The organism is Planococcus sp. MSAK28401, assembly GCF_018283455.1.
Lineage (GTDB): Bacteria > Bacillota > Bacilli > Bacillales_A > Planococcaceae > Planococcus > Planococcus alpniumensis.
Map to the genome: position 1 here is coordinate 496,044 of NZ_JAAMTH010000001.1, position 56,572 is coordinate 552,615.

General features: G+C 49.4%; 62 protein-coding genes (2 of these 62 only partly in view). 44 read left to right on the top strand and 18 right to left on the bottom strand.

What is annotated here, in order from left to right; genetic code table 11:
- The 3 genes in view from G3255_RS02620 to G3255_RS02630 are tightly spaced (at most 32 nt apart) and all read left to right on the top strand, a layout consistent with a single transcriptional unit that may run on beyond the window.
- Positions 1–1,571: the 3' portion of a penicillin acylase family protein gene (locus tag G3255_RS02620; RefSeq protein ID WP_211653170.1), read on the top strand. The gene continues 787 nt to the left of window position 1, outside the view; 1,571 of the gene's 2,358 nt are visible here — the last part of the coding sequence; its start codon lies beyond the left edge, outside the window; it ends in the stop codon at positions 1,569–1,571.
- Positions 1,572–1,603: 32 nt separating this feature from the next.
- Positions 1,604–1,957, top strand: a complete 354-nt coding sequence (locus G3255_RS02625) for a fluoride efflux transporter FluC (protein ID WP_211653171.1) — start codon at positions 1,604–1,606, stop codon at positions 1,955–1,957.
- Positions 1,954–2,289 carry a fluoride efflux transporter FluC gene (locus G3255_RS02630; RefSeq protein WP_211653172.1) on the top strand — a complete coding sequence of 112 codons (336 nt, stop codon included), beginning with the start codon at positions 1,954–1,956 and terminating at the stop codon, positions 2,287–2,289. Before G3255_RS02625 ends, G3255_RS02630 begins: the two co-directional genes overlap by 4 nt.
- A gap of 47 nt (positions 2,290–2,336) precedes the next feature.
- Here G3255_RS02630 and G3255_RS02635 read toward each other — a convergent pair whose 3' ends face one another.
- Together G3255_RS02635 and G3255_RS02640 are read right to left on the bottom strand one after the other, a co-directional pair.
- A complete protein-coding gene (locus G3255_RS02635; RefSeq protein WP_211653173.1) occupies positions 2,337–3,323 on the bottom strand; it encodes a P1 family peptidase in 987 nt (328 codons plus the stop codon).
- 99 nt (positions 3,324–3,422) lie between these two features.
- Positions 3,423–3,842 carry a universal stress protein gene (locus G3255_RS02640; protein WP_211653174.1) on the bottom strand — a complete coding sequence of 140 codons (420 nt, stop codon included), beginning with the start codon at positions 3,840–3,842 and terminating at the stop codon, positions 3,423–3,425.
- A gap of 167 nt (positions 3,843–4,009) precedes the next feature.
- Between G3255_RS02640 and G3255_RS02645 the strand changes: the two genes are divergently transcribed.
- The 3 genes from G3255_RS02645 to G3255_RS02655 are packed head-to-tail and all read left to right on the top strand — an operon-like array spanning position 4,010 to position 7,568.
- On the top strand, positions 4,010–4,381 hold the full coding sequence (locus G3255_RS02645; protein WP_211653175.1) for an ArsR/SmtB family transcription factor: 372 nt from the start codon (positions 4,010–4,012) through the stop codon (positions 4,379–4,381).
- Positions 4,338–6,428 carry a heavy metal translocating P-type ATPase gene (locus G3255_RS02650; protein WP_211655733.1) on the top strand — a complete coding sequence of 697 codons (2,091 nt, stop codon included), beginning with the start codon at positions 4,338–4,340 and terminating at the stop codon, positions 6,426–6,428. The genes G3255_RS02645 and G3255_RS02650 overlap by 44 nt, the downstream gene beginning before the upstream one ends.
- Before the next feature lie 21 nt (positions 6,429–6,449).
- The gene (locus tag G3255_RS02655; protein ID WP_211653176.1) at positions 6,450–7,568 is read left to right on the top strand and encodes a GNAT family N-acetyltransferase; all 1,119 of its coding nucleotides are present in this window, start codon (positions 6,450–6,452) and stop codon (positions 7,566–7,568) included.
- A gap of 61 nt (positions 7,569–7,629) precedes the next feature.
- Here G3255_RS02655 and G3255_RS02660 read toward each other — a convergent pair whose 3' ends face one another.
- Positions 7,630–7,785, bottom strand: coding sequence for a lmo0937 family membrane protein (locus tag G3255_RS02660; RefSeq protein ID WP_121300999.1), 156 nt, complete (start codon positions 7,783–7,785; stop codon positions 7,630–7,632).
- 228 nt (positions 7,786–8,013) lie between these two features.
- Between G3255_RS02660 and mntR the strand changes: the two genes are divergently transcribed.
- The 6 genes from mntR to G3255_RS02690 all read left to right on the top strand — a co-directional run bounded on the left by mntR (position 8,014) and on the right by G3255_RS02690 (position 12,778).
- A complete protein-coding gene (gene mntR / locus G3255_RS02665) occupies positions 8,014–8,436 on the top strand; it encodes a transcriptional regulator MntR (RefSeq protein WP_058381815.1) in 423 nt (140 codons plus the stop codon).
- A 23-nt stretch (positions 8,437–8,459) separates the two neighbouring features.
- The gene (locus G3255_RS02670) at positions 8,460–9,320 is read left to right on the top strand and encodes a CvfB family protein (RefSeq protein WP_211653177.1); all 861 of its coding nucleotides are present in this window, start codon (positions 8,460–8,462) and stop codon (positions 9,318–9,320) included.
- 54 nt (positions 9,321–9,374) lie between these two features.
- The gene (locus tag G3255_RS02675) at positions 9,375–10,262 is read left to right on the top strand and encodes a DUF1002 domain-containing protein (protein ID WP_211653178.1); all 888 of its coding nucleotides are present in this window, start codon (positions 9,375–9,377) and stop codon (positions 10,260–10,262) included.
- Positions 10,263–10,465: 203 nt separating this feature from the next.
- The gene (locus G3255_RS02680) at positions 10,466–11,434 is read left to right on the top strand and encodes a ring-cleaving dioxygenase (RefSeq protein ID WP_211653179.1); all 969 of its coding nucleotides are present in this window, start codon (positions 10,466–10,468) and stop codon (positions 11,432–11,434) included.
- Positions 11,435–11,512: 78 nt separating this feature from the next.
- Positions 11,513–11,794 carry a GNAT family N-acetyltransferase gene (locus G3255_RS02685; protein WP_211653180.1) on the top strand — a complete coding sequence of 94 codons (282 nt, stop codon included), beginning with the start codon at positions 11,513–11,515 and terminating at the stop codon, positions 11,792–11,794.
- Between the two features lie 435 nt (positions 11,795–12,229).
- Entirely contained in the window at positions 12,230–12,778 is a 549-nt protein-coding gene (locus G3255_RS02690) for a DUF4064 domain-containing protein (protein ID WP_211653181.1), read from the top strand.
- Between the two features lie 83 nt (positions 12,779–12,861).
- Here G3255_RS02690 and G3255_RS02695 read toward each other — a convergent pair whose 3' ends face one another.
- A complete protein-coding gene (locus G3255_RS02695) occupies positions 12,862–13,353 on the bottom strand; it encodes a GNAT family N-acetyltransferase (protein WP_211653182.1) in 492 nt (163 codons plus the stop codon).
- Between the two features lie 94 nt (positions 13,354–13,447).
- Here G3255_RS02695 and G3255_RS02700 point away from each other — a divergent pair, with 94 nt between their 5' ends.
- Positions 13,448–13,906, top strand: a complete 459-nt coding sequence (locus G3255_RS02700) for a GNAT family N-acetyltransferase (RefSeq protein ID WP_211653183.1) — start codon at positions 13,448–13,450, stop codon at positions 13,904–13,906.
- A 67-nt stretch (positions 13,907–13,973) separates the two neighbouring features.
- On the top strand, positions 13,974–14,378 hold the full coding sequence (locus G3255_RS02705; RefSeq protein WP_211653184.1) for a YbyB family protein: 405 nt from the start codon (positions 13,974–13,976) through the stop codon (positions 14,376–14,378).
- Between the two features lie 59 nt (positions 14,379–14,437).
- On the opposite strand, the gene G3255_RS02710 is transcribed toward G3255_RS02705, so the two are convergent.
- Complete coding sequence (locus G3255_RS02710; protein ID WP_211653185.1) at positions 14,438–15,562, bottom strand: MFS transporter; 1,125 nt, start codon at positions 15,560–15,562, stop codon at positions 14,438–14,440.
- A 177-nt stretch (positions 15,563–15,739) separates the two neighbouring features.
- Between G3255_RS02710 and G3255_RS02715 the strand changes: the two genes are divergently transcribed.
- From G3255_RS02715 to G3255_RS02730, 4 genes are all read left to right on the top strand, one after another.
- Entirely contained in the window at positions 15,740–16,633 is an 894-nt protein-coding gene (locus tag G3255_RS02715) for a diacylglycerol/lipid kinase family protein (protein ID WP_211653186.1), read from the top strand.
- A gap of 303 nt (positions 16,634–16,936) precedes the next feature.
- Complete coding sequence (locus tag G3255_RS02720) at positions 16,937–17,722, top strand: AraC family transcriptional regulator (protein WP_058381804.1); 786 nt, start codon at positions 16,937–16,939, stop codon at positions 17,720–17,722.
- 143 nt (positions 17,723–17,865) lie between these two features.
- Positions 17,866–18,663 (top strand): membrane protein insertase YidC, encoded by a 798-nt coding sequence (yidC, locus tag G3255_RS02725; protein WP_211653187.1) that lies wholly within the window; start codon positions 17,866–17,868, stop codon positions 18,661–18,663.
- 48 nt (positions 18,664–18,711) lie between these two features.
- On the top strand, positions 18,712–18,957 hold the full coding sequence (locus tag G3255_RS02730) for a hypothetical protein (protein WP_211653188.1): 246 nt from the start codon (positions 18,712–18,714) through the stop codon (positions 18,955–18,957).
- A 213-nt stretch (positions 18,958–19,170) separates the two neighbouring features.
- On the opposite strand, the gene G3255_RS02735 is transcribed toward G3255_RS02730, so the two are convergent.
- Entirely contained in the window at positions 19,171–20,322 is a 1,152-nt protein-coding gene (locus G3255_RS02735; RefSeq protein WP_211653189.1) for a 3-phenylpropionate MFS transporter, read from the bottom strand.
- A gap of 124 nt (positions 20,323–20,446) precedes the next feature.
- Here G3255_RS02735 and G3255_RS02740 point away from each other — a divergent pair, with 124 nt between their 5' ends.
- Positions 20,447–21,313 carry a M15 family metallopeptidase gene (locus G3255_RS02740; RefSeq protein WP_211653190.1) on the top strand — a complete coding sequence of 289 codons (867 nt, stop codon included), beginning with the start codon at positions 20,447–20,449 and terminating at the stop codon, positions 21,311–21,313.
- Positions 21,314–22,524: 1,211 nt separating this feature from the next.
- Here the strand turns inward: G3255_RS02740 and cls are convergent.
- The 5 genes from cls to G3255_RS02765 form a co-directional block, all read right to left on the bottom strand.
- Positions 22,525–23,982 (bottom strand): cardiolipin synthase, encoded by a 1,458-nt coding sequence (gene cls / locus G3255_RS02745; RefSeq protein ID WP_211653191.1) that lies wholly within the window; start codon positions 23,980–23,982, stop codon positions 22,525–22,527.
- 180 nt (positions 23,983–24,162) lie between these two features.
- Entirely contained in the window at positions 24,163–24,993 is an 831-nt protein-coding gene (locus G3255_RS02750; protein WP_211653192.1) for a squalene/phytoene synthase family protein, read from the bottom strand.
- A 167-nt stretch (positions 24,994–25,160) separates the two neighbouring features.
- On the bottom strand, positions 25,161–25,880 hold the full coding sequence (locus tag G3255_RS02755) for an HAD-IIB family hydrolase (protein WP_349291403.1): 720 nt from the start codon (positions 25,878–25,880) through the stop codon (positions 25,161–25,163).
- Positions 25,825–27,087: a glycosyltransferase gene (locus tag G3255_RS02760; RefSeq protein WP_211653193.1), complete on the bottom strand. Its 1,263-nt coding sequence runs from the start codon at positions 27,085–27,087 to the stop codon at positions 25,825–25,827. The genes G3255_RS02755 and G3255_RS02760 overlap by 56 nt, the downstream gene beginning before the upstream one ends.
- A gap of 161 nt (positions 27,088–27,248) precedes the next feature.
- Positions 27,249–28,100 carry an MBL fold metallo-hydrolase gene (locus G3255_RS02765; protein ID WP_249222050.1) on the bottom strand — a complete coding sequence of 284 codons (852 nt, stop codon included), beginning with the start codon at positions 28,098–28,100 and terminating at the stop codon, positions 27,249–27,251.
- Positions 28,101–28,252: 152 nt separating this feature from the next.
- Here G3255_RS02765 and G3255_RS02770 point away from each other — a divergent pair, with 152 nt between their 5' ends.
- Entirely contained in the window at positions 28,253–29,374 is a 1,122-nt protein-coding gene (locus G3255_RS02770) for an NAD(P)/FAD-dependent oxidoreductase (protein ID WP_211653195.1), read from the top strand.
- Positions 29,375–29,560: 186 nt separating this feature from the next.
- Here the strand turns inward: G3255_RS02770 and G3255_RS02775 are convergent, their stop codons facing one another.
- Positions 29,561–30,790 (bottom strand): helix-turn-helix domain-containing protein, encoded by a 1,230-nt coding sequence (locus G3255_RS02775; RefSeq protein ID WP_211653196.1) that lies wholly within the window; start codon positions 30,788–30,790, stop codon positions 29,561–29,563.
- 215 nt (positions 30,791–31,005) lie between these two features.
- On the opposite strand from G3255_RS02775, the gene G3255_RS02780 reads away from it, so the two are divergent.
- The 3 genes from G3255_RS02780 to G3255_RS02790 all read left to right on the top strand — a co-directional run bounded on the left by G3255_RS02780 (position 31,006) and on the right by G3255_RS02790 (position 33,683).
- On the top strand, positions 31,006–32,295 hold the full coding sequence (locus G3255_RS02780) for an MFS transporter (protein WP_211653197.1): 1,290 nt from the start codon (positions 31,006–31,008) through the stop codon (positions 32,293–32,295).
- Positions 32,296–32,422: 127 nt separating this feature from the next.
- On the top strand, positions 32,423–33,277 hold the full coding sequence (locus G3255_RS02785; protein ID WP_211653198.1) for an SDR family oxidoreductase: 855 nt from the start codon (positions 32,423–32,425) through the stop codon (positions 33,275–33,277).
- 88 nt (positions 33,278–33,365) lie between these two features.
- Positions 33,366–33,683, top strand: coding sequence for a DUF5658 family protein (locus G3255_RS02790; protein ID WP_211653199.1), 318 nt, complete (start codon positions 33,366–33,368; stop codon positions 33,681–33,683).
- A gap of 35 nt (positions 33,684–33,718) precedes the next feature.
- Here the strand turns inward: G3255_RS02790 and G3255_RS02795 are convergent, their stop codons facing one another.
- The 4 genes from G3255_RS02795 to G3255_RS02810 form a co-directional block, all read right to left on the bottom strand.
- Positions 33,719–34,906, bottom strand: a complete 1,188-nt coding sequence (locus G3255_RS02795; RefSeq protein WP_211653200.1) for an MFS transporter — start codon at positions 34,904–34,906, stop codon at positions 33,719–33,721.
- A gap of 139 nt (positions 34,907–35,045) precedes the next feature.
- Entirely contained in the window at positions 35,046–37,433 is a 2,388-nt protein-coding gene (locus G3255_RS02800; protein ID WP_211653201.1) for a heavy metal translocating P-type ATPase, read from the bottom strand.
- 66 nt (positions 37,434–37,499) lie between these two features.
- Positions 37,500–37,721 carry a copper chaperone CopZ gene (copZ, locus tag G3255_RS02805; protein ID WP_068872065.1) on the bottom strand — a complete coding sequence of 74 codons (222 nt, stop codon included), beginning with the start codon at positions 37,719–37,721 and terminating at the stop codon, positions 37,500–37,502.
- Between the two features lie 28 nt (positions 37,722–37,749).
- The gene (locus G3255_RS02810; protein ID WP_211653202.1) at positions 37,750–38,070 is read right to left on the bottom strand and encodes a metal-sensing transcriptional repressor; all 321 of its coding nucleotides are present in this window, start codon (positions 38,068–38,070) and stop codon (positions 37,750–37,752) included.
- A 285-nt stretch (positions 38,071–38,355) separates the two neighbouring features.
- On the opposite strand from G3255_RS02810, the gene G3255_RS02815 reads away from it, so the two are divergent.
- Positions 38,356–38,499 (top strand): Lmo0850 family protein, encoded by a 144-nt coding sequence (locus G3255_RS02815; RefSeq protein ID WP_211653203.1) that lies wholly within the window; start codon positions 38,356–38,358, stop codon positions 38,497–38,499.
- A gap of 40 nt (positions 38,500–38,539) precedes the next feature.
- Here the strand turns inward: G3255_RS02815 and G3255_RS02820 are convergent, their stop codons facing one another.
- A complete protein-coding gene (locus G3255_RS02820) occupies positions 38,540–39,724 on the bottom strand; it encodes an FtsW/RodA/SpoVE family cell cycle protein (RefSeq protein ID WP_211653204.1) in 1,185 nt (394 codons plus the stop codon).
- A gap of 157 nt (positions 39,725–39,881) precedes the next feature.
- On the opposite strand from G3255_RS02820, the gene G3255_RS02825 reads away from it, so the two are divergent.
- The 7 genes from G3255_RS02825 to G3255_RS02855 all read left to right on the top strand — a co-directional run bounded on the left by G3255_RS02825 (position 39,882) and on the right by G3255_RS02855 (position 48,275).
- A complete protein-coding gene (locus G3255_RS02825; RefSeq protein WP_211653205.1) occupies positions 39,882–40,652 on the top strand; it encodes a hypothetical protein in 771 nt (256 codons plus the stop codon).
- A gap of 452 nt (positions 40,653–41,104) precedes the next feature.
- The gene (locus tag G3255_RS02830) at positions 41,105–42,175 is read left to right on the top strand and encodes a D-alanine--D-alanine ligase (RefSeq protein ID WP_211653206.1); all 1,071 of its coding nucleotides are present in this window, start codon (positions 41,105–41,107) and stop codon (positions 42,173–42,175) included.
- 13 nt (positions 42,176–42,188) lie between these two features.
- A complete protein-coding gene (locus G3255_RS02835; protein WP_211653207.1) occupies positions 42,189–43,547 on the top strand; it encodes a UDP-N-acetylmuramoyl-tripeptide--D-alanyl-D-alanine ligase in 1,359 nt (452 codons plus the stop codon).
- Positions 43,544–44,239 carry an alpha/beta hydrolase gene (locus G3255_RS02840; protein ID WP_211653208.1) on the top strand — a complete coding sequence of 232 codons (696 nt, stop codon included), beginning with the start codon at positions 43,544–43,546 and terminating at the stop codon, positions 44,237–44,239. The genes G3255_RS02835 and G3255_RS02840 overlap by 4 nt, the downstream gene beginning before the upstream one ends.
- A gap of 337 nt (positions 44,240–44,576) precedes the next feature.
- Entirely contained in the window at positions 44,577–46,079 is a 1,503-nt protein-coding gene (gene cshA / locus G3255_RS02845; RefSeq protein ID WP_211653209.1) for a degradosome RNA helicase CshA, read from the top strand.
- A 152-nt stretch (positions 46,080–46,231) separates the two neighbouring features.
- Positions 46,232–46,711, top strand: a complete 480-nt coding sequence (locus G3255_RS02850) for a PH domain-containing protein (RefSeq protein WP_211653210.1) — start codon at positions 46,232–46,234, stop codon at positions 46,709–46,711.
- The gene (locus G3255_RS02855; protein ID WP_211655735.1) at positions 46,704–48,275 is read left to right on the top strand and encodes a PH domain-containing protein; all 1,572 of its coding nucleotides are present in this window, start codon (positions 46,704–46,706) and stop codon (positions 48,273–48,275) included. The genes G3255_RS02850 and G3255_RS02855 overlap by 8 nt, the downstream gene beginning before the upstream one ends.
- A 17-nt stretch (positions 48,276–48,292) precedes the next feature.
- Here the strand turns inward: G3255_RS02855 and G3255_RS02860 are convergent, their stop codons facing one another.
- Positions 48,293–48,907, bottom strand: coding sequence for a rhomboid family intramembrane serine protease (locus G3255_RS02860; protein ID WP_211653211.1), 615 nt, complete (start codon positions 48,905–48,907; stop codon positions 48,293–48,295).
- 68 nt (positions 48,908–48,975) lie between these two features.
- Between G3255_RS02860 and acpS the strand changes: the two genes are divergently transcribed.
- The 13 genes from acpS to G3255_RS02925 form a co-directional block, all read left to right on the top strand.
- Positions 48,976–49,329 carry a holo-ACP synthase gene (gene acpS, locus G3255_RS02865; protein ID WP_211653212.1) on the top strand — a complete coding sequence of 118 codons (354 nt, stop codon included), beginning with the start codon at positions 48,976–48,978 and terminating at the stop codon, positions 49,327–49,329.
- Positions 49,330–49,345: 16 nt separating this feature from the next.
- Entirely contained in the window at positions 49,346–50,494 is a 1,149-nt protein-coding gene (gene alr, locus G3255_RS02870; RefSeq protein ID WP_211653213.1) for an alanine racemase, read from the top strand.
- Positions 50,495–50,538: 44 nt separating this feature from the next.
- Positions 50,539–50,823, top strand: coding sequence for a hypothetical protein (locus G3255_RS02875; protein ID WP_058381777.1), 285 nt, complete (start codon positions 50,539–50,541; stop codon positions 50,821–50,823).
- Positions 50,824–50,827: 4 nt separating this feature from the next.
- Positions 50,828–51,178, top strand: coding sequence for a type II toxin-antitoxin system PemK/MazF family toxin (locus G3255_RS02880; protein WP_058381776.1), 351 nt, complete (start codon positions 50,828–50,830; stop codon positions 51,176–51,178).
- A 178-nt stretch (positions 51,179–51,356) separates the two neighbouring features.
- Complete coding sequence (gene rsbRA, locus G3255_RS02885; RefSeq protein WP_211653214.1) at positions 51,357–52,187, top strand: RsbT co-antagonist protein RsbRA; 831 nt, start codon at positions 51,357–51,359, stop codon at positions 52,185–52,187.
- Positions 52,184–52,546, top strand: coding sequence for an STAS domain-containing protein (locus tag G3255_RS02890; protein ID WP_058381774.1), 363 nt, complete (start codon positions 52,184–52,186; stop codon positions 52,544–52,546). The genes rsbRA and G3255_RS02890 overlap by 4 nt, the downstream gene beginning before the upstream one ends.
- 2 nt (positions 52,547–52,548) lie before the next feature.
- Entirely contained in the window at positions 52,549–52,950 is a 402-nt protein-coding gene (locus G3255_RS02895) for an anti-sigma regulatory factor (protein WP_058381773.1), read from the top strand.
- 12 nt (positions 52,951–52,962) lie between these two features.
- The gene (locus G3255_RS02900; RefSeq protein ID WP_211653215.1) at positions 52,963–53,964 is read left to right on the top strand and encodes a PP2C family protein-serine/threonine phosphatase; all 1,002 of its coding nucleotides are present in this window, start codon (positions 52,963–52,965) and stop codon (positions 53,962–53,964) included.
- 95 nt (positions 53,965–54,059) lie between these two features.
- Positions 54,060–54,392, top strand: coding sequence for an anti-sigma factor antagonist (locus G3255_RS02905; protein ID WP_211653216.1), 333 nt, complete (start codon positions 54,060–54,062; stop codon positions 54,390–54,392).
- A 2-nt stretch (positions 54,393–54,394) separates the two neighbouring features.
- A complete protein-coding gene (gene rsbW, locus G3255_RS02910) occupies positions 54,395–54,865 on the top strand; it encodes an anti-sigma B factor RsbW (protein ID WP_211653217.1) in 471 nt (156 codons plus the stop codon).
- On the top strand, positions 54,843–55,625 hold the full coding sequence (gene sigB / locus G3255_RS02915) for an RNA polymerase sigma factor SigB (protein ID WP_058381769.1): 783 nt from the start codon (positions 54,843–54,845) through the stop codon (positions 55,623–55,625). Before rsbW ends, sigB begins: the two co-directional genes overlap by 23 nt.
- On the top strand, positions 55,625–56,224 hold the full coding sequence (locus G3255_RS02920) for a PP2C family serine/threonine-protein phosphatase (protein ID WP_211653218.1): 600 nt from the start codon (positions 55,625–55,627) through the stop codon (positions 56,222–56,224). The genes sigB and G3255_RS02920 overlap by 1 nt, the downstream gene beginning before the upstream one ends.
- Positions 56,225–56,321: 97 nt before the next feature.
- Positions 56,322–56,572, top strand: the start of a protein-coding gene (locus G3255_RS02925) for a Tex family protein (protein ID WP_211653219.1). It continues 1,930 nt past the right edge of the window; the window shows 251 of its 2,181 coding nt (coding positions 1–251); the start codon lies at positions 56,322–56,324; the stop codon falls past the right edge of the window.

A 56,572-nucleotide genomic window follows, 5' to 3' on the forward strand; every position in this document is an offset into this window, starting at 1 on the left:
AAAGCGGGCTGCCGCTACTAGCAGACGATCCGCATCTCGGGCTCAGCACGCCATCCATTTGGTACCAGATGCATTTGGAGTCGCCGGAACAAAATGTCAGCGGCGTCATTTTCGCAGGTATTCCGGGAATCATTCTCGGGCATAACGAACAGATTGCATGGGGGGTGACGAATGTCGGGCCGGATGTCCAGGATCTGTATATCGAAACGCCGAACCCTGACGATCCGACACAGTTCCGTTATGAAGGGCAATGGGAACAAGCGGAGGTGCTAGAAGAGCCGATAAAGGTAAAGGATGGGGAGACAGTTGATTTCGAAGTGCTCGTCACGCGCCACGGGCCTATCGTATCGCCGGTCTTGTATGAAGAAGAAGAGTCTTCCGCTATTTTTTCTATGCAGTGGACAGCGCTTGAGCCGACACTCGAACTGCAGGCCGTGTTGAATTTTAATAAAGCGGAGAACTGGGAACAATTCGAAACGGCCTTGGAAGATTTCCAGGCGCCTGCACAGAATTTCGTATTCGCGTCGACTGACGGCACCATTGCGTACAAAGCGAACGGGCGCATTCCGATCCGCAAACAAGGCGATGGGCAATTGCCGGTGCCGGGTGATTCTGCTGAATATGGCTGGGATGGCTATGTGCCGTTCGATGAATTGCCGCGTTCGGTCAATCCGGAATCCGGCTTTATCGCGACCGCTAATAACCAAGTCATAGATGATAGCTATCCGTACCATATCACGGATTTCTGGGCGCAGCCTTATCGCTATGAGCGCATCGCGGAAGTGCTCGATGAAAACGATAAACTGACTGCGGAAGACATGATGGCTTTGCAGATGGACCAGAAAAATCTATACGCTGCAGAATTTCTTGAAGGAATGATGGCGGAAGTCGAAAAAACGACAGATGAACACGAAGAATTGTTCAAGATGCTGCGGGAATGGGACCAAGTCGACAGTGCAGGGCAAGCAGCGCCTTTCGTGTTCCATACATGGATGCGCCAATTGCCGGACACCTTATTCGAAGAACAATTTCCTGAAGATGTCTACGATATGCTGTCAGGCAAAAACCATATCACTGACGCTATGTTGCGCCAAGCTTTTGAAGGAGACGAGGGCGCATGGGTCCGTGAATATGGCGGCACAGGGAAATGGCTCGCTGATTCGCTCGATTTTGCTCTCGATGATATCGAAGCTGAACAAGGCAGCGATCCGCAAGACTGGGAATGGGGCGAATACCATCAGTTGACCTTCCCGCATCCTGTCGCGGGGGCCTCACCAATTCTCGAACAGTTCTTGAATCCGGACAAGGTGCCAGTGGGCGGCTCGAATATTACCGTTCAGGCAGCGGCCTTCAATGATGATGGTGATGTCGATCACGGGGCATCTTGGCGTTTTGTGGCCGACCTTGCCGATTTATCGAAAGCCTATCACATTGTGGGGCCAGGACTGAGCGGCCACGTGAAGTCCGACTTTTTCCATAATCAAGTCGACAAATGGGCGCAAGGCGAGTTTCATGAAACCCGCATCGAAGGCGATATGGAAGGAGCCGAATTAACGCTCATTCCTGAATAAGGTATACTGGAGAAAAACATTCGGGGGATTTTATGAAAAACATATTGGCTGTAGGGTTCGGCGGCATGGCCGGATCGCTTCTCCGCACGGCTGTGTTTCAATTCGCCGGGGCTGGGCTGGGCTTATGGCTTGTGAACATTATCGGAAGCTTCATCATCGGCATCGCAGCGGCCCGGTTGGTGAAGCGTTCGGCGGGAACGCGGCTGTTCGTCTCGACCGGCCTGATTGGTTCGTTCACAAGTTTTTCGGCCTTTTCAGCGGATTGGTTCCGCCTGCTTGAATCGTCCTTATTAACAGGCATCATGTATGCGCTTGGCATGACGGCCGCATCAATTGTTGCAGCGGCTTTGGGGTTGTTAGCGGGGCGCAAGGGGGTGGCCAAATGATCAGCATCGCGATATTCGGCTTTCTCGGGGCCGTTGCCCGTTATCTCTGTTATATGGCAGTGGAAAACCGTGCGCGCCAGCCGAAGCTTGCGACTTGGTTCGTCAACAGTGCCGGCTCGCTCATCATCGGTGCATGCCTCGGGGCAGGTGTGCCGGCAGCTTCCGGAATCTTCGGGTTTCTCGGCGCGTTCACGACATTTTCGACAATGGCGCTCGACAGTGTGAAGGATTTTGAAGACGGCCATTGGAAGCGGGGCATCTTTTATATTTCAGCGACCCTTGTTTCCGGCCTAGTGCTGTTTGCTGTCGGCTATTCAATTGCTTCTACGTAAAAAAACCGTTCCGCTGAAATAGCGGGACGGTTTTTTGTGTTGTGTTTTTATTCGAACTGGCCTTTTTCAACGACGCGTCCCATGCGCCCGGCAGTGGTCTCGGCATGGAACAGCGATTGATAGACCGCTTCTTCCGTTGATTCGATCACCCCTTGGAACAGCGAAGCCATCACGTCGTGGTCATCGCGCAATACCCGCAAATCAGTAAAAGGAGATTGCTGCTGGTGGGGAATGGTATAGGCGGTGGAGAAGGCGATGATGATGTCTCCTGAGCCGTTATGTACATGCGTGCCAGTTCGGCCGAGCCCGATCGCCGCACGTTTGGCGAGCCGTTTCAGCTGGCGGCTATCGAGCGGTGCATCGGTGGCGATTACGATGATGACAGATCCGTCCGGGCGCTGTTCCGGTGCGCCTTCCGGCAGCCAATTGGCGATGGCGATTTCTTCTTTGCGCCCGAAATTGGTCAAAACGAATGCGCCGGCCGTGAACTGTTCATCCCCGTATTCCACAGTGCGTGAAGAAGAGCCGATGCCGCCCTTGACGCCATAGCAAATCATCCCTTTTCCGGCACCGACAGCCCCTTGCGTAAAGTCAGCGGAAGCTGTGCGAATCGCCTCGGCAGCATGAAGAGGTTCGACCGCCATCCGCCGCATCGAATTCAAATAGCTGTCATTGCATTCGCCGACAACCACATTCAACGAGCTGGTCGAATCGCCGATGGCAGGATTTTCCGCAAGCATATAGTCCATCGTTCCTTGCAGCACCGCTGCTACGCTGAAAGTATTCGTCAGCATGATTGGGGATTCGATCACGCCAAGTTCATCGACTTGGATGAGTCCGGCGGTTTTGCCGAAGCCATTCAATACAAACGAGGCAGCAGGCGTTTTTCGTTCGAACCAGTTGCCGGCATGCGGCAGGATCGCCGTGACGCCGGTGCAGACTGACTCTTCATCATTGATCTTTTCGTCGAGTGTGATATGGCCGACTTTGACGCCTGGGACATCGGCGATGGAATTGCGTTTTCCTTTATGCATCATGATCCCCATTTCTGTTTTTCTGCATGACAACAGATACTTGCCCCGAGCTTGACAAAATGGGTGGGGTTGAACAGCGCTGCTGATTGCAGTTCTTCTTTATTTGATAACCAACACCGGCACTTTAACGCGCTTGGCTACTTTGTGGCTAACGCTGCCTAGCACGAATTCCTGAACGGGATTCAAGCCGCGGCTGCCGATGATGACGATATCGTATGGGTGTTCGTTGGCGTGGGAGACGATGGCCGGACCAGGTGCCCCGTGGACAATGACGCTTTTTACACGTATACCTGCTTGGCGAAAAATATCTTCGAACGGTGCCATATATTCGCGGGCAGCTGTAGCTATTTGCTCGCTTGTGAGCCCGCGATTACTTTCCCTTTCGGATTTTCCGTAATCGACCGCACAAATAATTGTTACTTGTGCCAAAGGCGTTCCTTTAACGAGTTGAATCGCATGTCGTGCGGCGCGTTTTGAATGATCGGATCCATCGATGGCAACCAATACGTGTTGGTACATAATTCGTCTCTCCTGTTCTATGATGTCGTTATTTTTATTAGTATAGCATTTACTGAATTACGAACGGGAGGCTGCATTTTTCATTCAAACAACGGTTTGACTGTTAGAGTCAATCAACGTATACTGAAATCAATCAAATGAAGGTTTGAATGAAGGGTGTGAACAGGATGAAAGAGATGTGCGATATTACAAAAGTCCATCCCGAAGCGGTCGATCGGGTGCAGCAGCATATGGTGGAGCTTGATGGCGTTTCGGCTTTGTTCAAAGCATTGGCAGATGAAACGCGCTTGAAGATTGCTTATGCGCTGACGATCGAGCCGGAAATGTGCGTCTGCGACATTGCCGCAGTGATCGGCTCATCGACAGCGACAGCATCCCACCATTTGCGGTATTTACGCGAACGGGATTTGGCGAAATCCGAACGCAAAGGCAAGCAGATTTATTATTCCTTGGCGGATGACCATGTGCGTCAGCTTGTGACCATCGCGAATGAACATGCGAAAGAAGGTGTTTCAGTTGAGCAAAACCTATCGTCTTGAAAATTTATCGTGTACAAGCTGTGCTGCGAAATTCGAACAGAATATCCGCAATCTGCCGGCAACGAAACACGTTGAACTGAACTTCGGCGCATCCAAACTGCGGGTCGATGGCAATGTGTCGATCGAAGAATTGGAAAAAGCGGGCGCCTTCGACCATATCCGCGTCTATCCGGAAAAACAACGCGTGGCCCATGTGCCATTTTATAAACGACGCCAGACGGTCGAAACGGCCATTTCGTTCGTCTTTCTCATCGCCGGCATCATCGCTTCATTCCAGCTTGGCGAGGCGCATCCATGGTCAATCGGCTTATTCGGCGCATCGATGCTGATCGGCGGCTATCGAATGTTTTCCACTGGAGCGAAAAATCTCAGTCGCTTGGAGTTCGATATGAAAACATTGATGACCATCGCGATTATCGGCGCTGTGATCATCGGCGAGTGGCGGGAAGGTGCAGTCGTCGTGTTCTTATTCGCCATCAGCGAAGCGCTGGAATCGTTCTCGATGAACAAAGCGCGCCAATCGATCCGTTCGCTCATGGACCTTGCTCCATCACGGGCATTGATCCAACGCGATGGCGAATTGATTGAATTGGAAACGGAAGACATCCGTATCGGCGATGTATTGATCGTCAAGCCCGGTCAAAAAATCGCCATGGATGGCACAGTGTTGCGCGGTGAATCGGCTGTCAACCAGGCGGCGATCACCGGTGAATCGATCCCTGCCACCAAACAGCCGGGAGATGAAGTGTTTGCCGGCACGATGAATGAAGAAGGCGCATTGGAAGTAACCGTCACAAAACGTGTGGAAGATACGACCATCGCAAAAATTATCCATCTGGTGGAAGAAGCGCAGGCGGAAAAAGCGCCATCGCAGCAATTTGTCGACCGTTTCGCGAAATATTACACGCCGGCAATTATTGCTGTCGCATTTTTGGTTGCGCTCGTTCCGGGATTTGTTACGGGAAATTGGGAGCTGTGGGTGTACCAAGGCCTGGCCGTGCTCGTTGTCGGCTGCCCATGCGCGCTCGTGGTATCGACGCCTGTCGCGATTGTCACGGCAATTGGCAATGCGGCAAGACAGGGTGTACTTATTAAAGGCGGTATCCATTTAGAAGAAACAGGGCGCCTACAGGCTATCGCGTTCGACAAAACCGGCACCTTGACGAAAGGTTATCCGGAAATGACCGATGTGTTGCCGGAAGAAGGTTATACGCCTGAGGAAGTGGTTAAGCTCGCGGCGTCCGTCGAAGCCTTATCACAGCATCCGCTCGCCCGTGCCATCACGAAACAAGCGCCCGAACTATACCCATCCGAACGTTTCCAGTCCTTGACCGGTAAAGGTGTGCATGCAGAAATCGGCGGCACGCGCATCCGTGTCGGCAGCTTAAAATGGGCTGAGGAGCACGGGTTCCATGCACCGCCAGCCGCTTATCGCCTGCAGGAAAGCGGAAAATCCGCGATGGCGGTATTTTCCAGCAAGCATTTATTCGGGGTAATCGGCGTTGCGGACGCCATTCGAGAAGAAAGCCCGGCGATTATCGAGCGCTTGAAGGAGATCGGTGTCAGTCGCACGATCATGCTGACAGGGGATCACCCGGCAACAGCTAAAGCCATTGCTGCGGAAATCGGTGTGACGGATATCCGTGCCGGATTGATGCCTGAAGATAAATTAGCAGCTGTTAAGGAGCTGCAGTCAAAATATGGACGCGTGGCGATGGTCGGCGACGGCATCAACGACGCACCGGCACTCGCGGCGTCCGATATCGGCATAGCCATGGGCGGGGCCGGAACGGACGCAGCGCTCGAGACAGCGGATATCGCCTTGATGGCGGATGATTTGGAGAAACTTCCATATACTATTCGACTAAGCAGAAAAACTTTGCGTATAATAAAGGAAAATATCATCTTTGCACTGGCACTGAAAATCTTGGCTCTGCTCTTGATCATTCCAGGCTGGCTCACGTTATGGATCGCAATCTTTGCGGATATGGGAGCTACGCTATTGGTCATCTTGAATGCATTGCGCTTGGTGAAAGTCCAGAAGTAAGAGGCGTTTGGAGGTTGCGATTTGAAGTTAACAGAATGGACCATGGAAGAGCACGAGAAATTGATCGAGTTTATGACGACCAACTCATGGCCTTATCATGGCCACGAACACCCGGTGCGCGCCTTGATCGAAAAGACGATCGTAGAAGGCGGCTATAAATCGGATCAGGTCAAGACCTTTTGGATTGAAAACGACGAAGGCGAACAAGTGGGCCTGGTGAAAATCTTTGACCTGCAGGATGAGATTCCGCTGTTCGATTTGCGGATCGCCGATTCCTACCGCGGGCAGGGCTATGGCCCGAAAGCGCTGCGCATGATCGCCGATTTCGTCTTTTCCTTGCCGGAGAAGAAAATCCGCCTGGAAGGCCATACGCGCCACGATAATTTTGCGATGCGCAAAGCGTTCGAACGAACTGGTTTCGTGAAGGAAGCGCATTTACGCCAAGCGTGGTTTTCGCCGAAACAAAACCGTTATCACGACGCGGTAACTTACGGTATGACTCGCGAAGACTGGGAAGCTGGCGTAACGACGCCAGTCATGTGGGATGACGCAGTCAAAGCGCCGGCAGATCCCCCTTTCAATCCGTTGTTACTGGAGTTTCCAGAAACATTTGAATCAGAGCGTTTAGTGATCCGTGCGCCAAAAAGAGAAGATGCCGTGCTTAGTTTTGAAGCGGTGCGCCACTCATTGGAGGCATTGCGCCCGTGGATGCCGTTTGCGCAACACGAGCCGAATCTCGCGGAAATGACGGCGAATTTGATTCAAGCAGAAACAGATTTCATGTTGCGCAAAGACCTGCGGTTGCATTTCTTCGATAAGAACAGCGGGCAGTTCATCGGTTCGAGCGGCTTGCACCGCATCGACTGGGAAGTGCGCAAATTCGAAATCGGCTATTGGGTGGACAGCCGTTTTGAAGGAAAAGGCTATGTAACGGAAGCGGTAGAGCGCATCACGCGTTTTGCGTTCGAAGAGTTGCAAGCGAACCGCGTCGAAATCCGCTGCGACCCGGACAATGTCCGGAGCCGCGCAGTAGCGGAGCGTCTTGGCTTTGAACTCGAAGGCATATTGCGCAAGGATAGCCTGTCGAGACATGACGGCAAGATCCGCGATACATGCGTCTATGCGAAAGTGAGAGCATAAAAAAACCCCGGGAAGGCAGATCGCTCTGCTTTCCCGGGGTTTTTTAGGGTCCGGTGTTTATCTAAACACCTTTCCTGCCTGTCACTAAGTTAACGATCAAGACGATTGCCGCGATGATCAAAAGAATGTGAATAAGTCCGCCTGCTACGTCTAATAAGAATCCGATCACCCATACCGCAAGAATTACTACCAAAATAATCCAAAGAATACGTCCCATGTTCTCCACCTGCCTTTCAGTTTCATCTATCTTTTGTGTTATATCTATCACTACCCTGAGCGAAAATGCGCTAAACCTTTCGCCATCCGTTCCATGCCGTTTTTATGAATGTTGGAAAATTGCCTTTATTCGGCGCTTTGGAAAGCATGCAGCAAGCGCCTGTGCTCAGTTGTTCACAAGGCGGCAGTATAGTAAACTGAACATAGCGACGCGAGGGAGGAACGGAATTTGCCTACTCCAAGTATGGAAGACCATATTGAAATCATTTATTCATTAATAGAGCAAAAAGGATACGCGCGCGTCTCGGATATCGCCGAGGCGCTATCGGTGTTGCCGTCATCCGTGACGAAGATGGTGCAAAAACTCGATAAGGACGGCTACTTGATCTACGAACGCTACCGGGGGCTGATGCTGACGCCTAAGGGGCAGAAACTCGGCAAGCGCTTGCTGCAGCGCCATGACCTGCTTGAGCAATTTTTGCGGCTGATTGGTGTGGATGAAGATAAAATCTACGGCGATGTAGAAGGAATCGAGCATCATTTGAGCTGGAATTCCATCGACCGCATCGCTGATCTGGTCCAGTTGCTTGAAGAAGATAAAGGCGTAGCGGAAAAATTGAAGAAGTTAAGCAACGAGCAAAAAAACAGCTAACCCAAATAGAGGAGGTATGCAGCATGGCTTTGCATCCAGGATTGAAAGCATTATTGCACATTAAAGACCGTTCCACATCCCAGTGGATCTTATCGGATGGTTCAGGGGACGAAGTGACGATGAACGCATCAGAAATTGAAGAAGGGCAAGAGGTCGGTGAGGAGATTGAAGTCTTCTTGTACCGCAACCGGCAAGGTGGCATCTCTGCCACACCGATGATCCCGCATATTTTGCCGAGTGAATACGGCTGGGCGAAAGTATTGAAAATTTCTCCGCGCGAAGGCGCAGTCGTCGATATCGGCACGACACGCGAAGTTTACGTCCTACCGGCTGACTTGCCGCCGGTGCAGGAGTTATGGCCGGCGCAGGGCGACCATATTTTCATGACGCTTCGGACAGACCGCTATGGTGATCTTTACGGGCGCCTGGCGACAGAAGAAAAGGTGCTGGAACTTTACGAGCGGGCGCCTGCTGAAGTTTATAACAAAGATTTGAAAGCACGCGCTTACCGCTTGCTGCCAGTCGGTTCATTCATGTTATCGGTGCCAGAAAACTATCGTGTCTTCGTCCATGAATCAGAGCGTGAAGCAGAACCGCGCCTCGGCGAAGAAAAAACGGTGCGCATCATCGATGTGAAAGACGACGGCACGCTCAACGGGTCTCTTTTGCCGCGCAAACAGGAACGCCTATCGGACGATGCGGAAGAAATTTTGCGCTACCTGGAAAATGCAGGCGGCCAAATGCCTTTTACCGATAAATCGTCGCCCGATGAAATCATGGAAATGTTCGGCATGAGCAAAGCCGCATTCAAGCGTGCACTCGGCAGGCTTTACAAAGAACGCCGCATCGTGCAAGAAGACGGTTGGACAAAATTGCTTGGCTAAGGAACTTTTCTGCCTCAAATGCGTACTAATATTTGAAGAAAGGGGCAAAAAAACATGAAAAAAATAATGATACTTGCCACATTAATGATGGCTTTCGCATTGGCTTTTGCCGGTGCGGCATCCGCAAATGTCGGAATAAATGAGAAATTTGGCTTGCCAATCGTCGTTTACGGAGGCGATTTATCCGCAGATGAAAAGGCGCAAGTTGCTGAAAGCCTGGACGTTGCTGGAGAAGCGGAAGTGGAAGAAATTGAAGTAACCGGGCAGGACCTAGTCACATACATTACGGACGGGGACGCGCGGGCACGCATGTATTCTTCTGCTAAAATCACCCGCACAGAAGAAGGTGAAGGGCTGGTCATTGAAATCGCCACGCCGGATAATATCACCCAAGTGACAACGGATATGTACGCCAACGCCATGCTGACGGCAGGCATTGAAAATGCCACCGTAGAAGTGGCTGCACCGAAAGCGGTAACTGGGCATTCTGCACTTGTCGGGATCTACAAAGCCTATGAAGTCAACGGGGAGCAGCTCGATCCTGAACGGACAGATGTTGCCAATGACGAATTATCCGTGGCGACAGAATTGTCTGAAGGCGGCGTCGACCAGGAAAAAGTCAGCGAATTATTGACAGAAATCAAAAAGCAGATCGCTGAACAGAATCCGGCAACACGTGAAGATGTCGAACAGATCGTTGAAGAGCAATTGAGCCGCCTGCAGATTGAATTGAGCCCTGAAGATCGCCAATTGCTGGTCGATTTGATGGACCGCATCCGCCAGCTCGATATCGATTTCTCGAAATGGTCGACTGAATTGGAAGACTTGAGCAAGACGATCAGTGATAAAATCGATACCGTCGTCAATGACGAGGGGTTCTGGGAAAGTGTGAAACAATTTTTCCGTGATTTGGCTAATACCGTTCGCGGCTGGTTCAACTAAACCATTTTTCTCCAGAGATGAATCCGCAGGAAAATAATGAATAGAAAATAACGTAGTCCTGGAAAATCGTGAAAATGGTTTCCAGGACATTTTTTTGTCCTTTACCCCGGTAAAGCGTAAACAGCTGTCTTGCAGAAAAACCTCAGTAAATGATAAGCTATAAGTAATAATCTCGAATTCGAGATAAAGAAAGGGTGCTTTTCATGCAAGTTGCAGGCATTCACCACGTTTCAGCAATTACAGCCAACGCAGATAAAAACCATGACTTCTTCACGCGCATTCTTGGGATGCGCCTTGTCAAAAAAAGCGTCAACCAAGATAACCCGTCTTCCTATCATTTGTTTTATGCAGACGCAGTAGGGACACCGGGAACCGATATGACTTATTTTGATATCCCGATGGCAGGCAGAACCTATCCAGGCGTCACTGCCATCAGTAACACCGGATTTCGTATCCCATCAAGCGAGGCACTTGATTACTGGTTGGAGCGTTTCCGTGAGTTCAGCGTCCCATACGGCGAAAAAACCCAGCGTTTTGGCCGGGATACTGTGGAATTCCAGGACTTTGAAGGATCGCGCCTGATGTTAGTCGTCGATCAAGGAGAGGGCATCCCATTTGGCAAACCTTGGACAAAAGCGAGCGTTCCGGAAGAGTTCGCGATCCGCGGGCTTGGGCCAGTCAGGCTGACAGTGCGTAAAGCGGAGCGTACAGCTAAGGTGTTGACGGATATTCTCGGGTTTTCAAAAGCCGGTGCCTATGCGCCGGAAGTGGAAGGTCAACCAGAAATAATCGTCTTTACGACAGGAGAAGGCGGACCTGGCGGCGAAATACATTTAGAGGAGCGCTCAGATCTTCCGCCGGAGCGTCCCGGCCGGGGAAGCGTCCATCACGTAGCGTTCCGTGTGAAAACTTACAAAGAGTATCATCAATGGAACGAATATTTGCGTGCCAACGGTTTCCAAACGTCCGGTGAAGTGGACCGTTATTATTTTAAAGCGATTTACTTCCGTGAGCCGAGCGGGATCCTGTTTGAGTTATCGACAGATGAGCCTGGCTTTGCGACTGATGAAAATGCAGACGAACTTGGCGAAGGTTTGGCCTTGCCGCCATTTCTTGAGCCGAGACGCAAGGAAATCGAAGACTCTCTCCGTCCGTTGAAGATCAACCGCTAATTGACGATAAACCTGAAGCAACGGGAAATTTCGATTTGCTTGCACAGATAAAGTGGAACATAAGGAGGAATTGGATCGATGGAATTGAAATTTACAGAACTTGGGCATGATGAATTCGCTTTTCGCGAAACAAACGGCGAGACAGTGAAAGCTGAAATCACGTGGACGCAAATGGCTGATTTGATGGTCGTGGAATACACCTATGTCGAAGAAAGCCTGCGCAATCAAGGGCTTGCAAAAGAACTCGTCGACCACGCAGCAGCTTATGCACGTGAAAACCAGTTCAAGATGCAGCCGGTTTGTTCATATGTAGCTGAAGTGTTCGAGCGTTCGGATGAATACAACGACGTCAAAGCCTGAACTTCAATTCGCATTAAAGACGCAAAAAAAGCAATCCATTTCCTCATGAAGTGGATTGCTTTTCTATGTATTGATGAATGTTTGGCTCATAGGCTCACTCCTTCTTACAGGCTTGTCATGAAGAACACGATGGCTGTAAGGATGGATGCGCCGCCTACCCCGTACATGAAATCCGCTTGGTTAAAAATTAGTTTATTTTCCATTTTTTAGAACCCCTTTTATATTTTGTATTTGTCTTGCTGATAGTAATAAAATACCCAGCTTGATAAAATTTAAACAAGTTTTAATAATATTTCAGCGGGAATGAAAGTAATACGAAACCAAAATGGCGCGAAAGCGTATAGATGAGAGAAGAAACATAATAAGGACAGAAGGGCACGCCGGAAGCGTCCGAATACGCCGTGCAGCCCGGAGACAGAAATGGGAGGTTTTTTAATGAATCAGGCACCGGAGAATTACGGAACCATCAAAAGGACAGGAGAAAAAGCTCTTGGCATCATCGGTTCCATTTTCAATGTAATCGGCATCATTCTATCGATTATTGTCATCACCAGCTTGAGCGGTTTTGAAGGCAGCCAGATGCAAATGGAGATGCAGGAAGAACTGCGCAATGATCCGACTTTATCAAGTCCGGAAGATGCCCAAATGGCAGTAGATACATTTGATGCCATCGTGGCAGGATTTGACGTCATTGGCTGGGTATTGGTCATTTTGCTTGCGATCAGTACGGTCTTCGCCGTTTTGGCCATCACGAAATTGAAATCATTTGAGAAAGCGAACACGGCAGGTATTTTCTTCATCCTAGCCGGGATCTTCGCCGGGATTTTATCGCTGACATCGATCCTCTTCTACATCGCTGCGATCATGTGCTTCGTGCGCAAGCCGCCGCTCCGTGAAGATGAATTGATGGGCCGCAGCAATGAACCGGCCACAAGAAGTGATGCGGTAACGCGTGAAGACGACACACCGTACCGCCCCTTGTAAGAAAAGAAAATCGTTAACTCTTAAATTCAAGCAAAGAAAACCCCCTCGAAGCGAATTCGAGGGGGTTTTGTGCAGTTCTAGATTTATTGCGCTTGGCCTGAAAGGTCGAAAACGTATTTGGCTGTCTGAAGGGGATGCCCTTCGAACAATTCCTCAAATTCTTCGAGCAAGAGGAAGCCGTTCGCTTCGTAGAAGTTGCGGCCTTTTTGGTTTTTGCTTTCGACGTAGACGAATAATTGCTGCCCGCCTTTTAAGCGCGACAAGCCATCCGACAGCAGTTTCTTGCCGAAGCCTGAACGTTGGTGCTCGGGCTTCATGTACATGGCGATCAATTCGGCATCGCCGTCTTCATCGACTTTCGTGAAGTTCGCGAAGCCCACAGCTTGCCCGTCTTGTTCAGCAAGCAGGAGGATCGTCCGCTCCATGCGCATTTCGAGCATTGGGGTCGAGTAGGATTGCTCCAAAAACTTCAGTTGTATGGGAGCTGGAATGATCCCTTCGTACGTATCATTCCAGCTGATGTGAGCGATTTCCCGTACAGATTCGATATCTGCCGGTGTACCTGTGCGAATCATGCGATCACCTCTGGAATTATTTTTGCTATCATATCAAACTCTAGCCTGAATAGCCATTGATGTGGAATAATGAAATCATAGGAGGCGATGGATTATGGCGTGGAAAAGTTATCAATTTGACGACTTCACAGCACAAGCATTATACAATATATTAAAGCTTCGTGTCGAAGTATTTGTGGTGGAACAGAATTGCCCATACCCGGAATTGGACGGGTTGGATGAAGTTTCAACCCATATGGTATATGAAGAAGACGGCGAGGTGCTTGCCTATGCCCGGCTGGTGCCGGCAGGGAAGAAATACGATGCGCCATCGATCGGCCGCGTCATCGTCCGCAAAGAGGCGCGCGGCCGTGGACTGGCAAAGGAACTCCTCGAGCGCTCGATCCGCTATATTGACGAACAATGGAAAGAACCCGAGATCCAATTGCAAGGACAAGTGTATCTGAAAGAGTTTTATGGCTCATTCGGTTTCGAAGCGATTTCAGAGATTTACAATGAGGACGGCATTTCGCATATCGACATGAAGCGATATGCGGCCGAAACAGCTGAGTGATTCATGATTAGCTTTGGCCGATTAGGGTAAACAAGGCATAACAAGAAAAGAAAAAGGAGTGCTGCAAATGGCTAGGAAAAAAGGTGGCGGCAGAGGCTTGCTTTTAGCAGGACTGGCAGCCGGTGCATACGCATATTTCAAAAAACCGGAAAACCGCGAGAAAGCAACTGTTGCATTTAATGATGTGAAAGCGAAGGTGAATGAGTATATGGAATCCCAAAACTTGGACCAGAACAAAGACCAGCAAGACCAAAAAGGCGAAGGCTTGGACAAGACCGACTTACAGGAAAACAAGATGACTTCTGAAGGCGGTACGCAAGCAACTGTCCAGTACTACAATGAAAAAGAGCAGAAAGAAAAGAAAGAAGACAATGACGATGTGAAGCTTTCTTCAAACGACGACAGCGAAGAAAAATCGGAAAACACCGATTCGGTTTCATCCGAGCCGCGTTTGAATACCGATAAGCTGTAAATTCCAAAAAGACCGCCCTGGCACCTGTGCCGAGGCGGTCTTTTACGTTGCCAAGAAAATCAGCGTTCGAGCGTCAGCCAATTGGCCAAAGCGATCGACAGCAATAGCGATCCGCTGAACAGGAAACCGCCGTCTGCAGTGAGTGCCAAAGCCCCGGTGACTCCGGAACCTGCGACGACGCCGATGGAGAAAAAGGCATAAAAATATCCGTAGGCACGCCCTCTTGATGCGGGTTCTGTGGCATCGATCAACAAGGAATTGATCGAAGGGAACAACAGGGCGAAACCGAATCCGTACGTACACATTGCCGCATACAGCAGCGGTTCTGTCGAGATATTTGCGAGTGCGAACAGCGAAGTGCCCATGACGGCAAAGCCGATGATTAGAGTGATGATCGGGCGCACGGCATCGAACAGCCGATTGATCGGCAACAGGAAGACCAGGATGGCAGACAAGCCGAATGCGCTTAGCAATAAGCCGCTCAGTTGAGTGGGAAGCCCGAGCGCCTCCACTTTCAGTGGCAGCATATAAGCAAGCACGCCTTGTGAGAACATCAAAAAGAATGCGCCTGAAAAAGAGCGCCAAAGCCCTGCGTTCCATTGAAAAGCTTGGCGTTTAGCAGACGAACTATCCACTGGCTTATTCACTTGATGCCTCCGCAATAGAAAGAACGCAGCAATCGCGAGCAAGCCGATCAAGGTGCCGGTGACGGCCATGGTCTCTGGGGCGCTGCCGCGGCTTGTATAAATCGCTCCGTAAGCAGGGCCGATGATTGCCGCAAGCCCCACGAAGGCGCCGGAAATTGCTGCATTTTTACCGCGGCGGCTATGGTCGGTGCGGTTCGCTAAATAAGTGAACGCGGCCGGTACCGTCAACCCGGCCGCTAAGCCATGTAAAAAGCGGATGGCGAGAAGGCTGTAAGGTCCTTCTGCCAAGCCGTAGATGAACAGCGCAGCACTTGTCGAAGCAAGCCCCGTCAATAAGATGGCAAAAGGTCCTTTGCGGTCGGAGAAGATGCCTGATATGATATTGCCGAATGTATTCGATAATGAATACATACCGACAGCAAGGCCTGCCAAAAATGGCCCGGCACCGAGCGATACGGCAAACGGGCTGATGATTGGCAATTGGGCAAATAAATCAAAAAACGCGAAGAAGATGATAAGATAAATGAAAAAGCGCAAGGGGGTCCCCAACTTCCTTTAAGATGTAGTGATGCGCGGCACTTCCAACTTGAGCGACGCATTTGTCAATAGGCCGGCGCCTGGGTGAAAAGAAATAAATGCGGCAAGGTGGATTATATTCCGCGTGGTTTAGGGTATTGAAACACATGACCTTATTATAGCACCGGAGGGAAGAAGATGAAAAAAGCGATGTTCATTTGGAACCCTTCCTCAGGGAAGGAACAAGCGGCAGATTATAAAGACTTTGCGGAAAAGACATTAACGGAAATGGGCTACCAAGCCGATATGCGTGAAACGACAGGGCCTGGAGACGCCACACATTTTGCTGAGGAAGCATGCGAAAAACACTATGACCTCGTCGTGGCGATGGGTGGCGACGGCACAATCAACGAAGCGGTATCGGGTTTGGCAGAAAAAGAACACGAACCGCTTTTCGGATTGGTTCCGCTCGGCACGGTCAATGACTTTGCGCGTGCGCTCGGCATCTCGTTGGACCCGGAAGAAGCGATTGAAGGCTTGAAGACAGGGCGTGAAAAACGCGTAGACATCGGAAAAGTCGGCGATCAATACTTCATGAATATCCTGGCGATCGGTGAAATCGCTGAATCGACTTATGAAGTGGAGCCTGAACAGAAGACCAAGCTCGGGGCTTTCGCTTATTTCGTCGAAGGCGTCAAAGCAGTCACTTCGGATGAAGTCACGACATTCGTCATCGAGCATGACCATGGCACTTGGGAAGGCGAGGCCAAACTCGTTCTCGTGGCATTGACCAATTCGGTGGGCGGGTTCGAGAAGCTGGCGCCGGAAGCATTGACTGACGACGGCCTACTCCATTTGTATATCGTTGAAAACGCTGCGCTTCCGGCATTTGTCCGCATGGCGACGGCCTTGGTGCGCGGCAAATTCGAGGAAGATCCAGCTGTGGAAGCCATCCATACGACGCGGGTTTCAATCCGAACGAGTGAGCCGCTGTCTTGTAATATCGATGGGGATGAAGGCAGCACCACGCCATTTGATATTGAAATCATGCCGCGCCATATCCGTGCGGTCGTTCCTGGGGAAACCGACTAATAGAGACTGCCGGACAGCTGGCCGGATATAGATACAGCACAGAACAGGCCGTGAATTAGCGACGGCCTGTTTTGAGTTTTTGTAAAAACATTGGGAATTGGAACTTTTTCGTCGCTGAAACGTACAGTTAAGTGTATAATTGGTTTTAACTGTTACTGATGTCATATGTTTGAAATATAAATTAGCTCAATTTACTTAAAAACTTGTAAATTTATCTGTAAAACGCTATTATTATTATTTATTCAAGCAGTTCATTAAATGAATAAGTTCGTTAAATTTTTTACATAGAAAGCCGGGGAGAAGATGAATATACTTGAAACGCCATCCATTCAGGAAACCATTTCCAGAATCTTTATGAACGAAACAGAAAACGTCGCGCAGCTGGAGGGGCTGGAACGTTTTTTTGAAGTCGAGACTCAACTAATGCACGAAATCCACAACCTGGAGAAAGACCGTGCTAAAGAAACTTTGCGTGAATTGATCGACATGCTCGCCCTTCACGCAGGAAAAGACATCATTCGGACCGTCCGCAATTATTACATCATTTTATCGTCCGTTATGGCACGTAAATTGTATGAAATGCGTGTACCGCCGAAAAAAGCGTTCGCTTTTAATGCAGCTTGTGTCGAATTGGTCGATAAGCATATGAACGATTCGGAATTTATGTATGTGGCCGATGAATTGATCGAGTTTTTCACGTCGATCATCTCGGAACGCAAACAGCCGTCATTCGGCCACCAAACCGTCAACAAAGTCGTCATTTTCATCAATGACGAAGTCGAACGCGATTTGTCGGTGGAGGAAATCGCTAAACACTTCAATATTTCGACCAGCCACTTGTCGCGCATTTTCCGCGAGCATGCAGGAATTACGCTGGTGGAATATTTGAACGTGCGCCGCGTGGAAGAATCGCAATATTATTTGCGCCATTCCAATAAAGGGATTTCGGAGATTTCCAAGCAATTCCACTTCTGCAACCAGAGCTATTTTACGCGGATCTTCAAAAAATATACCTCGGTGACGCCAAAGCAATTCCGCGACAGCCAGCATATTCCTTATTTCCGCTATACTTTGCCGAATGCCAAGTAAAGGAGAAGCAATTCTCCTTTTTTCTTATGCCAAATTTTTGTCACAAGAAATGAAAAAAGCAGCCAGTCCACGGACCGTGCATTGAATTTTTGCGTCCATATCGTTATACTTCTTAATAGTCCAAAAAGGTGAAGGTGACAAACGTGAAAAAGAAACTTACATTACTGCTCATGCTTGCGGCAACGATTGCTTTCTTGAGCGGCTGTTCAGCAGTTGAAAACAAAGAAGGATTTTTCTACTCGATATTTGTAGCGCCATTTGATTTTTCGCTTGATTATTTAGGGAATCTCTTCGGAGGAAGTTACGGGCTGGCGATTGTGGTCATCACGATCATCATCCGCCTCGTCTTGATGCCGTTCATGCTGCGCACATATAAACGCCAGCAAGGCATGAAAGTGAAGATGGATAAGATGCGTCCAGAAATGGAAGATATCCAGAAGCGCTTAAAAGAAACGAAGGATAAAGAAGAGCAAATGAAGCTCCAGCAGGAAATGATGGGGCTTTACAAGAAGCATGACGTCAATCCGCTCAATATGGGCTGCTTGCCGGTCGTCATCCAAATGCCGATCATCATGGGCTTATATTTTGCCATTCTCTATTCGCCGGATGTGCGCTCACACGAATTCCTATGGTTTAACCTCGGTTCGCCGGATATTGCTATGACCTTGATTGCGGGTGCTGTGTACTTCTTCCAGGCGAAAGTATCGCTATGGACCATGCCGGAACAGCAGCAAAAGCAGATGAAATTCTTCATCTACCTGTCTCCGATCATGATCATGTTCATCTCGTTCACATCGATGGCTGCACTGCCTGTGTACTGGGCAGTTGGCGGGATCTTGTTGATCATCCAAACGTTCATCGGCCGGAAATTCTATTCGGAACATCCGGAAAAAGCGTTGGAAGCGGTTGAAGAAACTGAAACAGTCGACAAGAACAAATAAACAAAAAGCCGGCGCAATTGCCGGCTTTTTTTTCAGGAGAGATCATTGATGAACCCGAAAATTTTACAAGGTATTTTGATTTTATTACTCAGCATACTGGCGATCGTCTTTCTGTTCATGGGCAGCATGGAAATCGCTGTATTGTTTATGACGCTGCTTTTTGTCTTGACGAACACGTTCCGCTATAAGCAAATGAAAGAACTGGGCATGGCCCGGGAAGCAAGATGGACAAAAGGCATGGCGATACTCTTTGCCGTTTTGTTTGTCGTCGTCTCAATTGTGATCTTTATCTAAAAAACAGCACAGGCTAATTAGCCTGTGCTGTTTCTGTATGATGGTGTTTATCTTTTTTGCGTTCTTCCAGAAGAAAGTCCAACTGACTCATGAGGGTCAGCAGGTCATGCTTTGATATCTCTTTCAAAATTCCCAGCTCCCTTAACAGTTATGCCAAATTATTCGGTGCAGTGGTGGTCGTTAAGGGGGTCGGAACATTATTTTTAAATATTTTTAATAAGCAAAACGTTTGCGTGTCAACAACACCAGCACTACGGCCGGGAACGAAGACGCCGCCATCCCGAGGAATGAATAGCCCGGGGCGATTTCGTATAGGTAGCCGCCGGCAAAAGTCAAAAGTGCGACACTCAAGCTCATGCCGAGTGCGGCATACATGCCTTGCGCCGCAGGGATATTGACTGGATCGAGCTTTTTGAAGATATAGCGGATAAAGGCAAAATGCGCGACGCCGAAAGACAAAGCGTGAAGCGTCTGCGCCAAAATGAACACCCAGACCGATGGAAACAAGAAAATCAAAATCCAGCGAACGGTCGAGCCGATGCCTGCCAAAAGGAACATCGATGACACCGACCATCTCTCGAACAGCGTATCGGCTTTGACGAAAAAGACGATTTCAAAAATCACCGCTACATTCAGGATCAGGCCAATGTAAAAGCTGTTGACGCCGATATCCTGAAGATAGATAAAGCCGTAATTATAATAGGCCGCATGCGCTCCCTGGAGAAGGATGGACACGACGAGAACGGTTAAAAACCCTTTTGATTTCAGCAGTTCCGCCGTAGCGCTTGGCCCTTTCTTCGTTCTCGGTGCCGGCCTCGATTGCAGCGGGACAGGAGAAGCGAGCGATTGAGTGACCGCCATGAACAGCAAACCTAGAAGCATGATCCATAAAATCGCATTTTCTTGCCAGACAGCGGTAGCCGCCCCGACAATCAATAAAGCGATCGTATAGCCAAGCGAACCATAGGACCGGCTTTTGCCGTAATGAATGCGGTCGGTCTGCATCAATACGGTCGCGCCGCTTTCCATCGCAGGCAATAAATTCGGGTAGATAAAGCTGAAAGCAAATGTGATGATGAACAGTAAGGTATAGGAATTAGCCGGGATGTAGAACGCCATTACGATAAACGAAGCGATGGCAAGGATCTGCATCAAGCGCCCAAGCGAGAAAAGTCGCGTCAGGAGCGGGAAGAAAAACAAAGTCGATAGTGACCGTGCGACCATGCCGGTCCCCATGATGACGCTGGCTGCCGAAACGCTCAGCCCTTTTTCATTTGTCAGCCAGCCGGTCCAATAAGGCAAAAAGACGCCCCATGTAAAGAAAAACGCAAAAAAGTTCAACGAAAGCCATTTTTGATTGTGCATGAATAAATCTCCACTCTTTTCCAGAAGTCTGATTAAAGTATACCGAAATATTTTCGCGCCAGGGGAATTTTCGGGAAGAAAATGATAGAATGGAAAAGGAATTGACAGGAAAGTTGGCCAGCCCATGAAACCCACAAAAAAGAAAAACGACTTCGACAAGAAATTTTATATAAAATGGATGGTGATCGCAATGACAGCAATCTGGGCAGCAATTGCCGCAGTGTGGCTCTCTATGCATAATTGGGATACAGAAGAAAGCATGAAAGCATTAGCACAGGCCTTTACCGAACAACCGGCAGAAACCGAACAGCAAGCCCCTGCAGAGGAGGAACCGGCAGTGAAAGAAGAGCCAGCAGCGACAGAAGAAACTGAACAGCCTGAAACACAACCGGAAGAGCAGCCGAAAGAAGAAACGCCTGCACCAGCACCGAAAGACGCCACCGTCTATCCTGAGATTGATCAATTGCCATCAGAACCGACCATCGTGAACGGCATCCTGCTGGCGAATAAACAGCATCCGCTGCCTGCAAGTTATGCACCTGGCGAAAACGCGGAGGCCCGCGCGGCATTTGACTCGATGGCACAAGCAGCCGCCAAAGATGGCTTGCAATTAGTCGCCTTCAGCACATACCGCGGATTTGACCGTCAAAAACAATTGTACGAAGGTTATGTCGCCAAAGACGGCCAGGAAGCAGCCGACCGCTACAGTGCACGCCCTGGCTACTCCGAACACCAGACAGGACTCGCCTTTGATATCGGTGAAGCCGGCCAGGAACAGCACTGGGCATCTGCTTCCTTCGGCGATACGGCAGGAGGCAAATGGGTAAAGGAAAACGCCCATAATTACGGGTTCATCCTGCGCTACCCGCAAGGAAAAGAACAAATCACCGGCTATATGCATGAATCCTGGCATTTCCGCTATGTCGGAAAAGAAGCCGCCACCGCAATCTACAACCAGAACATCACCTTGGAAGAATATTTGGGGATTTAAGTGACAAGCGAATAAATGGAACCGGCCGTTTTCCTGAAAAGGGGGAGCGGCCGGTTTTTTGTTTTAGAGAAAGTCTAGTTAGACATGAAAGCGAAATTTGGTATTCATTGCAGGTTTCATCGCGAGATAGCCGCCTCCCGCTTGGGGCATGCCTCCCGCAATAAGCCAAGAAGAACACTTGTCTTATTGCTTCGGCTCGCCCGTGTACGCGGTTCGGCTTTAAGATTTCATTGGATATTGCGTGCGAAGACGTTTCACAGTTAGTTAATTTCATCCACTGGCGGGGATGCTTAGTTAGACTTGATAGTGAGGTGAAACGTTCGTTGAGTATTTTATCGTGAGATAGCCGCCTCCCGCTTTGGGCATGCCTCCCGCAATAAGCCAAGAAGAACACTTGTCTTATTGCTTCGGCTCGCCCGTGTGCGCGGTTCGGCTTTAAGATTTCATTGGATATTGCGTGCGAAGACGTTTCACAGTTAGTTAATTTCATCCACTGGCGGGGATGCTTAGTTAGACTTGATAGTGAGGTGAAACGTTCGTTGAGTATTTTATCGTGAGATAGTCGCCTCCCGCTTTGGGCATGCCTCCCACCATAAGCCAAGAAGGGCACTTGTCTTATGGCTCCGGCTCGCCCGTGTGCGCGTGTCGGCTTTAAGATTTCATTGGATATTGAGTGCGAAGACGTGTCACTGTTAGTTGTTTTCATCGGCTGGTGGGGACGCTTAGCTGGACTTGATAATTGCAGAGAAGTTACATTCGCTGTTCCATTTGAGTTTACGAAGATGGTTAAAGCTTTTCGCGCTTACTTCAATATGTGATGAATTTCATTGCCTCTCTAAAACTAGAGATGAAGCGGAAAGGGGCGAATGGATGGCGAGGGGAAGCCGAGTCCATTCATTTGCGACGCATCTGCATGCAGATGTGGGAGCAACGGTTTTCCTGCGATGCTCGAACACAGAGAAACTAGGTGCCCTGGACTGAGCGCTAGCGAGGGAAGCGGCTGAAGCCGGCCCCCGGGCAGCCGAAAACGCGACGTCCTGTCGCATCGGCTGCATGACCCGCATCCTGCGGGCCTAAAGCGTCCCCTTGCAGCGTAATCTCCACCACCATAAATTTCCACTATCATTTTCTGATTTAAAAACCCTACCACATCTACAACTCACCAAACGAAAAAAACGCCCTTCCATATGGAAAGGCGTTCACTGGTTTGATTATAGAATCGGTGCCAACAGGCGAGCGATGGATTCCTTCGATTTGATCATGCGGGTTCTCGCCATGTACATCTCATAAGTCAGCTCTGACGACAATTCCGTATCTTGCCTGAACATATCCGCGAGCTCCATCGAAACCTTCTCATCGTAAATGAATGCATTCACTTCAAAATTCAACTTGAAGCTGCGGACATCGATATTCGCTGTGCCGACCGTCGACGCTTCATCATCAATAACGATCATTTTCGTATGCAGGAAGCCGTTATCGTAGATGAACACCCGGGCTCCGGCCCGCAACATCTGGCCGGCGTACGAATACGTCGCCCAATAGACAAACGGGTGGTCCGGTTTGTTCGGGATCATGATACGCACATCGATTCCGGACAGCGCCGCAATCCTGAGGGCGTCATAGAAACTCGCATCCGGAATGAAATACGGCGTCTGGATGTAAATATATTCGCGCGCTAAGTGGATCAGCTTTAAATAGCCGTCCTTGATCTGTTCCCATTCCTCGTCCGGGCCGCTGGAGACAATCTGCATCGAAGTCGAGCCCTCTTCGGGTTGTGGAGGGAAGTACGCTTCATCATATTCAATATCGTGCCGCGCAGAAGCCTGGTTCCAGTCGAGGATAAAGCGCGTCTGGAGCGGATAAAGGGCATTTCCTTCCAGCCGGAGATGCGTATCGCGCCAATAGCCGAAGCGGCGGTTGAGCCCGAGATATTCCTCCCCGACGTTAAAGCCGCCGATATAGCCGACCTTTCCGTCAATGACCACGATCTTCCGGTGGTTCCGGTAGTTCAGCCGGGGGTTGATGATCGGCATAATGGAAGGGAAGAAGGTTTCCACTTCGCCACCGGCTGCTGAAAATTCCTTGAAATGGCGCTTGCTCAAACTGCGAGAGCCCATGTCATCATAAAGAAGGCGTACTTTTACGCCTTCTTTCGCCTTGGCGAGCAAAGCGTCCATAATGCGATTGCCGAGCTGGTCCAGCCGGAAGATATAATATTGGATGTGGATATGATCCTGTGCTTGTTCGATATCGCGAATGAGGGCATCGAATTTTTCCCGGCCGTCGTTGAAGATTTTCACGTGATTGTTTTGGGTCAACAACGCGCCGTTATTGCGCAAATGCAGGTAAATCAAATTGCTGTAATCCTTTGTGCTGACATCCTGAAAAGGGAAAGTGCCGTCATGGATTTCATTCATTTGATGGGCGATTAGGCTTTCGATTCCGATCCGTTTACGGCCTTCTTCCCATTTAAAAAGCTTTTTTTGACGAAGCTTGCGGCCGAGCAACAGGTAGATGAAGAATCCGGCAATCGGAATGAAGAAGAGCACCAATAGCCATGCCCAAGTGGAGGAAGCATCCCGGCGTTCCAGAAACACCAGCGCCGCTGCAAGGAAAATGTTCAAGATGAAGATTGCAGCAGTCAACACACTGATAATGGTGACGGTCATGGCCATTCTCCTTTGTGGATAATTGTTTATTGCCTCTAGTATAGACTAGTTGTGTAATTGAAAGAAAGAGAGAGCTAAGTGGATGTTATTTCCTTATTATAACTTTTATTGTAATTAACTGCCTCTCAACTTTATTGACTACAAAAAAACTGCACTCTGCGGATGAGAGTGCAGTTTTATTTAACTAAGACGTTCTTCTTCTTTCAATTGTTCAACAATGCCTTCGACTTCTTGGCGGCTCATCTTTTCCTTGCCGGACTTGAGCGCTTTTAAGGTGCTGTGGGCAAGTGCGAGCGGCACTTTGCAGAACATGAGGATGCGTTTATTTTTGATGGATTTTACATATTGGTCAGCTTGCGATAGATTTTCGCGTGCGTAGCTGAACATATCGTCGCGCGTCCAGCCGTCCGGGACGAACGTGACGCCGCGCTCGTAATCTTCATCGTAATTGCGCAGCATATTGACAGCCTGCAAACCGCGGCCGAATCCGATGGCGAGTTCTGTATCGGTTTCGGTGCCGTCATGCCACCTCCAAAGATCAGAAAGCATGACACCGACGAGCCCTGCGACATAATAAGTGTAATCATCCAAGTCTTCGCGCGTATGGATGACCCAGTCTTTTTCGACCCATTTGGCCATGCCGCCAGCCATGATGGCTGTCGATTCGAGAACTTTTCCGCGAATTTCGGGCGGGCATACTTCGATCCAATCCGGAAGCCGCATTGTTACGGATGGCAAATAATCCGCGTAAGGGGCGACAAGCGCCGCATATTCCGTTTCGTCCATATCCGTTTCGAGCATATGTTGGATGGAGCGCAGAAGAGACGCTTTCACTTCAGCAGGAAGCTCGGGATGATCTTCAATTTCATCGATTGCGCGCATGCACAAATAGGCGGAGCCGACGGTTTTTTTCAGGACAGGATCCAAAAAGCTGATCGGAATGAAAAAGGTCCGGCTCGTTTGTTTCAGCATCGCGAGTGATTCTTTTTGCAGATTGGCGACTTTGCTCATCTTCAGTCCTCCTTTATATAGATTTTCAGCATGTTTATGTATGGGCGCGGCCCACTTGATTCGTAAAATGTCTTCCTTCTAAATATAAACGAAATGGCTGAAAAAACAAATGATTACCCATAGCAGCACAAGAAAACCCTTTGGAAGAAACGCGTTCTCCAAAGGGTTCAGTCTACATGAAAATGGTTCCACGCCTCGTGAATTCCGCCGGCGCAATGCCGATTTGCACGGAAAATGAGTGGGTGGTCTTCGTGGGTTTTGAGTTCCGGCTGTGCGTTTCCGACGATGACGGAAGGAAAACCGAGCGTCAGCATTTCCAAGTCGTTTCCGGAATCACCCGCGACCAGCAGTTTAGCATCGGAAATTCCGTGGCGTTCCAACAGGTAGCGGAGTGCCTGGCCTTTCCCGCTATTCGATGGCAGGATGTCCAAGTCTTTGCCGCCGCTGAAGATCAGCTTATGGGGCACTTTTTTGGCTTCCAAGAGGTTGCGGAATTGTTCGACCGCTTGTACCTCCGTGACATGGTAGGAGCGCCGGCTTGTCACAGGCAAATCTTGCGGGGTCAAGCCGTCGATTGTCTTCGCTAGCGCTTCGACTTGCTCGGGCGCCCAATCGTCCATCAAATGGGCTTCCCAATTTTCATCTTTAGAAAAATTGGTTCCCGTATAGATTTCGGTCCCGACATCGGTGACAAGAGCTTGTGGAATCGGGAGCCCTTCATCTGCAATCAACTGTTGTGCAGAAGCAAGATGGCGGCCGGTAATATAGATCAAGCCGACTTCGTAAGGCTGCTGTTCATAGAAATCCAGCAACTCCTCGAGCCCGGCTCTATCACCGACTAAGGTTCCGTCCAGGTCGGTCGCTAGCAAGTGTGTTGCTCCGTTCACGGATAATCACCTCATACAATGTATTTATTTTTTTTGAAATGCTATCCCAATTGAAATCTTTACGGGCAATGCGCACCGCTTGGCGGCTAAGGCGCTCAACCAGCAGCGAATTGACAGAAAGTACTTCCATTGCAATCGCCAGATCGATTTCATTTTGAGCTTCGACAAGCAAACCGCTGACGCCATCTTCAACGACATTTTTCAAGCCGCCGACTTTCGAGGCGATGACCGGGCTGCCGCAAGCTTGTGCTTCAGCTGCAACCATGCCGAACGATTCGTAGAAACTCGGGACGATGGTGGCGGTAGCTGAATTGAACAGCAATGCCAATTGTTCTTGGTTTTTCGGTCCGACAAAGCGGACATGCTGTTCAATACCCCGTACCGCTTTACGCAGCTCCAGGTCTTTCGGCAAGCCTGTGTCAGGGTCGATAGCATCAGGTTCACCGCCGGCAATCACCAATTCAGGTGTGTAGCGGCTGCCACTTTTTTCTGCAAGAAGCTTGAAAGCTTTCAATAAAGTGAAAATGCCTTTCGTTGCTTCCAGACGGCCTGCAAAAACGAAGAGGGGGTCCTCGTAGCCGAATTTTTTCCGGATATGGTGTCGGCTGCCGCGGACGCGAAACGCCTCGTCGACTCCGATGGGGATTACTGAGATGGGAGAAGCGGCGGAAACGTTCTCTTTAATTACTTGTTTTTCTGTATTTGTCGTCGCCAAAATATGGTCGCTATGGGCAAGTACGGTTTCTTCCGCTTTTTCACGCCGTGCGTCATGCGTGCCGGTCGCTTCTTCCTTGGCCCATCCGAGCGAGTGGGATGTATGGATATAAGGCAGCCCGAATTCTTCTTTGAGCTTCTTGCCAATCAATCCTGAAAGCCAATAATGGGTATGGACGATATCGTAATTCGATAGCGGCAATAGCCGTTTCATTTCTTCATAAAATGCCGGGAGCATGGAGTACATTTCATTTTTTGAAACGAATCCTTTATAGCCGGCTTCTACACGGATCACGCGGCAGCGTTCACCGAAATGTTCAACTTGTGGGGCGTTTTCATCGCACCAATGGGTAACGACATCCACCTGCCACCCTCTATTTTCAAGAGCGAGTGCCAGTTGCTTGACGTAATTGTTTTGGCCGCCTGCTTGTTTTCCGCCGAGCTTTGCCAAAGGATCGCCATGGTCTGATACAAAAAGCACTTGTTTGGTCATTGTCGTTCATCTCCGTTCGTTATTTCCTCCCGCCCGAAAAAGGTGGGAGTGCATATTATATATACCCATATTTAGGAAATGCTAAACAGGATTTCTGAAAAGTTCCAAAACTTTTATCTGCAATAAAAAAAGAACGCCTATGTAAGCGCTCTTTTAATTTTTCATTTCGTATGGACAAACTTTCCGTAAGATGGAACGGCGACGTCCGGGAAATGATCCGCGAGCTCGACGAGGCCTTTAGCCAAGACAGAACCTTTCATCGGCTTGCCGTGTCCAGTGGCAGCGAAAGAAGGTTTCAAGTCCACAAGTTTGGACACCGATTCCCAGGCGGCGCGCCAATCGGTCGTTAAATACACCGGCGGGCCATGCACTTCTTTTTTCTGGCGCATCACTTTATAAAGTGAATCCTGCTTGACCGTGACAAATGCATCTCCTGCGATCAGTACGCGGCCGACGTCTTTGAAGAAGGAAACATGGCCTTTTGTATGGCCGGGTGTATGGAGCCAGCGCCAGTTCGGCAAATCAGGGATGCTGCCGTCTGCCGGAAGCTCGACCAAATGCTCGGAAATGTCGATGGCTTTTACCGGGAAAGTCTTGGACATTTTCGCGACCATTCCGCCTTCTACAGTGGAATCGGGCTCGGGATAATCTTCTTTTCCGGTCAAGTACGGGAATTCCTCAGGGTGTGCGTAGACAGGGACCGGATGCTTTTCAAGAATATCGATGAGTGCGCCGACATGGTCGAAATGGCCGTGCGTCAGTAAGATTGACTGCAATTGCTGGTCCGGGCCGAAACGATTTTCAGCTTCCTTCAATATCTTTTCGGCGGAATGCGGCATGCCAGCATCCACCAATACCCAGCGTGGGCTGATGGACGGATTTCCGATCAAGAAGACATTGGAGATTTTCGTCGTATAGCAATACGTATCCGGAGCGATTTCGATGCCCGAGCCGCTGCGGATCGATGTCATCGGCATGAGTGCCTCAGTTTCAGTGCTGCGTTCCATAAACATTGATTCCTCCTTAAGATTCGTCCATTGGATTTTCTTCATATGATTGCTTTACCCGAAATGAAGATTTCCAATCCAGCCCAGCGCAATTTGAGTCTCCTGCCGCGATTCGTTAGAATGGAAAGAAGATTGTCAAGGAAGCAAGGTGCAGAAAAATGAAATCAATCATCATCATCGGCTCCGGCATCGTCGGGGCAAGCGCAGCATATTATGCGGTAAAAGCAGGGAACAGCGTCACATTGATCGACCGGGCGGACCGCGGCCAGGCGACAGGTGCGGCAGCAGGCATCGTCTGCCCGTGGATCTCGCAAAGGCGCAACCAGGCCTGGTACCGTCTCGCCTCAAACGGCGCCGCCTATTACCCGGTTCTCATTAAAGAACTCGAAGCACTTGGGGAAAAAGAGACCGGCTACAAGCAAGTGGGCATCGTCAGCATCCACGAAGAATCGAAACTCGACAAAATGGAACAGAAAGCGCGCGAACGCCAAGCGGGATCTCCAGAAATGGGCGAACTCGAACGATTGACCCCGGAAGAGACAAAAGCCAAGTTCCCGTATGCCGGCGACCGTTACGGCTCTTTGTATGTCAGTGGGGCGGCGCGTGTCGACGGCAGCGCCATCCGTGATGCGCTTATCCGTTCTGCCAAGCGACTGGGCGCAAAATTCATCCAAGGTGACGCCAAGCTGCTGATAGAAGTGGGGCAGGCAACAGGCGTGTCAGTAAACGGCGAAAGTTTGAGGGCAGAGCGGATTATCTCAGCGGGCGGCGCGTGGGCTGCGGAACTGTTCAAACCGCTCGGGCTTCAATTGAAAGTCGTTCCTCAAAAGGCGCAAATTTTGCATCTGCAGTCTAGTGAGTCCGGGACAGGCGACTGGCCGGTTGCAATGGTGCCTTTCGGCCAATACATCGTGCCGTTTGAAGATGGGCGCATCGTCGCGGGTGCCACCCACGAGAACAATGCCGGCTTTGACGCTAAACTGACCGCCGGCGGCATTTTTCATATCCTGGAGAAAACTTTGGACGTCGCGCCAGGGCTTGCCGCAGCTGAATTCACGGGCGCAGCCACCGGGTTCCGCCCGGCGACACTCAGCGCCTTGCCGTTCATCGGCCAAGTACCGGGGCAAGCGCAGCTTTTCGCCGCCAACGCACTCGGTGCATCAGGGCTTACGGCGGGACCGTATCTCGGCATGCAACTCGCGAAACTCGCCACTGGCGAAACCTTGGATCTCGACGTCAGCTTATATGATATTGAAGAAGCTTTCGAAGAAATTAAATAAGAAAAGGCAGGAGACCCGGGTCTCCTGCCTTTTCTGCATTCAAGAATCAAAGCCCTGTCCCAATAGTTGAAGAAGCGTTTGCTGGTGATTGCTTTTGCTTAATAATGCAGAGCATTGCATCGCAAAAATAAGCTCTCACGTAGTTCGATCTTATCTTTCCTGCCGTTTTTGTGTGGACCTTGACTATCAGTCCGCCTTGCCAAAGATTTTCCGGTGCGTCTCCAAGATGAACTGTTTATACGGGAGGTCCGGCATTGGTTCGATCAATTCTTTGGCTTGTTGTGCATAGATTTTCGCTTGCTCATGATCGCCTAATTGTTCATAAATCAAGGCCATATAGGCTTCTTTTTCGTAATGCATCGATAAATCATAAGGGTGGTGAATGAAAAGGTTCATGCGGTGTTGTTTGAAACAGTCTAGTGCTTCCTCGATCCGACCCATGCCGAAAAGTACCTTGCCTTTTTCCAAGAAGTAAAAATCCTCTTCATCTAGCAATTGGCGCATTTTTTCGAGCAGCTGGTCGGCTTTTTCGTATTCATGGGTGAACGAATTCAAATAATGGATTTCGATGGCAGTGGCATAGGCTCCAATTTCAGGATCCTCTGAAAACTCGGCAAAAAGTTTAAGCTTGCCGACGTAATAATCCTTGCGCTCTATATCACCAGCAAGAAGCGCTTCAAAGCCTGCTAACCTGTAGAGCGCATTAATCTGATAGAAAATCTGCTGTTTCTTGGAATAGGAGATAGCTTCTTCCATCATCCGGCGGGCATTTTCCTTATCTCCAGTAGCGGAATACAGGATGGACTCATAATAATCGAAATCCAGTTTCTTTAATGGATCAAGGCTGCCAGTTTGTTCTTGGATTAATTTACGAGATTCCTGCAATGTGGATAAGGCTTCTGCGTAATGATGTTCAGTGAATTTCATCAGCGCACGAAACATATGAAGGTCAGCGATGGAATTAATTAAATGCAGTTGTTCATATATCGCTTCAGCACGATCGAACGCCGGTTTCCAATCGTAACGTTTCGAGTGATAACAACAGCGGCTATAGATTTCAAGCAGCCGCGCCGATTCGTAGCGAAACGGCAATTTCTCAACATAAGGGTGGATGCGATCTGCAATCTCCTCATAGCCTGCCACCATTTCTTCGCTAGTGCCCGAAACGTTCCGGCGCTTGTCTTCAATTTCATCGAGCAAAGCGCGAAGCTCCGCGGTCGGTATCTCCTGGAGCAATTCGGTTCGATCGATTCCAAGCCGCTCCGCAATATAGGAAAGGCTCTCCATCGACGGATTCGCTTTGTTGTTCTCGATCAAACTGAGCATGCCCTTCGACAGCTCATCTCCGGCAAGCGCCTGCAAAGTCAGGCCTTGCTCTTTTCGTATTTGTTTAATGCGTTCCCCCAAAGTTGCCATAAACTCACCTGCTTTTTCTATAATGTATCATCTTGGTGCTGTTCTTTAGAGTATTTTTATATCCATTGTAAATGAGTACAACCATCAATGTCGCTTATCTAGAAAATAATAATGGTTATTTGTTTAATTATATTAAACTTTCTCTTGCATTGCGAATAAATGCGTGATATATTTTGTTTAATTAAATTAAACTTTTTGAAAAGGGAGCGAAAAACATGAACGAAGTGGGTAAAATCAAACAGGCTACGTACCATCTGTATACGTTCACCATCAGCAAATTGATTTCCACATTTGGCAGTTCGGTATACGCATTCGGCATCAGCCTCTACGTCCTGGCTTTGACCGGTTCCGCCGCCAGTTTCGCCATCAACTTAATCTGCAGCATCCTGCCCCGGACTTTATTTGCGCCTTATGCCGGCTACGTCGCGGATAATTACCCGAAAAAAGCCGTGGTGCTGCTGTCTCAGGCAGCGAGCGTCTTATCCGTCGGCGGGCTTTTGCTCTACAGTATGTCAAACGGCCTGTCGCTTGCGGCAATCTACACGGCGACTGCATTGATTTCCGTCAGTTCCATGTTTACCAGCGTCGCCTTTTCATCTTCCATCGCCAATTTAATCGACCCGGAACGCATCCAAAAAGCGATGGGTTATAACCAATCGGCATTAGCCATCGCCACAATCGGAGGGCCAGTCATCGGCGGCATGCTGTTCGGCTTTGTGTCGATGAACGTTTTCCTGCTGATCCAAGTGATCGCCTACGCACTTGCTGCGGCACTCGAAGCGACGATGAACTTCCGGCTCTATACAAGACGCGTCGAAACGGAGTCTGCAGAAGACAAGCAGGGCGTCTGGCAGGGCATGAAAGAAGGTGCTGCCTACCTGCGGAAAAACCGTGTCATCACCGTCATCGTCACAACGGCTGTCGGATTGAATTTTTTCTTCTCCGCATTGATGATTGGCTTGCCGTTCATCGCCGTCCAGCAATTAAAAGTGGAAGCGACGCATTTTGGCTTCATTGAAGCGATGATTGCGCTCGGCATGCTGCTGGCATCGATTTATTTCTCGGTGCGCAAGGAAGTCAAATTCCCGCTGCAATTTTCCAAACGTGCCATTATGATCATGTCGCTGTTGCTTGCGGCGGTCTCACTGCCACTGGTCGCTGGCTTGTCCTATTGGGGCAATGTCATCTACCTGCTCTTCCTGATGCTGGCGTTCGGCATCTCCAATGTCTTCGTCAACACGCCAATCGGGGTCATGATGCAAAAAGATGTCGACGAAGAATATCGTGGCCGCGTCTTCGGAATCCTGGAATCGATGGCGATGGCCATGATGCCGCTTGGCTATTTGCTGTTCGGCTTGCTCTATGACCTGGTGCCGGCGCAATACGTGTTATGGGCTTGCAGCCTGTGCCTATTGATCTTGACGGCTTACAGCATGCGCCCGGCCATCATTCGCGAAGCTTATCCCGAGCTTGCGGAAAAGCCATTTGATAAAGTATTGTCCTGAATCCACAACAACCGCCTTCTTCCGAATAGGCGGTTGTTTTTTGCGTCCAAGCGATTCCATGTTTTAGGAGAACATGGAAAGGGAAAAGCGGAGGAGATATAAAACTCGAGAAAGGTGGAGATGCACGATGAAAGACAAAGTGGAAAAAGTGCCGGCGCAGCATCAGGAGCGCCAGCCTGGATTTGAGAATGAAATGAAACCGCACCCAGATTTCCAGGGGAATCTGGCAGGGGCTTCGCAGCGTTTGCCTGGCAAAGCCGCTCTCATAACCGGAGGCGATAGCGGAATCGGCCGAGCCATCGCCGTCGCTTTTGCAAAAGAAGGGGCAGACGTCGCGATTGCCTATCTGGATGAACACGAAGATGCCGAGGAAACGAAGCAGCTCGTCGAAAAAGAGGGGCGCAAGTGCCTGCTCATCGCTGGAGACATAGGCGATGAGGCGTTTTGCAAACAAGTTATTGCGCAAGTAATCGAGGGATTTGGGAAACTCGATGTGCTGGTCAACAATGCCGCAGAGCAGCATGTACAGGAATCGCTAAGGGATATCACGGCAGAGCAGCTGGAAAAAACCTTCCGCACTAATATCTTCAGCATGTTCCACCTGACAAAAGCCGCACTGGACCATTTGAAACCTGGCGCATCGATCATCAATACCACATCGATTACCGCATTCCGCGGCGAGCCAAGCCTAATCGATTATTCGTCAACCAAAGGCGCAATTCTGGCATTCACCCGAGCCTTGTCCGGATCGCTCGCAAAAGAAGGCATCCGGGTCAATGGCGTGGCACCCGGCCCGATTTGGACGCCGCTCATTCCAGCTTCTTTTTCGGCGGAAGATGTCGAAGGCTTCGGAAGCGGCACGCCGCTCGGACGGCCCGGGCAACCCGATGAACTGGCGCCAGGGTATGTATACTTGGCTTCCGACGATTCATCCTACGTCACCGGTCAAGTCCTCCATATAAACGGAGGCACGCCATATTAAGGATTTTCAGGCATTCAATCAGTTCAACTGATTGAATGCCTTTTTTATCCATAAATAAATTAATTTACAGGGAAGAGAGGTGCGTGCCATGTCTAAGCAATTGACAACGCCGCTAAAGAAACCGATCTGGACATTGATTGTATTGAATTTAGCGGACGGCTTTTTGACTTATTGGGGGCTATTGGCAGGAGCGATTGAAGAAGCGAATCCCTTGCTTAGCGGATTGCCGCCGTTTGCGATCTTTATACTTAAGGTGTTGTTATCTGCTTGTCTTGCCGCGTTCCTCTTTACCCCGCTTGTGCGGCTTGAGTCGCGGATCTGGCGCTATTTTCTCTTGGTAACTAATTTTTTATATATCAGCATATTATCGCTCCACATCATTTGGATCGTTTTGTTATATCTATAGAAAATCCCCGGACAGCCAAGCTGTCCGGGGATTTTCTATGCCGGGGTCTGGCCGGTTTGTTGTTCTGTATAGCGCAACGATTTTTTGGAAGCTTTGAACAGGACGATCAAGATGATGCTGAAAATGGCCAATCCGCCGGAAAGATAATAGATGGCGCCGGATTGCATGGTGAGTAGCCAAGTGAAAAACAGCGGGCCGATAATGCGCCCGAGATTGTCCATCGAATAGGTCATGCCAGCCGCTGTCCCATATTTGCCGCCTGCTTCTTTCGAAGTGAGCGAGACGAGTACAGTGCGCGCCAAGGCGTTGCCTGCAGTGAAGATGCTGAGTGCGACGCCGGCAAACACCAAGCTGGTCGTAAACGGCAACAGCACCAAGCCTAAAGCGGTGACAATTTGTGCGCCGATGATCCACTGCGTCTCCGTTCCGTTTTTCACGCGGCGGACAACACCGCCTTGAATCGCGGCATCCACAAAGCCTGAGGCCATGAACAAATAGCCGAGCTGGAGCGGGGTGATTTCAATTTGGTCAATCTGGAACAATTGGAACGTTGATTCCAAACCTGCGAGAAGGAACGTCACCATGAAAGAGAATACGAACAAATAACGGATGCGGTAATGCCAAAGCGTACTGGCGCCTTTTGGCACTAGCTTGCGTTTGACCGCTTCTCCTTTGCGCACCGGTTCTTTCAAGACGATGCTTGCATAGACCATCAATAACAGCACAAGGATAGCTGAAGCGGTAAACGGCAAGGACAAGGAGACCGCGCCGAGCAAGCCGCCGATCGCCGGCCCGAAAATAAAGCCGAGCCCGATCGACATGCCGAGAAGGCCCATGTATTTATTGCGTTCTTCATCTGTCGTGATGTCTGCGACATATCCCGTAACCGCTGTATAAAGTGCACCTGAGAACAAGCCGCCGATAACGCGCGACATGTATAGCAGGATAAGATTATCGAGAAACAGCGAAAACAGGAAAAAACTGAGGGCGAAGCCGGCAAGCCCGACCAAGATCAGTTTTTTGCGGCCGGTACGGTCAGATAATCTGCCCCATAATGGCGCGGTAAAAAAGGACGAGAGCGCATATATCGTAATCAAGCCCCCGACGTGGATATCCGCATAGCCTTGTTGGACGATTACTTCTGGGAGTATCGGGATGATCAAGCCGAAGCCAAGATAGACGAAAAACTGGACCGACATGAGCAATAAAATGGTTTTCTTCATAAAGGAATTCCTGCTTTCTGCAAAGACTGGTGTTTTCATTTTACTCTTGTTTGCCACTCAGAACAACGGCAGCAGAAAAAAGATAAGCACCGAAAAAGCTCCCGCTTGCTTGATAGCAGCCGGGAGCTTTGGGATTTGTTTATTTATTCAATTTTACGCGCTGCAAACGCAATGCGTTCATGACGACGGAAACGGAACTGAACGCCATCGCTGCGCCTGCGAGCCAAGGTGCTAGGAAGCCGGCAGCGGCAATCGGAATGCCGACCGAGTTATAGGCGAGCGCCCAGAACAGGTTTTGCTTGATGTTGCGGACCGTCAGGCGGCTCATGCGGACAGCATCCGCAACGCGCATCAAATCGCCTTGCATCAAAGTGATGTCGGCCGCTTCCATGGCGATGGCAGTGCCAGTGCCCATGGCCATGCCGATATCGGCAGTGGCAAGTGCCGGTGCATCGTTTAAGCCGTCTCCAGCCATCGCAACTTTGCGTCCTTGTTCTTGCAACTTCGCTACATGTCCGGCTTTTTCAGCAGGCAGTACGCCGGCTACGACTTCATCGATGCCGACTTGTCTGGCGATGGCATCGGCGGTGCGCTGCTGGTCGCCGGTCAGCATGACGACGCGCAGCCCCATGCGTTTCATTTCTTCAACGGCGGCTTTTGCGGAATCTTTTATCGTGTCTGCGACAGCGATAAGGCCCGCGTATTTTCCGTCGATGGCAATGAACATCGCGGTCTTGCCGTCTTGTTCCAATTGTTCGGCCGCTTGTTCGTCGACTGCGATGCCGTCAAGCAAGCGGCGGTTGCCGACCCAAACGTCCTGGCCATCGACATGCGCTTTGATGCCGTGTCCAGGAACTGCTTCAAATCTGCTGACCGCAAGCCCAGCAGCACCGAAGTCTGCAATTGCCTGTGCAACGGGGTGCTCGGATTCGCTTTCCGCGCTTGCCACAAGCCGTTTGACTTGTTCGGCATCGATATCCGGCACCGAGATAAAGTCAGTGACGACCGGTTTGCCGTTGGTGATGGTGCCGGTTTTATCGAGCACAATCGTATCGATATGTTTCGTCGTTTCCAGCGATTCGGCAGTTTTAAACAACACGCCTTGTTCAGCGGCGCGTCCAGAACCGGCCATGATCGACGTCGGGGTAGCAAGTCCCAGCGCACAAGGGCAGGCGATGACGAGAACGGCGATCGTGCTGGTCAGCGCTGCACCGAAATCTCCCGGAGCGACCAGGAAGTACCAGATCAAGAACGTCACGATTGCAATGCCGACAACAATCGGCACGAATATACCTGAAATTTGGTCAGCCAGCCGTTGAATCGGCGCTTTCGACCCTTGCGCCTGTTCGACAACGCGGATGATATTCGATAACACCGTGTCTTTGCCGATCTTATCGGCGCGCACTTTCAATGAACCATTGGCATTGACGGTCGCGGCGAATACCGCATCGCCCGCCGACTTATCGACCGGCAGGCTTTCCCCGGTCAGCATCGACTCGTCAACAGCGGAACTGCCAGAAACAACCGCCGCATCGACAGGAATCGAAGCGCCCGGTTTGATCAACAGGATATCGCCTTCTTTGACATCTGTAATCGACACACTGATGAATTCTTCGCCGCGTTCGACTAGCGCATGCTGCGGCTGCAACTTCATCAGTTTCTTGATGGCATCGGACGAGCGGCCTTTCGCGCGGGCTTCAAATACTTTGCCGAGAACGATCAAGGTGATCAAGACGGCACTCGTTTCGAAATACAAGCCCATATTATGGCCCATCCCTAAGTTTGCAAGGACCAGATAGACGCTGTAGAAATAGGCGGCCGATGTACCGAGTGCAACCAATACATCCATATTGGCGCTTTTGTTTTTTAATGCGAAATAGGCGCCTTTATAGAAGGTCGCGCCGACCCAGAATTGCACCGGCGTCGCAAGCGCCCATTGCACAAACGGGTTCATCAGGAACTCAGGGACATACATCCAGGACGTAAATGTGAAATGACTGAACATTGTCCATAGGAGCGGCAGTGAGAAAGCGGCAGATATCCAGAAAAGGCGAGTCTTTTTCTTGATTTCCTGTTCTTTGTAATCGGTCGCTTCCTGCTGGTCCTGCTCGAGCACGGCGTCATAGCCGAGCGATTGGATTTTTTGGACGAAAGCTTCAGGAGTCAAAGTGCCTGGGCTGTAAACCACATGGCCGCTTTCTAGCGCCAAATTGATTGTCGCGTTTTCGACACCGTCCATTCGGTTCAGCGCCTTTTCGATTCGCGCTGAACAGTTTGCGCAGGTCATGCCCTGGATCGAAAAATCGACTTCTTCTTGCTGGATGCCATAGCCGAGCTGTTCGACTTTTTGATGCAAATCGTTCAAATTGGATTGTTCGTCATCGAAATTGACCGATGCTTTTTCAGTTGCGAAATTGACCGTCGCCTCGGACACGCCAGGGAGCTTCTGCAAGCCTTTCTCGACCCGATTCGCACACGCAGCACAGGTCATGCCGGTGATCGGCAATTCCGTTTGCTTTATTGCCATTGGGAATCCCACCTTCATACCTTATAGGGGTATATTGTTTTGAAAAAAATAACTGCGTTTCCGCAGTTATTCGCTCAATGCTGCTACATCATAGCCTTGATCTTCGATAGCTGAGGCGATTTGAGCCACATCGACATTCGCGCTGTCATATGTGACATCCACTGCGCCTTGTTCAAGTGAAACATCTACTTTTTCGACGCCAGAAAGTGCGCCGACGCTGTCTTCTACGGATTTTACACAATGTTGGCAGCTCATGCCGCTTACTTGCAAATGGACTTGTTCTTTCATGAAAAATTCCTCCTTGATTTTTATATTATTATTTTCTCATCAACTTTTGGAACGTGACGAGCAATTCATCCAGAATCTCTTCATCGCCTGAAGCCAGGCGGTCTTTAACACAGCCTTTTAAATGGCCGTCGAGCAGCACTTTCGTTACGCTGTTCAATGCAGACTGGGTAGCAGCCAATTGCGTAATAATGTCATCACAATAGACATCCCGGTCCACCATGCCTTTGATGCCGCGCACTTGCCCTTCGATGCGATTCAGCCGGTTCGTCAAATCCCGCTTGACCGAAGGGGGATGGTGGCTTTTTCTGCAGGCATCAGGGGCTGGTATTTCTTCGATTGCTTCACTCATTCAAATCCCCTCCAATTTTTCGGCTAGCGAATCGTTCGCCGGCTTTATCCAATCGACAAATGAATAGTTTTGATTACACCCCGAGTATACCTTAAGGGGGTATGCGAATCAAGAGATTAACTCAGACTTTGCATTTGTCATCAAATTGATACGTTTGAAACCCTGAAATGATGGTATTATATACGTAGATAAGGAAAAGTCAACTATTTCGAACGGAACAGTCACATCAGCGAGATCTGCACACGTCCAAATAGCAACAACTACTCTATAAAGAGGTGATCATGGATGATTAAAAATGGAGAGATCCGCAACATTGTATCGAATCTGGCAAAACTTGGCGTCCAAGCGACGATAACAAAATCCCGTGTTGAGCTCAGCAAAACCCTGGCATTGCCGCAACCTACGCAAGCCTCATCGCATTCTTCATAAAAAAACTCCGACGCCCACTGCGCCGGAGTTTTTATTGTACTTATGAATTTTGGCTAGAGCGGTCGAACATATAATTCTTGTGATGGAATCGCATGCTGAAGACAACGCCGAGTGCGAGCATATTGCCGATCAAGGAGCTGCCCCCGTAGCTGATAAAAGGAAGCGGGATCCCGGTGATTGGCAGCAATTGGATGGTCATGCCGATATTCTGGAAGACGTGGAACGTGATCATTGCAATGATGCCGGCACACACATAAGTACTGAAGGTATCCTTGAATTGAAGCGTGATTTTCGTCAAATGATAAATGAGCATGAAGAACAAAATAATGACGGCGCTTGCCCCGATAAAGCCGAAATCTTCCGAGATGACGGTAAAGATGAAATCGGTATGGTTTTCCGGAACGTATACTTGGCGGCCTTGGTAGCCTTTGCCGAACACTTCCCCGGAACCGATCGCATTCAAGGCAGCGATCAGGTTATAGCCCCCTGACTCTGCATAGGAATATGGATCAAGCCATGTGTAGATGCGCTCGAACATATAGGGCTTCAAGCCGAAGCGCCCCAGCAAATCCTGCATATTGAGCGTCATCCATAACAAGGTAACGCCAATGAGCGCGACACCGCCGAAGCTTGGCAAGATGATTTTCCAGGAGATCCCGGAGACGACCACGATGGCCAAAGTAATGGCGATGAACACCAGTGCCGTTCCAAGGTCGGGCTGGAGCAGGATGAAGCCGAGTGGCACCGCGAGCATGAAGGCGATTTTCCCGAGCAGCAGCAAATCGGTTTTGATGGTGCTCAGCACATGATGTTCATGATGCGAAGAAATCATTTTCGCGAGCGCTAGAATATAGAAGGTTTTCATGAACTCGGCTGGCTGGATATTGACGAATGGCGTATGGAACCAGGCTTTTGCGCCATTGATCGGCTGTGCGATCTGGCCTTGCCCGTCCGGTGCAATCATAAGGGCGAGTAAGAGCAAAATGCCCGCTCCGTATAAATAATACGCCATTTTTTTGTATTGGTCGGTATCGAAGTACATCAATACCGCGATCATTCCAGCTGACACGATGTAGAACAGCGCCTGGCGTGGGACGAAATTGGTCAAGTACTGCCCGGAAGTCTGGGCAGAAGAGATTGCGACCAAGCTGACGATGAAAAACAGGAACAATATAAAGGTGAGCGACCAATCGAAGCGATCGGAAAAGCTCTTGTTAGTTTGCATATCAATTCACCTATACTTTTCTTAATCTATAACGCCCATCATTATACAGCATACGCCAAACTTATGCGCATGCAAAAAGTAATGACGATTTGAAAACAGGAATGTTTCCTAACCGGCCCCCAAGCCGTATAATGAGAGAGGAAATGGAGTGGGGCACATGGAGAAAAGACCGTTGAAGACGGATTTTTACATACAGCATTTATATATCTATGTGAGCGAAGCGGACCGGATGGCGCTTTTCAGCGGTTTTGGCTTCGGGCATTTTCTCGAAGCGGTCGACATGCCGGAGAATCTTTTGCTTTTGAAGCATCCGTATGAGGAAGCTTCTTTTAATATGCACACCCATCTGGACTTTGCGACGAGGGAAGAATACAGCCAATTAAAAAGGGCACGCTCCAATCGAAGAAGCGAATTCTGTTGGGTGGATTTCCGCAGTGAAAAGCAATTGAACTCACTGACGGCCCAAGAGCAGGCGGAACTTCTTTACTTGGGACATAAAAAAGAACCGGTAAAAAGCCCATTCTTCACCACGCTGCAAAACGACTATGTGTATTTGGCGGGCGAGGAAAAGGAATGGACCAAGATCTATTTCCGGCGCATGGAAAAACTCGGCGCATTGATTGCCAATCATTTCACGCAAATCATCCGCAAGGAAACGAATGGCCAGCATTTTTTTCGCCGCCGGATGAGGGACTTGATTCCGGAGCTGCCGAAAGAGCAATTCCATAAACTGCGAATGGATATGGGTGAAGGGGTGCTGCTATCACTGGCTGACCCTGAAAAAACGAAAAATACGATTGAACTCCATGTCCGGACCGTCGGCGAAATCGATTTTATGGACGAGTTCTGGGAAGATATTGGGGAAACGATCCGCAAGCCGCTATCGGGACGGATTGTCTACGACCGAAAACTAAAAGGCTGGAAATGATACCCGGTAAGACGCGGGTATCATTTTTATTTGCCAAAGTTAAAAGGATTCGTGACATGCCTATTCAAATAGGTCAGATGAAAGAGTGGAAGGCGGCGACTAATGAATAAGCGAAAGGTACTTGAGCTTGTTCATTTGCGACGCATTTGCTCGCAAATGTGAGAGCAGCTGAGGGAATAGCTGAGTTTTAAAGTGAACCATTAGCGAAAAAAGAGGCTGAGTCCATGCCCTGGCAGCTGGAAGCGCGACGTCCTGTCGCACCAGCTGCATGACCCACATCCTGTGGGCCCGAAAGCGTCCGCCTGGAGCGATTTAACTACTTTCTTTTACGCTATCTAATTCTACAACCTAACTTAATTCAGTGCGATTTTACAGCCGCTGACAAAAAGATTTTTCGGCTGACAGCGTTCGTGATAAACTAGGCAATATGCAAAACGAAATGAGGGTCATTGATGAAAAAACGAATTGGGCTTTTATATGGCGGCAAATCCGCTGAACACGAAGTATCGTTGACAACAGCCAGCGCATTTTCGAAAGCGCTTGATTTTGATAAATACGAAGTTTACCCGATCTATATCACACAAGAAGGCGAATGGCGAAAAGGCACTCCTTTAGTTGGGGCTGTTTCTTCTATAAAAGAACTTCAACTGGCAGGGGAAGGGGAGCGCAAGAACGACATTTCCAGTTTCCTTCCAAATGTTCAAGAGCAAACACTTGATGTGATCATTCCATTGCTCCACGGGCCGAACGGGGAAGACGGCACGGTGCAAGGTTTGCTCGAAGTGATGAATTTGCCGTATGTCGGCAATGGCGTTCTTGCCTCATCAGCGGGCATGGACAAAGTAGTCATGAAGCAATTGTTCGAACAAGCCGGCCTGAACCAGACGCCGTATGTCTATTTCTTGCGCCGCGATTGGAAAAATAACCAAGACCTGTGGTTGGACAAAGTTGAGCAGGAGCTCACATGGCCAGTATTCGTCAAGCCGGCAAACCTCGGTTCAAGTGTCGGAATCAGCAAAGCCGAATCGCGCGAAGAACTGATCGCCGCGGTGGAGGAAGCACTTAAATTCGACCGTAAAATCGTCATCGAGCAAGGCGTCGTCGGTCGTGAAATCGAAGTGGGGGTGCTTGGCAACGATGAGCCGGAATGCTCGGTAGCAGGCGAAATCAAACCATTGAAAGCTTTTTATGATTATCAGGCAAAATACAAAGACGGCAACACGGCGATGATCATCCCGGCAGAATTGCCAGAAGTGGTTTATGCACAACTTGTTGAGTCGGCGAAAAAAGCGTTCAAGATCCTCGATTGTTCAGGGCTTGTGCGCGCAGACTTTTTCGTGACGGATGGCCACGAGATCATCATCAATGAAGTCAATACTTTGCCAGGCTTTACACCGTACAGCATGTTCCCGCTGTTGTGGCAGCATACCGGCCTTGAGTATCCTGATTTGATTGAGAAACTTATCGCACTTGCTATTGAACGTTTTGAAGAAAAACAATTATTGCAATTTAAAATGGATTGAGTGGGGAGAACCTATGAAAAAAACGATTGAACAGATAGCCAATTGGCTGGACATCAAGACGAATTTAAAAGGGATTGAAGTGACTGGCGTGTCGATCAATACGCGGACGCTGAAGCCGGGCGATTTGTTCATTCCGTTCCGCGGCGAAAATGCCAATGGGCATAAATATGTCCGCTATGCGATCGAAGCGGGAGCTGCCGCTGCATTATGGCAGAGCGACGAACCGGAGCCGCCGTCCGATTTGCCTTTGTTGATCGTTGACGATTGCGAAAAGGCATTGCAGGAAATGGCGCGCGCTTACCGCAATGAATTGAAGGCGACCGTGATCGGCATTACCGGATCCAACGGCAAAACTTCGACAAAAGATTTGGTCGCGAGCGTCTTGAAGCCATACTATAAAGTCCAGAAAACGCAAGGCAATTTCAATAATGAACTCGGGCTGCCGCTGACGATCCTGTCTTTGGATGAAGACACCAAATACGTGGTCCTCGAAATGGGCATGAGTGGCTTCGGTCAGATTCAATTCTTGTCTGAGCTTGCACGCCCGGATTATGCGGTCATTACCAATATCGGCGAAGCACATATGCAAGATCTCGGGTCGAGAGAAGGCATCGCCGAGGCGAAGTTCGAAATCGTTGCCGGACTGGAGCAACACGGCAAACTTTTCTACGACGGCGATGAGCCTTTGCTGTTGCCGTTTGTTGAAGATTTCACGCAAGCGGTATCGTTCGGCTTCGGCCCGGATAATGAATTGAGCGTGACTGATATCAAAGCGACTGAAGATGGCAGCAGCTTCTTGGTCAATGGCATCATCGACGCGAAGTTCTCCATCCCGGTACTTGGCGAACATCAGGTGAAAAACACTTTGCCGGCTATTTTGATCGCCCTTGAAGCCGGATTGACGGAAGAAGAAATCCGCCGTTCGTTGAAAAATGCAGCGCTGACCGATATGCGCATGCAATTGGTGCCTGCTGATAACGGGGCAGTGTTCATTAATGATGCGTACAACGCGGCACCGACTTCCGTGAAAGCGGCACTGAACTTTATCCGCGAGACGACGATGAAAGAAACGAAATGGGCAGTGCTTGGCGATATGCTGGAACTTGGCGAGCATGAACAGCGCTTCCATGAAGAGCTGGCAAGTTCGATTGGGCCGGAACTCGAAGGTGTCTGCCTTTACGGCCCGCGCATGAAATGGCTTTACGACAAATTGGCTACTTCTTACGAAGGGAAATTATTGTGGAGTGAAGACGATTACGGCCCGATAATCGATCTTTTGAAAAAAAACGTCAAAAAAGATACAGCTGTCCTCGTCAAAGGTTCGCGTGGCATGGCGCTTGAAAAAGTCATCGAACCGTTCACAGGCCAATGAAAACCGGCGTCCTGTGCATCCATGGGTTTACCGGAGGACCGTTTGAAGTAGAGCCGTTTGCTGCTTATTTGAGTGAGCAGACGGATTGGGTCATTGAGATTCCGACATTGCCGGGGCATGGCGAAAAGCTCGAACTTGGGGAACAAAGCGCAGAAGTGTGGATGATGGAAGCGGAGCTTGCATTAAAACGCCTGAAAGCGAAAGCCGACCGCATTATCATCGTCGGTTTCTCAATGGGCGGGTTGATCGCGCTGTACTTGGCGATGCGTTATAAAATCGACCGCCTGGTGTTATTGAGTGCGGCCGTGAAATACATCAGCCCGATGCAAATCCGGGAAGAAGTGCGGGAAGCGATGCGTGATGTATTCGGCAAGCGCATCAATCAAAATGCGCTGTACCATCTATATGAATATAAATTCCGCAATACCCCAATTCGTTCAACGATCGAGTTCCTGCGCGTCGTCAAAACGGTCGAACCGTATTATCATTTGATTGACGTCCCGGCGTTCATTGTCCAAGGCGAAAAGGACAGCGTCGTCCCGCCGTCTGCAGCTAAGCATATATATGACCACCTCGGTTCAAAAGAAAAGCAGCTTTATCACTCGGCGACCGGCAAGCATTTGATCTGCTATAGTGACGATGCTGCTGAATGGTTTCCGAAAGCCCTGCAATTCATGCGCCTAGGACAGTAAACTGATAATTGGAACCTTTGCATATCAATTGCATGTGTAGCTAAAGCATGTTACTCTGTTTAGAGCAATGGATACATTTTTGAGACACTCTTCCTCCGTGAAGAGGTTTTTTTTGAGCATAAACGGTTTGTTCTACTTAATGGGGAAGACAACCCCCGCTGTGCAGACCGCTCGGCAACGACCGAGCTTTTCCTGTTCACACATCCCCTCTGACTTAAAACTCCAGAGCATGATTTTCGACGTGAAAGTTCTTAATAAAGGCTCGACCTTGTCATAAATTCATCTAAAATGTGTACCATTTGTAAATAAGATGAAGACAAAAGGAGATTGAAAAAATTTGGTTAAATTTACAGAATTAAACATCAGCGAAACAACATTGAAATCCGTAAGACGTATGGGCTTTGAGGAAGCGACACCTATCCAGGAAGGCACAATCCGCCTGGGCATGGAAGGCAAAGACATTATCGGGCAAGCACAAACAGGTACTGGTAAAACAACCGCTTTCGGTATTCCGTTGATCGAGAAAATCGACACACGCGACGGAAACGTGCAAGGTTTGGTCATTGCACCGACACGCGAATTGGCAATCCAAGTTTCTGAAGAACTTTACAACCTAGGTAAAGACAAAAACGTGCGCATCTTGTCCGTATTTGGTGGCCAGGAAATCGGCCGTCAAATCCGCGCTTTGAAAAACCGCCCTCAAATCATCGTCGGCACACCTGGTCGTTTGCTTGACCATATCAACCGCCGCACGCTGAAGCTTGAAAACGTTAATACGCTCGTGTTGGATGAAGCTGATGAAATGCTGAACATGGGATTCATCGAAGACATTCAGTCAATCATGTCGAATGTTCCTGAAACCCGTCAGACGCTTCTGTTCTCTGCAACAATGCCGGATCCAATCCGCCGCATCGCAGAAAAATTCATGAAGACACCTGAAATCGTCAAAATCAAGTCAAAAGAAATGACTGTCGAAAACATCGAGCAGTTCTTCGTGAAATCCGTAGAACGCGAGAAGTTTGACATCCTTTCCCGCTTGTTGAACGTTCAACAGCCGGAGCTTGCGATCGTCTTCGGACGTACGAAGCGCCGCGTTGACGAATTGGCGCACGCATTGAATCTCCGCGGCTATTTGGCTGAAGGAATTCACGGCGACCTTAGCCAAGCGAAACGCATGTCTGTTTTGAAGCAATTCAAAGCAAACAAAATCGACATCCTTGTTGCCACTGACGTAGCAGCACGTGGTCTTGATATCTCAGGCGTATCTCACGTATACAACTTTGATATCCCACAAGACCCTGAAAGCTATGTTCACCGTATCGGCCGTACTGGCCGTGCAGGCAAAAAAGGCGTAGCCGTCACTTTCGTTACACCACGCGAAATGGGCTACTTGTCAATCGTTGAAAGAACAACTAAGAAAAAAATGGAAGCTCTAGTTCCTCCGACTGCTGACGAAGCGGTTATCGGACTTCAGCGTGTTGCGATGGAACAATTGGAAACAATGACCGAGAAAAACAACCTTGGCAGCTATCGTGAACTTGCAACAGAAATGTTGGACAAGCACGATGCAGTTGATTTGGTTGCAGCAGCACTTAAAACGCTGACGAAAGATCCGGAAGATGCTCCAGTCCAAATTACTGAAGAGCGCCCATTGCCATCACGTGGCGGTGGCGGCTACAAAGGTAAAGGCGGCGGACGTTCATCCGGCGGCGGATATAAAGGCAAAGGCAGCGGCGGACGCTCGTCTGGCGGTGGCTATAAAGGCCGTCGTGAGTCATCAAGCTCAAGCCGTCCTTCAGGCGGAGGGCGTCCAGGACGCACTCGCCGTCACGAATCCTAAAATCCATTCCCTAAGATAACAAGACGGAGAACCGGCAGCAACTGCCGATTCTCCGTCTTTTTTGTCGTCTCGGAATAAGGTACAATGAAATGAAACGTTACGGTTCATGAAACGTATAGATGAAGAGAGTACTCTTGATTGGAGATGACATAATGAACCATCAACCGAAAAACCGGATCTCCCGGAAAGGGCTGACTGTCTGGCGCCTTTACGGAATGATCGAGACAGTGGTCGTCGCTTTGTTATTGGCCGGTGTAGGCACTCTTACATACTTTTTCGATTGGCCAAATTGGATTTATGCAGCAGCAGGGGGCGCCTTGGTGCTGTTCGCTTTCCTATTTGTCTATCTATTCCCAAAAATCCGCTGGGAAAGATGGCGCTACGAAGTACGCGACCAGGAAATCGAATTGCAGCACGGCTTGTTCATCGTCAAACGGACGCTTGTGCCAATGGTCCGTGTCCAGCATGTCGACACGGAACAAGGGCCGATTCTCCGTAAATACGATCTATCGGAGATCTCTATTTCGACTGCTGCGACAACCCATACCATTCCAGCATTGATTACGGAAGAAGCGGACGAATTGCGCTCCCGTATTTCCGTGCTCGCAAGGGTGGCGGAAGATGATGTCTGAGACACGTTATAAACTGCATCCGATTTCAGCACTCATTAATTTCTTAAAAGGCTTAAAAGAATTGATCTTGCCTTTCGTCATCATTTTCGGCGCGAACTTATTCCGTGAAGACGGGATTTCCGGCATGTTCAACCAGGGCTGGCAGGGCTTATTGCCGTTGCTAATTGGCGGCGTTGTGCTATTGTTCATGCTGATTGCCGGCATCATTAAGTGGAAACGCTTTGTCTATTGGTTTGAAGATGGGGAGTTGCGGATCGAGTACGGGTTGTTCGTTAAAAAGAAACGCTATATCCCGTTTGAACGCATTCAAAGCTTGAATTACACGGAAGGGATTTTCCACCGTCCGTTTGGGCTCGTCAAAGTGAAAGTCGAAACGGCTGGCTCTGGAAAAGCAGGGCAGTCGGAAGCGGAACTGACCGCCATTTACCGTGCGGAAGCCGACCGTATCGAACAGGAAATGCATATGGCGAAGCGCGGCTATGCCACACAAACCGAGCCGTCCGGTGAAAAGCTCTACGGGCCGGCCGAAGCGGAGCCGCCGCGCGAGGAGCTTGTGGAAGAGCAGTCGCGTGTTTTGTACCGCATGAGTATGAAAGAATTATTAGTGCTCGCGACCACTTCGGGAGGAATCGGCGTCGTCATTTCCGGGGTTGCCTTATTTCTGTCGCAGTTTGCCGAGCTGATTCCTTACGACGCAATTTATGAGGAAGTCATGTTGTTCATGCGCTTCGGCTATCTAGTCGTTGCATTGACTGTATTTGCCGGGCTATTGCTTGCCTGGGTCATTTCGGTGGCCATGACACTCATCGCCAATTATCAATTCACCATCCATGCAGATGATGAACGAATTTACATTACACGCGGCTTGCTGGAGAAGAAAAAAGTCTCTGTGCCGTTCAACCGTGTGCAAGGCATTAAAATGACGCAAAATCCGCTTCGTCAATTATTTGGCTATGTAAATGTCACGGTCGAAAGCGCAGGGGGCACCTTGACCGATAAAGATGAAAAGATTCGTTTATTTCCGCTCGTGAAGCAAGAGAAGATGAAACCGGTCCTGGAAGAACTGTTCCCGGATTTTGACTGGTCTCCGGAATTGACACGTTTGCCGAAAAGAAGCCGCCCGTTCTTTTACCGGCTGTCGATCGGCTGGCTCATTCCGGCGTTCGCGGCACTCGGCTATTTCTTCTATCCTTATGGTTTATGGGCACTTGCAGTCGTTCCGGTCATTATTGCAATCGGCCTCTGGCAGCACCGCTCGGCGGGGTATGCCATCTCTGGACGCCAATTGACCGCGCAATTCCGCGGCATTAGCCTGCACCGCTTTTACATGCTGAAAAAACGCATCCAAGTGATTGCGGTGACACGGACGATTTTCCAGCGTCGCCGAGATGTCGCTTCTGTCCATGCAACAATCAAATCAGGCATGCTCGGAGCAACTGCGCTTGTTCCAAATTTGGCGCGGGAAGATGCCGAACGCATCCTGGCTTGGTATGAACCGTCAAGGCAGCGCCAGGCAATCGATCAGGAACCAATGAAAAACCCTCAACCGAATGAAATCGGCTGAGGGTTTTTTGATGAAGGTCAGCGGCGGTTTTTGGCGCGCCAGCTGACGATGCGTTTTGGGTGGAAATAGCTAAGGCCGATCAGGAAACCGGTGATCATGCCGGCGATGTGGGCCGTGACGTTAATGTTCGGTGTCACAAATGTCATGACTATACTAATGACGATAATCGGGAGTATAATTTGTTTGAGTTGCGGCAGTGCACGTCCACCGTAATAGACGAGGGCACCGAACGCGCCGAAGATCCCAAAGATCGCGCCGCTTGCCCCGACATGTACATAATCGAGCGGCTGCAGGAAATAAGTGGCCGCCGATGCGAAAAGGCCGGCCAGCATATAAATCGTGATAAAACGCACCTTGCCGGTCAAACGCTCAAGCTCTGGCCCGAACAGGAACAGGGAGAACATATTGAATAGCAAATGCATCAGATTACCGTGCAGGAAGATCGGCGTTACAAAACGCCACCATTCGCCGTTTGCGATGTGGAAGTTCGACCCGACGCCGTAATAGTAAATGTATTCGCCGAGCATCGGCAAAAATGTCAGCAAGTGAATGAGGACATTCAACGCGATCAAGGTCGATACGACGGGGTACATTTTTAAGTACTGTGAAAAGCTTTCTCTTCTGATAAACAATAAGGTCACCTCAATTTCATAGCTTTATTATACCCGTTACCCATTTGCGAATGAAAGGAGAAACCTTTATGATAACAGGAATCGGTCTTGATATTGTCGAGCTGGAGAGAATCCGCAAGCTCGATCAAAGATCTTCGAAATTCCGCGAGCGTGTCCTGACCGAATCGGAGCTTGCCGAGTATCTTCTATTGAACAACAAACGCAGAACCGAATTTTTGGCAGGGCGCTTTGCGGCAAAAGAAGCATTCGCCAAAGCCCGTGGTACCGGAATCGGCGCGGCATGCCCTTTTTCGGACATGGAAATCAGAAAAGATGAGAATGGCAAACCTGGCATGTTTTTCCGCGGTGCGGAATGTGGGTTTGTTTCGATCACTCATTCAAAAGAATTTGCCGCTGCGCAAGTTGTTTTGCAAACCGAATGAACAGGATGTGTAGAATATGGAAATGTATCGACCGACAAAAGCAGTCATCAACTTAGAAGCGATCCGCAATAATCTAGCGGCGTTTCAAAAGCGAGCGGGCGATGCTGAAGTGATTGCAGTCGTCAAAGCGGATGGCTATGGACATGGGGCAGAAGAAATTGCCCGCATTGCCATCGAACACGGCGTCTGCACGCTCGCGGTCGCGACGCCAGACGAAGCGCTGTTGTTGCGCCGTGCGGGAATTGAACAGGAGATCCTCGTAATGGGAGCAGTGCCTGCTGCATTCGTGCCTGTTGCGCAGCGCGAAAATATCATCGTTACCGCCCTGTCGCTCGAGTGGATCGAGATGGCTGAAAAAGCCGCTGTATTAGGGCAGCCGCTGCGCGTCCATTTGAAAGTCGATACCGGAATGGGGCGTCTTGGCATACAGCCTGAGGAAGCTCAGGAGGCGTTTGCCAAACTGGCTTCAAGTGGATTTTCGTTTGATGGCATCTTCACTCATTTTGCGGCAGCAGACGAGCAGGATCCGTCGCTTTTTGAACAACAGGTTGAACGGATGGATGGTGTGCTGGAGCAATTGCCTGAAGGAGTCATGGTCCATGTGTCGAATAGTGCAGCGTCACTTATGCACCCGTCTGTCGCTTGCGATGCCGTGCGGATCGGCATCTCGCTCTATGGCATCGCCCCGTCGCCTTATGTCGGCGAACATTCACTGATTGTGCTTGAACCGGCACTCAGCCTGGAAACGGAAATCGTCCACATCAAAAAAGTGCAGCCAGGTGCGACAATCAGCTACGGCGCGACGTACCGCAGTGAAGGCGAGGAGTGGATCGCCACGCTTCCAATTGGCTATGCAGACGGCATGCTGCGTGGTTTGCAAGGGCAAGAAGTGCTGGTGCGCGGTAAGCGGGCACCGGTTGTCGGGCGCATCTGCATGGATCAATGCATGGTCCGCCTGAGTGAAGAACTGCCGGTCGGAGAACCGGTCCAGTTGATCGGCCGCCAAGGGGACGGGGAAGTCTTGATCGACGAATGGGCCGAGAAGCTGGGCACAATCCCCTATGAGATCCCTTGTATTTTGACAAAGCGGGTTCCGCGTGTCTATGTGAATGGCACCAAAAATACCGGATTGCCTTTTCAGTCGAACGATTCAATGGTAAGATGAAAAGGTAAACTAGACAGAGATCGGGATTTTCGGAGGTGTCGGCTGTGTACGAGAAGTCAAAGACGAAAGAAGTGGTAGTCAAGTTGCCGAAGCAATTCATGTCGGAGCTTACTGCCCATTCAGATGAACGCATTGAGGAGAACGGTGAATTCATTTACGTATCTACTCAACGGGTAACGAAAAATGTCTACGATTCATATCATATTCGGGAAGCGATGATCAAGGGCTACGTGGAAATGTCGCAGATCAACCTGTCGATTGCCTGCGAATGTTCGCACGCTGAGTACGAAGCGGAGCACACGACAGTGCAACTCGTAAGCGGAGGGTGACAACTTGATTGTAAAACGCGGGGATGTTTTTTTCGCAGAATTATCACCGGTCGTCGGGTCTGAGCAAGGCGGGACCCGCCCAGTCTTGGTGATACAAAACGATATCGGGAACCGATTTAGCCCAACAGTGATCATTGCGGCAATCACCGCCCAGATCCAGAAAGCCAAATTGCCGACCCACGTGGAAATCAATGCCAAGAAATACGGCTTTGAGCGTGATTCTGTTATTTTGCTTGAACAATTGCGGACGATTGATAAATCGCGTTTGACCGATAAGATTACACAGCTGGACGATGCGTTGATGGAAAAGGTGGACGAAGCTTTGGAAATCAGTGTCGGACTTGTAAAGTTTTAGCATACATACTCCATGGAAATACCCCGAGATGGCTTTTCTCGGGGTGTTTTCGTATAGAAAATCATCATAATCGGGACGGTTCATCAAAAAAGATGTGAAATGCTCCGTTTTCCGATACAATGGATAGACAAGTATGAAATTGTGGCTGCTAGGGTCACCGGGAGGGTTTTACGACAAGATGAACAAACAAATGGCTACATATATACAAGAAAACATGACCGGCATCATTGCCAACTGGCAGCAAATGATGAGAGATGAGAAAGACGAACCCTCATTTCAGGTAATGTCGGAAGAGATGGTGAACCAGACGAGCCGTGAATTTGCAGGACTGATGACTTCGAGTCTTCTTGAAAGCCATCAGGTCTATGAAAACCGCTTAAAGGACTTTGCCGAAAAAGTCGTCCGCCTTGGCTGGTCCATCACGTTCATGACAAAAGCGATCGACCACTTCGCTGAAATCGTCTACGAAGGAATGCGCAAAGCCGGTACGATCCATCCCGACAATATGGATGGATTTGTCCACGAATTTGCGAATTGGGCAACGCCCATCCGCAACAGCATGATCGACACATACTCAAAAACCTGGGAGCGCACAGTTAGCCTGCAAAAGATTGCATTGCAGGAACTATCCGCCTCCCTGATCCCGGTGTTCGATAAAGTTTCTGTCATGCCGCTCGTCGGAACGATTGACACGGAACGAGCGAAATTGATCATGGAGAACTTGCTTGACGGTGTTGTTAAACATCGTGCTGAAGTGGTGTTGCTGGATATTACGGGCGTGCCGGTCGTCGATACGATGGTGGCCCATCACATTATCCAAGCAGCAGATGCAGTGCGTTTGGTCGGGGCGAAATGCATGCTCGTCGGGATTCGCCCAGAAATTGCCCAAACAATCGTAACGCTCGGCATCAACTTGAACGACTTTACGACAACGAGCACACTGCAGCGCGGCGTAGAACAGGCGCTGGCGTGGACAAACCGAAAAATTGTGGAGGTTGAAGAAGTATGAATGTGAGAATCCCAATTCTAAAACTGAAAGATACATTAATCGTTTCGATCCAATGGGAGCTGGATGACCAGACGGCCTTGCAGTTCCAGGAAGATCTTTTGACTAAATTGCATGAAACCAGCGCCCGCGGGGTGGTCATCGATTTGACCTCCATCGACTTTATTGATTCATTCATTGCCAAAGTGCTCGGGGATGTCATCAGCATGTCCAGCCTGATGGGGGCAAGAGTGGTTATTACCGGTATCCAGCCGGCAGTTGCCATCACTTTGATCGAGCTCGGAATTCGACTTGAAGATGTTATGACGGCACTTGACTTAGAGAACGGCTTGGAGAAACTTCAACTGGAATTGGAGGCTTGAAGATGAGCGACCAATCCTCAGTGGAAATTTTAACGGAATGGGATATTGTAGCGGCACGCCAGCTCGGACGCAACGTCGCCAAAGAGCTCGGCTTCGGCACCGTGGACCAAGCGCGGATCACGACGGCCATCAGCGAACTTGCCCGCAATATTTATTTATACGCCGGTCAGGGCAGGATTGAGATTCAGCAGCTGACTGAAAACGGCATGAAGGGAATCCTGATTATTGCCGCCGATAGCGGGCCAGGGATTCCGGATGTCAGAAAAGTAATGGAAGACGGTTTTACGACATCAGGAGGATTAGGTGCAGGCCTGCCAGGTGTCAAGCGCTTAATGGACGATTTCAAGATCGAAACGATCCAAGGCGAAGGGACAGATATACGGGCTACGAAGTGGCTCCGCTAGGGGGAACGCTAAATGCCTCAACACATTGAAGCGCAATATCAGGAAATTCTGAACGAATATGTAAAAAAGCAGACGGAGCAAAATTTGTACGTCGGCCAAAATTTCAGCAGGCAATTGATTCTGGAGAATATTTCTCCGGAAGAAGTGATCAGCATGCACAAAGCAGCCATCCGGGAGCTCTATAGCGATCTCCCGGATGTTGTTTGGCATTCATTTGACTTCCTTATTGAAATGATGATTAATTACGGATTGGCATTGCAGGAACGCCAAAGTTTGCTGAAGCGCCAGGAAGAGCTGAAAGTGGAAATGGACTTAGCAGCCAATGTGCAAGAAACCTTGCTCAAGACAAAATTACCGTCCCTCGAAGGGCTGGATATCGGCTTATTGTCGATTCCGGCCAAGAAGATGAACGGAGATTATATTTATTTTGTCAGTGATTATGATGGATACGCTGGCGTAGCCGTTGCCGATGTAATCGGTAAAGGCCTGCCGGCGGCTCTTTGCATGTCCATGATCAAATTCGGCATGGACAGCTTGAACAGCTCGCACGCCTTGCCGAAAGACGTGCTCGGCGTCATTAACCGGATCGTTGAAAAAAGTGTCGACGACTCGATGTTTGTGTCGATGTTCTACGCGAATTACGATGCCGGGGCAGCCAGGCTCACTTACGGGTCGGCTGGGCACGAACCTGCCATTCTCTATCGTGCGGACACGGGGGAATTTGATGAACTCGAAGCAAAAGGCTTGTTGCTCGGTGTTTCGCCAGCTGCAGTTTATGAAGAGCATTCCGTTACTTTAGACAAAGGCGATATGATCATCATGATGACGGATGGAGTGACAGAGGGCCGGACAGAGGAAGGCTTTATCGAACGCGAGGTCATTTACAAATTGATTGAGCAAAAGAAAAGCCAACCGGCTCAGGCAATTGTCCAACACGTTTACGATGAGCTTGAACGGATGCAAAATGCAGAACTACAGGATGATTTCACTTTAGTGGTTTACAAGAAGGTTTAATTCAATGTTTAAAAGCGTTAGATAGCGGGTATGAAAGCTTAGAATGGCTTTTCTTCAGCCGAATTGAATCATACAAAACGGGGTGTCATATAGAGATGAATATTCAAGTTAATTTGACAGAAAATGACAATAAATTAAAAGGCGAAATTCATGGAGAGATTGATGCGCATACAGCGCCGGTGCTCCGCGAAAAACTAGAAGCGTACCAGGCGCAAGAAGGCTTGAATGCCGAATTGGACTTATCCGGTGTGGATTATATGGATAGTACAGGTTTGGGCGTTTTTGTCGCGTTCTATAAATCCATCAACGCAAAAGGCGGCCATTTGAAACTGACTGGGCTTTCAAACCGATTGAAACGCCTTTTCGATATCACAGGCCTAGGCGATATTATGGATATTGAAGCAGCAGTCGGGAAGGGTGGGAACTAATCATGCGTCCTTTCGATTATGTAGAGATGCGCGTCCCGGCCAAATCCCAATACGTAGGCGTTGCCCGTCTGACGATTTCAGGGCTGGCAAGCCGCATTGGCTTTTCGTTCGATGATATTGAAGATTTGAAGATCGCTTCAAGTGAAGCAGTGACAAACGCTGTCCAACACGCTTATTCAGAAGGCGAAGAAGGCGAAGTGGTCATCGGTTGCGCATTGTATGAAGATAAAATCGAAATCATGGTAGCCGATCACGGACAAAGTTTCAATTTCGAAGAAATCAAGGCAAAAGTCGGACCTTACCACGACCAGGAAGAGGGAGCGTTCCTGCGCGAAGGAGGTCTCGGCCTGTATTTGATCGAAACGCTTATGGATGAAGTGAAAGTACATCATCAGGAAGGCGTTACTGTCTTTATGACCAAGCATGTTGAAGGAGAGCGGGTGGAAGAGGATGTCGAAACAATCTCATCCTAATCAGCCAACGAAAGAACAGGTACTGGAATGGATTGAAGCTTATCAAAAAACGGAGGACGAGGAAGCACAGACAAACCTTGTCCTTAATTACCGGCGTCTCGTGGAATCGATCGCCCGCAAGTATTCAAACGGGAAATCCTACCACGAAGACATTGCACAAGTGGGTATGCTTGGCTTGCTCGGTGCGATCCGGCGCTACGACCCATCCTATGGCCGAAGCTTTGAAGCCTTCGCTGTGCCGACCATTATCGGCGAAATCAAGCGCTTTTTGCGTGACAAAACATGGGCAATTCATGTACCCCGCCGCATAAAAGAGCTGGGGCCGCGCATCAAAGCGACTGTTGAAGTGCTGACGACAGAGCTTCAGCGTTCTCCGCAAGTTTGGGAAATCGCTGAATACCTCGATGTTGATGAAGACGACGTCTTGGAAGCGATGGAGATGGGCAAAAGCTATCAAGCACTTTCCATGGACCATTCACTCGAGGCGGATTCGGACGGCAGTACGGTTACCTTGTTTGATGTAGTCGGCCAGGAAGATGATGGATATGAAAAAGCGGATCAGCGCATGCTCGTGGCGGAAGCGATGAATGTCCTTTCCGATCGGGAAAAGCAGATCATCCAATACACCTACATAGAGCAGCTGAGCCAGAAGGAAGCGGGCGACCGGCTGGGTATTTCCCAGATGCACGTTTCACGTCTTCAACGAAAAGCCATCAAAAAGCTTCAGGAAGCCATTTTGGCCGCCGGCGGGGTTTCCTAGTGGAAGAAATTCGCCATGAAAATGTGGAAGCCTATGCCTACAACGCAGCAAAAAAAGGAAATTACGAATCCGGCGACAGTTATTTTACTGTATTGACGGATGAATACTTTATTTGCTCCGTAGCCGATGGTTTGGGAAGTGGGCCTGTAGCGCGTGAATCGTCACAGGTCATCCCACAAATTTTGAAAGAATACCATCATGAGACAATCGATCAATTGATGAATCGCTTCAATGGCTTGATGTTGCAAAAACGTGGAGCCGCGGTCGCAATTTTTAAAGTGGATTTCAAGAAACGCACCTTGGAATACAGTTGTGTAGGCAACATTCGTTTCTATCTCTACAGAAGAGAAACCGACGAAGTGATCTATCCATTACCTGTCATGGGCTACCTATCGGGAAGGCCTCAAAAGCTGAAAACCCAGCTTTACACGTATTTGGAAAACGACTTGTTTTTGATTCACTCAGATGGCGTGGATTTACGCAATCCAAAAGCGATGATGAGAAGAGCAGGAGCTCCTAGACGGCTGTATGAAGACATTCTTGCATCCATTCAAACAGGCGACGATGCCACGTTAATTTCAGGAAGCCTTCTCCATTAAGGAGAGGCTTCTTTTTTATGGAATAAGCAAGGGGGGCTTGTTTCTCCGATTAACCATAGGCATGTTAAAATAGAGAGGCAGAAAGGAAGTGCATAGAATGGATACTCAGCAATTGCACGCATTAATCGCTAAAGAAGCCGGTGTCAAACCAAACCAGGCAAAGCAAGTCATTGAGCTGCTCGAAGACGGAAACACGGTACCTTTTATCGCCCGTTACCGAAAAGAAGCGACAGGCTCATTGGATGAAGTCCAAATCAAAGCGGTAGAAGATCGTTATACATACATTCAGAATTTGGAACAAAGAAAAACAGACGTAATCCGTTCAATTGAAGAACAAGAACAATTGAC

Bases quoted from the DNA above. Each gene is read 5' to 3' on its own strand.
- G3255_RS02625 (WP_211653171.1), top strand. From the start codon at position 1,604: ATGAAAAACATATTGGCTGTAGGGTTCGGCGGCATGGCCGGATCGCTT.
- G3255_RS02630 (WP_211653172.1), top strand. From the start codon at position 1,954: ATGATCAGCATCGCGATATTCGGCTTTCTCGGGGCCGTTGCCCGTTAT.
- G3255_RS02635 (WP_211653173.1), bottom strand. From the start codon at position 3,323: ATGCATAAAGGAAAACGCAATTCCATCGCCGATGTCCCAGGCGTCAAA.
- G3255_RS02640 (WP_211653174.1), bottom strand. From the start codon at position 3,842: ATGTACCAACACGTATTGGTTGCCATCGATGGATCCGATCATTCAAAA.
- G3255_RS02645 (WP_211653175.1), top strand. From the start codon at position 4,010: ATGAAAGAGATGTGCGATATTACAAAAGTCCATCCCGAAGCGGTCGAT.
- G3255_RS02650 (WP_211655733.1), top strand. From the start codon at position 4,338: ATGCGAAAGAAGGTGTTTCAGTTGAGCAAAACCTATCGTCTTGAAAAT.
- G3255_RS02660 (WP_121300999.1), bottom strand. From the start codon at position 7,785: ATGGGACGTATTCTTTGGATTATTTTGGTAGTAATTCTTGCGGTATGG.
- G3255_RS02670 (WP_211653177.1), top strand. From the start codon at position 8,460: ATGGCTTTGCATCCAGGATTGAAAGCATTATTGCACATTAAAGACCGT.
- G3255_RS02675 (WP_211653178.1), top strand. From the start codon at position 9,375: ATGAAAAAAATAATGATACTTGCCACATTAATGATGGCTTTCGCATTG.
- G3255_RS02680 (WP_211653179.1), top strand. From the start codon at position 10,466: ATGCAAGTTGCAGGCATTCACCACGTTTCAGCAATTACAGCCAACGCA.
- G3255_RS02685 (WP_211653180.1), top strand. From the start codon at position 11,513: ATGGAATTGAAATTTACAGAACTTGGGCATGATGAATTCGCTTTTCGC.
- G3255_RS02690 (WP_211653181.1), top strand. From the start codon at position 12,230: ATGAATCAGGCACCGGAGAATTACGGAACCATCAAAAGGACAGGAGAA.
- G3255_RS02695 (WP_211653182.1), bottom strand. From the start codon at position 13,353: ATGATTCGCACAGGTACACCGGCAGATATCGAATCTGTACGGGAAATC.
- G3255_RS02700 (WP_211653183.1), top strand. From the start codon at position 13,448: ATGGCGTGGAAAAGTTATCAATTTGACGACTTCACAGCACAAGCATTA.
- G3255_RS02705 (WP_211653184.1), top strand. From the start codon at position 13,974: ATGGCTAGGAAAAAAGGTGGCGGCAGAGGCTTGCTTTTAGCAGGACTG.
- G3255_RS02715 (WP_211653186.1), top strand. From the start codon at position 15,740: ATGAAAAAAGCGATGTTCATTTGGAACCCTTCCTCAGGGAAGGAACAA.
- G3255_RS02720 (WP_058381804.1), top strand. From the start codon at position 16,937: ATGAATATACTTGAAACGCCATCCATTCAGGAAACCATTTCCAGAATC.
- G3255_RS02730 (WP_211653188.1), top strand. From the start codon at position 18,712: ATGAACCCGAAAATTTTACAAGGTATTTTGATTTTATTACTCAGCATA.
- G3255_RS02735 (WP_211653189.1), bottom strand. From the start codon at position 20,322: ATGCACAATCAAAAATGGCTTTCGTTGAACTTTTTTGCGTTTTTCTTT.
- G3255_RS02740 (WP_211653190.1), top strand. From the start codon at position 20,447: ATGAAACCCACAAAAAAGAAAAACGACTTCGACAAGAAATTTTATATA.
- cls (WP_211653191.1), bottom strand. From the start codon at position 23,982: ATGACCGTCACCATTATCAGTGTGTTGACTGCTGCAATCTTCATCTTG.
- G3255_RS02750 (WP_211653192.1), bottom strand. From the start codon at position 24,993: ATGAGCAAAGTCGCCAATCTGCAAAAAGAATCACTCGCGATGCTGAAA.
- G3255_RS02760 (WP_211653193.1), bottom strand. From the start codon at position 27,087: ATGACCAAACAAGTGCTTTTTGTATCAGACCATGGCGATCCTTTGGCA.
- G3255_RS02765 (WP_249222050.1), bottom strand. From the start codon at position 28,100: ATGTTTATGGAACGCAGCACTGAAACTGAGGCACTCATGCCGATGACA.
- G3255_RS02770 (WP_211653195.1), top strand. From the start codon at position 28,253: ATGAAATCAATCATCATCATCGGCTCCGGCATCGTCGGGGCAAGCGCA.
- G3255_RS02775 (WP_211653196.1), bottom strand. From the start codon at position 30,790: ATGGCAACTTTGGGGGAACGCATTAAACAAATACGAAAAGAGCAAGGC.
- G3255_RS02780 (WP_211653197.1), top strand. From the start codon at position 31,006: ATGAACGAAGTGGGTAAAATCAAACAGGCTACGTACCATCTGTATACG.
- G3255_RS02785 (WP_211653198.1), top strand. From the start codon at position 32,423: ATGAAAGACAAAGTGGAAAAAGTGCCGGCGCAGCATCAGGAGCGCCAG.
- G3255_RS02790 (WP_211653199.1), top strand. From the start codon at position 33,366: ATGTCTAAGCAATTGACAACGCCGCTAAAGAAACCGATCTGGACATTG.
- G3255_RS02795 (WP_211653200.1), bottom strand. From the start codon at position 34,906: ATGAAGAAAACCATTTTATTGCTCATGTCGGTCCAGTTTTTCGTCTAT.
- G3255_RS02800 (WP_211653201.1), bottom strand. From the start codon at position 37,433: ATGGCAATAAAGCAAACGGAATTGCCGATCACCGGCATGACCTGTGCT.
- copZ (WP_068872065.1), bottom strand. From the start codon at position 37,721: ATGAAAGAACAAGTCCATTTGCAAGTAAGCGGCATGAGCTGCCAACAT.
- G3255_RS02810 (WP_211653202.1), bottom strand. From the start codon at position 38,070: ATGAGTGAAGCAATCGAAGAAATACCAGCCCCTGATGCCTGCAGAAAA.
- G3255_RS02815 (WP_211653203.1), top strand. From the start codon at position 38,356: ATGATTAAAAATGGAGAGATCCGCAACATTGTATCGAATCTGGCAAAA.
- G3255_RS02820 (WP_211653204.1), bottom strand. From the start codon at position 39,724: ATGCAAACTAACAAGAGCTTTTCCGATCGCTTCGATTGGTCGCTCACC.
- G3255_RS02825 (WP_211653205.1), top strand. From the start codon at position 39,882: ATGGAGAAAAGACCGTTGAAGACGGATTTTTACATACAGCATTTATAT.
- G3255_RS02830 (WP_211653206.1), top strand. From the start codon at position 41,105: ATGAAAAAACGAATTGGGCTTTTATATGGCGGCAAATCCGCTGAACAC.
- G3255_RS02835 (WP_211653207.1), top strand. From the start codon at position 42,189: ATGAAAAAAACGATTGAACAGATAGCCAATTGGCTGGACATCAAGACG.
- G3255_RS02840 (WP_211653208.1), top strand. From the start codon at position 43,544: ATGAAAACCGGCGTCCTGTGCATCCATGGGTTTACCGGAGGACCGTTT.
- G3255_RS02850 (WP_211653210.1), top strand. From the start codon at position 46,232: ATGAACCATCAACCGAAAAACCGGATCTCCCGGAAAGGGCTGACTGTC.
- G3255_RS02855 (WP_211655735.1), top strand. From the start codon at position 46,704: ATGTCTGAGACACGTTATAAACTGCATCCGATTTCAGCACTCATTAAT.
- acpS (WP_211653212.1), top strand. From the start codon at position 48,976: ATGATAACAGGAATCGGTCTTGATATTGTCGAGCTGGAGAGAATCCGC.
- alr (WP_211653213.1), top strand. From the start codon at position 49,346: ATGGAAATGTATCGACCGACAAAAGCAGTCATCAACTTAGAAGCGATC.
- rsbRA (WP_211653214.1), top strand. From the start codon at position 51,357: ATGAACAAACAAATGGCTACATATATACAAGAAAACATGACCGGCATC.
- G3255_RS02890 (WP_058381774.1), top strand. From the start codon at position 52,184: ATGAATGTGAGAATCCCAATTCTAAAACTGAAAGATACATTAATCGTT.
- G3255_RS02895 (WP_058381773.1), top strand. From the start codon at position 52,549: ATGAGCGACCAATCCTCAGTGGAAATTTTAACGGAATGGGATATTGTA.
- G3255_RS02900 (WP_211653215.1), top strand. From the start codon at position 52,963: ATGCCTCAACACATTGAAGCGCAATATCAGGAAATTCTGAACGAATAT.
- G3255_RS02905 (WP_211653216.1), top strand. From the start codon at position 54,060: ATGAATATTCAAGTTAATTTGACAGAAAATGACAATAAATTAAAAGGC.
- rsbW (WP_211653217.1), top strand. From the start codon at position 54,395: ATGCGTCCTTTCGATTATGTAGAGATGCGCGTCCCGGCCAAATCCCAA.
- sigB (WP_058381769.1), top strand. From the start codon at position 54,843: ATGTCGAAACAATCTCATCCTAATCAGCCAACGAAAGAACAGGTACTG.